Source organism: Natrinema saccharevitans, assembly GCF_001953745.1.
GTDB classification, from domain to species: domain Archaea; phylum Halobacteriota; class Halobacteria; order Halobacteriales; family Natrialbaceae; genus Natrinema; species Natrinema saccharevitans.
This window is the reverse complement of record NZ_LWLN01000001.1, coordinates 2,115,623-2,169,986: the sequence shown is the minus strand read 5'-3', so window position 1 is coordinate 2,169,986 and position 54,364 is coordinate 2,115,623. Positions and strand designations below refer to the sequence as shown.

Here is a 54,364-nt window from a genome sequence, read left to right as displayed (position 1 = left end):
CGGTCTCGTTCGACATCTTGACGATGCCGATCGGCTCGTTCTCGATGACCATCTTCAGGACCTGCAGATGGCGTTCCAGCATATCGACTTCCTTCTCAAGTCGGTCTATCATGGCATTTGTTAACTTGTCTTTGGACCTTTTAAAGGTTGCCCTCGAGCAGTGAACCGTCCACTCTCAACTCGCTGCTCGTTCCTGTCAGTAGTTAACGCTTCCGATCGGGGCAACGCCACGACACGGAGCGGGTCGTGGTACACGTTATCCCGTCGTTCGTGCCGCGCGCATAAATACTGATACCTTCCGGACGGACCCGTATACCGTAATCTGTTTATCGGCCCGGCATGAACCCGCCGCTGTTATGACCGTCACTATCGTCGGGTCGCAACTCGGCGACGAAGGCAAGGGTGGCGTCGTCGATCTCTACGGCGACGCCGCCGATGTCGTCGCCCGTTATCAGGGCGGCGACAACGCTGGCCATACCGTCGTTCACGACGGCGAGAAGTACAAACTGTCGCTCGTCCCCTCCGGTGCAGTCCGGGGGAAGATCGGCGTCCTCGGCAACGGCTGTGTCGTCAACCCCGAGACGCTGTTCGACGAGATCGACCAACTCCGCGACCGCGGGCTCGATCCGGACGTCCGCGTCGCCGAGCGCGCCCACGTTATCCTCCCCTATCACCGCGCGCTCGACGGCATCGAGGAGGAGGAAAAGGAGGACCTGGCCGCCGGTACGACCAAACGCGGCATCGGGCCGACCTACGAGGACAAGGCCGGTCGGCGCGGCGTCCGGATCGGCGACCTGCTCGATCCCGACACGCTGCGCGAACGCCTCGAGTACGTCGTTCCCCAGAAGAAGGCCCTCGCCGAGGAAGTCTTCGACAAGGAGACCGGCGAGGCGTTCGACATCGACCACCTCTATGACACCTACCGGGAGTACGGCGAACGTCTCGCCGAAGAGAGGATGACCGTCGACTGCGGTACCTTCCTGCAGGAGCGCATCGACGCCGGCGAGAACGTCATGCTCGAGGGCGCGCAGGGAACGTCGCTCGACATCGACCACGGCGTCTACCCCTACGTCACCTCCTCGAACCCGACCGCGGGCGGGGCGACCGTCGGCACCGGCCTCGGTCCGACCGTCGTCGGCGACGGCGAGGTCATCGGTATCGTCAAGGCCTACCTCTCGCGGGTCGGCACCGGTCCGCTCCCGACCGAACTCGGCGGCGTCGAGGATCAGACGCCCGACTACGACGCCGACGAGGGAGCCGGCTCCGAGGAGGAAGAACTCGCGACCTACATCCGCGACGAGGGCGGGGAGTACGGCACCGTCACCGGCCGCCCCCGCCGCGTCGGCTGGCTCGACATGCCGATGCTGCGACACGCGGCCCGCGCGAACGGCTTCACCGGGCTCGCGGTCAACCACGTCGACGTGCTGGCCGGCCTCGACGAGGTCAAAGTCGGCCACAGCTACGAGTTCGACGGCGAGGAGATCTTCACGATGCCCCCGACGACCGAACAGTGGGGCCGCTGTGAGGCCACGTTCAAGACCTTCGAGGGCTGGCCCGACGTCGACTGGGCGGCGGTCGCCGAGGACGGCTACGAGGCGATTCCCGAGAACGCTCGGACCTACCTCGAGTACGTCAGTGACGAACTCGACGCGCCGGTCTACGCCGTCGGCGTCGGTCCCGGCCGCGAGGAGACCGTCGTCGTCGAGAACCCCTACGAGTAGCTCCGCCGCGACCGAACGGGTTCGAATCGCTCGCGGCGTTCCCGAAACCTTTTGCTGGAGGCGACTCGCCTACGTAGTATGAAGGAGTCGCTGCTGGAGATTCTCTGCTGTCCGCTCGACAAACACGACCTGGAACTCGAGGACGCCGACTACGACGGCGAGGAGGTCGTCGACGGCGCGCTCGTCTGTACCGAGTGCGGCGAGTCCTACCCCATCGAGGACGGCATCCCGAACCTGCTGCCGCCGGACATGCGCGAGGAGACCCCGGCCTAGGGCCACTCAGTCATGCCCGACACCGAGGTCACCGTCCACGTCAACCGCGAGTCCACAGACGCCCTCGAGACGGCCGCGAGCGCCCTCGAGGTCGACGGGTCGTTCGCCGTTCGACTTGCGGGCCACGACGCGCCCGCACACGTCCACTGTCGACTCGCCGGTGACCTCGAGCGGATCGCCGCCCTCGAGGAGGGAAACTACTACGTCGAACCGAACGCCGTCACCACCGTCCCCGTCGCCGTCGACGCCGACGCGATCGACGGACCCGTCGAGGGAACTCTCGAGGTACTCACGGGGTACGGCGCGGAATCGATTGCGATCGCCGTCACCGTCGTTCCCGGCCCGCCGGCCGTCGACGTCGACGACTCGCTGGCCGCACCGGCCGATACCGAGCCGGAGGCGACGGAGATCGACCCGCCCCTCGATCGGCTCGTCGGCGGCCTCGAGCCGGCGACGCTGGCGGTCGCCGCGCTGGGGCTGGTCGCGATCGGCGTCGGCGGTGCGACCGCGGCGACGATCGGCGGTCCCGTCACCGCGGCGGGACTGGTGATCGTCCTCGCCGGGGTCGCCGTCGGGCTCTTGCTACTCGTCCGATAACGGTCACAACTGGACTCAGTCGTCGACTTCGGTCGCCTCGAGTTCTCCCTCGTCGTCGAAGCGCTTGGCCCGGAGGTACCGCGCCCGGTAGCGGTTCGCGCCGTCGTAGACGTCGGCCTCGCGGATCTCGTCGGTGCGGCCCTCGGCGACGGCGTCGATCAGCTCCGTGAGCTGATTGATTTCGCTGGTCGTCAACTCGAGTTCGTAGGTGTGTTCCTCCTCGGACTCGAGTGTCGTCCACTTGCGGGCGGCGGCGACGACGAGCGAACACGGCTCGCGACAGGGGAAGGGGCCGTCGCCGCCGTCGGCGTCGAGGTCGTCGCCCGCCTCGTACTCCCACTCGCGGCGGCGCAGACACTGGGAGTCGACACAGCAGGCTTCGGCCATCCACGCGACGGCCTCGCGGGGGAGTTCGTCGATCACGTCGTAGATCCCCGTCTGGCGCTCGGCCGTCTCGAGCCAGTGGTCGACGTCGAGGTTCCCCCGCAGTTCGCGGTGCCAGTTGGCGACGGTCGCGGGGTAGAAAAACTCGACCGTCTCGACGAGGTCGTCCCCGGAGAGCCCGGTGAAGGCCCAGCCGCCGGGCAGGGTCGGCGCGGTCTTTAACGGTCGGTAGCGGCCGTCAGCGTCGTAGGTCGCGATTTCGCGCGCGTCCCGCGGGTCGTCGTGGATCTCCAGGTCCGCGAGGTCGGCGTCGTCGTCGACGTGCCAGAGGTCGTAGACGCGCTCCCCGTCGGGGTCGTCGACGTCGACGAAGCGGGCGGTGATGGCGAGCTGGCCCCACTCGCGGTCGATGCCGTCCCGCAGCGCGTCGTACCGGTCGGGAACCGCGAGCGCGGCCGGGCCGTCGTCGCCGGTCCAGGGGGCACTCGCCGTCTCGTCCTCGGCGTCCGCGAGCGGCGCTCGCTCGCACCATCGGAGGAACGCGCGGCGGGCGGTTCCCGCCCCGCCGACGGTCTCCTGCCAGTAGCGCCAGTTCGTGACGTACTCGCCGTTGGCCTCGAGGGCGTCTCGCAGTTCGTCCTCGGTGAGGCCGGTCCACTCGTCGGCCGGCGTCGCGAGTCGATAGCCGTCGTCGCCCTCCTCGAGGCGGAGCCCGTCGACGGAGACGCCCGCCGACGCGCGTTCGACCAGCGCCTCGAGGTCGTCCGTCGCCACCGTCACGTCAGTCCCCCGCGCCCGCTCCCGCGTTCGGTTCCGGCTCCGCGACCGAGGCGGCAAGCTCACGGACCGCCTCGCGGGCGTCGCCGATGTCGGCCCCGGCGTCCGCGGCCCGCTCGAGGACGACGTCGGCCATCAGGTCCTCGGTGCCGACCGCGCCCGTGTACCAGATCCGGTGGCCGTCGACCTCGCTCGGCACGTCCCAGCCGAGCCGGTAGTCCTCGGTCAGGCCCATGTCCTCGGGGATGTCCTCCTGCGTGTGGTAGCCGTCGGCGATAAAGAGCGGCACGACGACGATGTCGTCGCTCTCGAAGTAATCGGTGACGTCGTCGACCTCCGGCTCCTCGTCCATGAACAGCGCCTTCACCTCGTCGAAGCGGTCGCGCTCGGCGATGCAGTCGCTGTGGTACTCGATGGCCTTCGCGGAGTTCTCGTTGCGGTCGGTACCGTGGCCGACGACCGAGAGGCCGACCCCGTCGCCGACGTCCGGATCGCCCGTCGCGGTTTCGGCGCGCTGGACGATCACGTCTGTCATCGCGTCGTGGGTCCCGACCGGCCCGCAGTAGTGGATCGTCTTGCCCACGTCCTCGGCCTCGAGGGTGGCCTGGGAGGCGCTGGTACCGTCGGACTCCCACTTGTCGGGGTCCCAGTCGTCGAGCCGGAGTTCCCGCGGGATGACCTGCTCGGTGAAGTAGCCCTCGCTGATAAACAGCGGGACGACGAACACCTCGTCGGACTCGAGCGTTCGGATGACCTCGCGGAAGTGGGGTTCCTCCTTCCAGAACGCCTCTCGGACTTCGTCGAACGCGCCCGTCTCGCGGATCGTGTCCGCGTGGGCGTAGGTGGGGTCCGAGGCGTCCGGATTCAGGTGCGATCCGTGTGCCGCGATGACCAGCGCTTGCATGCGCGACCGTTCGGACGGAGCCGGTTTATACCCTATGGAGAAGCACAATAGTTCCCCTTCGTCTAACGAAAGAGAGTTCGGGTACGGTTAAAACTGATTTCAGAAAGGCAAATACGCGATCCGCCGGTTTCGCCTCGCGGGAGTCCCCACCCGTTCAGTCCGGAACCGCGACCGTCGTCGTCGCCTCGCAGGTCCGCTCTCGCGCCCGTAATTTCGCGATCGCGGTGTGCTCGCCCGATTCGGGATCGGACCACTCCGCCTCGTAGGTCGTCGACTCGCCGGGATCGAGGCGGTCCGAACTCAGCATCTGCGCGAAGGCTCGCCCCTCGCTGAACCGCCAGACCTCCGCGCCGCCGTCCACGACGAGAAACTCCGCCTTGCAGGCGTCGGTGAAGTCGAGTTCGATCGACTCCTCGCCCGCGTTGGTCACGGTGAACACGAACATGACGGCGTCTCTCGAGCCGTCCGCCGCCGTCTCGAGCGATCCCTCGAGGGTCATGGCTCCCTGTTTGCGGCCGCCCCGGATAGGTCTTGGCCGTCTCGAGCGCTCGCGAGTCGCCGTCGGGTCCTCCCAGTCAGGACGTGGTCCACTCTCGGAGTTGGCCGTCGACCTCGACGCGGCGACCGACGTTCTCGAACGTGACGCCGCCGTAGGCGACGCTGCTGTCGGGTCCCGAGTAGATCGCCGCGGTCCCGCAGTCTGCCGCACGGGCGGTCGTCAGCGTCGCGTCGACGCCCTCCCTGAAGCGAAACGACTGGTCTCTGGCTCCCTTCGCGGTGACCCCGTGTAGCTTCAGATCGTCCATGTCGTCGAAGACGACGGCGTTCGTGAACTCGCCGTCGACGACGACGTTCGAGACGGTCGCGCCGTCGAAGCCGGCCGCGTACAGCCCCGAGCCGGCGGCCGTCGCGTCGTCGTCGGTCCTGATCGTGACGTTACTGATCGTCAGTTCCCGCCGGCCGTCCGCGACGTGGCCCAGCGAGATCCCTCGCGCGTTGTCGATACACGAGACGGCGTTGATCGTCAAATCCGCGACCAGCCCGCCGGTGTCGGCCCTGATGGCCGAATACCCGCAGCCGGTGATGTACCCGTTCTCGATCGTGATCGACTCGGTGCCGTCCCGGTGGAGGTGAACGCCGTACTCGGGACCGTTCGTCGGATCGATCTCGAAGTTCGTGAGCGTACAGTTCCGCGTCGGGGTCCCGTCGTCGGTGACCAGCGACTCCCGCTTCCCGTCCCACACGCCGTTCACACCGGTTCCCTCGTTCTGGTTGTCGAACTGGACCGGCGCGTCGGAGCCGCCCTCGCCGCCGCGGGTCGCCCAGTAGCCGTCCACGGTGACGTTCTTCGCGGAGACGACGTCGACGTGGTGGTAGTGGATCCGGTCGCCGTAGATCCCTTCCAGCCGGACGTTCTCGGCGTGGGCCGGCATGATCCCCGTCGATTCCGGCGCGTCGATCCGGAGATCGCGAACGCCCCAGTTCGACGCGCCGTCGTACCCCGTCGCGTCGAAGCCCCTGTTCGAGAGCAGTGCTCGCCCCTCCTCGCCCTCGGGACGGGGTCCCTCGAGGACCGTCGCTCGACCCGCGCCCTGCAGGATCGTGTCGTCGCCGATCAGCGGCGTCCGCTCGAGGAGGTAGCGACCCGGCGGGAAGTAGACGATCCCGCCGCCGGCCTCGTGGACCGTCTCGAGGAGGTCGTGAACGGCCGCTCCGACTTCGGTTTCGCCGTCGCCCTCGATCCCGTGAGCCTCGACGTTCCAGACGGGCGACTCCGCGGTGCTGGCGCGGGTCATCGTCGCCGCCTCGAAGTGACTCGTCCCGGGGACCGGCCGCTCGGCGCTCCCCCGACCGCCGAAGTAGACCCAGTCCCCGTCGGCCTCGTCCCACCGCCAGGTGATCCCCTGATCGGTGGCGTGGTAGAGTTCGTCGTCGTACTCGCCCGCTTCGGGTCGATCGGCGATCGGCCCGCGGACGATGGCGTGGCGATCGACCGCCTCGACAGTGTCGGTGTGGTCCCACTCCTCGCCGGGCTCGTACGTTCCCAGTCCGAGCCGCGGGGTTTCGTCGGCCACGTTCACTCGCCCCCGTAGTTTCGTCCGTACGACTCGCCGTACGCCGGCGACTTACTGAGCAGTCCACCGTCCGTACAGCCCGCAAGTACCACGCAGCCGCCCGACGCCGCGGCGAGGAGGTCCCGCCGCCGCAGTTCCGACCGATCCATACGGGCGGGTTCTCTCGAGCCGACATATAGGCCACGGGTCGGGCCTCGCCGTCCGTCGGACGGGAGCGCTACGTCTATTTGCGCCCGGTCCCAACCCGGACGCGTGCAACTGGTCGGCTACGAACCGAGCGGCCGGGGATCGGCGCTGCTGGTCAGCGACGGCGGCGGGGAAATCGACGCCCGCTCGCTCGCGGCCGGCGACGACCTCGCGTACTCGCTCGGGGACCGCCACTGTGCCGGCACGATCGACGAGTCGGGGACCCACGTCGCCTGCGATCGGCCGTCGACGCCCCACTGCGAGTACCACACCAGCACGTGGGTCTGTGCCCGCTGTACCGGCACCTGCCTGAAAGACGAGATGGACTGTGACGAGGACCACGCCGTCTACATCGCCGCATTCGCCCCGGACACGTTCAAGGTCGGCGTCACCAAACATCGGCGGCTCGAGACCCGGCTGCGCGAACAGGGAGCCGACCGGGGGGCCCACGTCCACACCGTCTCGAACGGCCGCATCGCGCGCGAACTCGAGGCCGAGATCGCCGAGCGGCTGGTCGACCGCGTCCGGACGCCGGCGAAGGTCGCCTCGCTCGCCGCGACCGTCGACGAGGCCGGCTGGGAGGCCGTCCTCGCCGAGTTCGACGTCATCGATCGGTACCGGTTCGACTACGGTATCGACCCCGACGCCCGGCCGGTTCGCGAGACGATCGCCTCGGGGACCGTCGTCGGCGTCAAGGGCCGACTGCTCGTGGTGCGGACCGGCGGGACGACCTACGCCGTCGACATGCGCGATCTCGTCGGCCACGACCTCGAGGCGAGGCGGACCGACCGGTCGCTGCAGTCGTCGCTCGGCTCGTTTGGCACCTGACGGCGACCTATAGTAGCCACTGAAGCGATCTACACACTGATCGCGAAGCAGTCGTGCGATCAGGTGTGCAATGACTTTCAGCGGCTACTATAGTATAGTGGCGGCGAGGCTACCCGCCGGATCCGGGTCGCGGCGAGCGATGATCGGCGGCCGCATCCGAGACATGGCAACCCTTTTCCCCGCCGCACCAGAATCCGAGGGTATGACGGACGACAACGAAGCACCCGACGACGGCGACGCCGGTGAGGAAAGCGAGGAGAAATCCTTCCGAGAGCGAGTCGAAGAGATCCGCGAGAAGCGCGCCGAAGAAGGAGAGGGCGAGGGCGAGCCCCCCGAGAGCCCGTTCGGCGGCGGTGGCGGCCCCGGCGGTCCCGGTGGTATGGGTGGCGGCAACCCGTTCGCACAGATGATGGGCGGCATGATGGGCGGCGGCCCCGGCGGTCCCGGTCCGGGCGGTCCCGGCGGCAGCGGACAGGACGAAAGCAACGAGGAACTCGTCCGCGAAGTCCGACAGATGCGCGACGAACTGCGCGACCAGACCCGCGCGCTCAAGCGGATCGCCGACGCGCTCGAAGACCAGTAACGCTCGCTCCGTTTTCGCCGTTTTCCGTTCCCGACAGCCCCGGCTTCGGCGCTACTGTCTGACTCGGAGCCGGCCGCGATCGTCGTAGCGGAAGCCGGCCGATTCGAAGGCCACCTCGACCGCGTCCTCGTCGACCTCGCCGTCCGTTCCGAGAAACGGCGTTTCGGGATCGGTACCGTTCCACTCGAGGCTCTCGGGGGTCCACTCCTCGGTCACCGGCGTGGCGACGGGCCGCGCGTGGCCGTGGAACACCTCGTCGACCAACCACTCCTTGTCGATCAACTGCGCGATGACGCGGCGGAACCGGGGGTTGCTAAACGGCGCGTCCCGCGCGTTGAACCCGAGACAGTAGAACGACCACGACGGCGACTCGAGGACGCGGGTACTGCCGGACTGATCGACGCCGGCGACGACGTTCGCCTCGAGGGGCGAGGTCGTCACGTCGGCGGTGTCGTCGACGACCCGCTGGGCGGCCGCCCCGGGCGGATCGACCCTGACGGTCAGTTCGTCGACGGTCGGTGCCGGGAGATCGACGCCCGATCGCAGCGTGAAGTGGCCGTCGAACCGCTCGAGCGTGAGTCCCTCGCCTTCGGTCCGCTCCGCGAACTGGAACGGGCCGCTCCCGATCGGCGGGACGTTCTCCGTCGCGACCGCTTCCGCGGTCCTCTGTGCGATGGTCGCACCCCCCGCGCCGTTCGCGCCGCCGGCCCGCTCGCGCCAGACGTGGGCGGGGAGGATCGGAACCAACAGCGCCCGCTCGCCCACCGGCCGGCCGGCGTCGATCCGCAACTCGACGCGATCGCGGTGGACGACCTCGATCGAGTCGACGGCCTCGACCAGCCCGCGGTAGCGGGGCGCGGGAGCGGCGGCCTCGGAGTCGTCGAGGCGCGTATTCGCGAGGAACCGATACGTAAAGGCGATATCTTCGGCCGTCATCGGCTCGCCGTCGTGGAACGGACAATCGGTCCGGAGTCGCACGTCGATCGTCCCGGCGTCCCACTCCCACGAGCGGGCGAACCAGGGCTCGATCTCGCCGTCGGCGGTCTCGGTCGCCAGCGAATCGTACAACAGATCGACGAACGGATCCTCCCCTCGATAGTCGACTGCGAGCGGATTGAGGTTCGACGTCGGCCGGGAATCGGTATGCGTGGCCCGCAGCGTCGAGACGTCCGGTGCCGGATCGATTCCGAGATAGCCCTGTGGGGTCGCGAGCGCGCGCTCGTCCCAGTCGAACCGATCGGTTCTGACCGCGCGGTGCTGGTCCGGGATGCAGATCGGAACGAACGGCTGCTCGATCGCGACCTGCTCGAGGACGTCCGTGACGGCCTCGCGGCGCTTCTCGCCCTCGAGTTGGCGCTGGGTCTCGAGGGAGTCGTCGACGGTCAGGTTGGTGTACCCGAAGGGGTTCTGCCAGCCGGATTCGTCGGTATAGACCGAGTGCAACGCCTCGTAGAGGAAGTCCGGATCGGTGCCGCCCGGATGTTCGGCGATCCAGACGTCGAACTCGTGATCGTACAACACCGTCCGGCGGAAATCGACCGGGGACCGGATATCGAACGAGACGTCGATGCCGACCGTCCCGAAGACGTCGGCCAACTCCCGGGAGAGCCGGATGCTCTGTCTGTCGCTGTCCGCGGGGAGGGTCGTGATCGTCAGCGAGAGCTGCTGGATGTTGTTCGGCACGAGAATGTCCCGGGCTTGCCGAATGCAGCCGCTGGTCGAGACCGTCAGTCCGGCCGCCGCCGCCAGAGCGCTCCGCCGGCTGATGCTCGAGCCGCCGTCACTCGGGCCCGTTCGGTTCGGTGCGGCTGGTCCTCCGTTCATTTCGTTCGTCTACCATAGTTGCAGAGCCACGATATAACAGTATTGCGCTCAGTCAACGGCCGGCGATCGCCGGACGGCTTCGCCGGCCGCCGGTTGTCACTCCTCCCGATACAGCCAGGGCAGTCGGTCGCTGAGCCCCTCGAGACGCTCCTCGAACAGGTCGGACAGTGACCAGCGGTCGACCAGTTTGTCCGAGAGGACGACGCAGGCTGCCGCGAGGACGAGTCCAGCGGCGACGTCGATCCCCCAGTGGATCCCGAGATACATCGTCGAGATCGCGACGCTCGCGGCCAACACGACCGCGATGGGGAACCACTTGGGGTACTCCGAACGCGTCATCGACGCGAACGCCGCGACGGTCGCCGACAGCGAGGTGTGCAGCGACGGGAAGACGTTGGTGTTGGCGTTTACCTCGCGGGTGAGATACTGGTACTGGGGGTTCGTGTCGTACAGCATCCGCTCGGTGAGTTCGGCCGGCATCACGTTCCGCGGGCCGTACGCGATGATGAGGATGTACAGGACGAGCCCGATCGCGTAGTTGAGGGCGTAGGCTGCCAACAGCCGTCGAAAGATCCGCGTGTCCGAGAGCATGAAATACGCGATGACCGGAAAGATCAGCAGGAACGTGTAGCCGAAGACGTAGACGGACGCGAAGTACGCCGTCAGCTCCGGCGTCTCGACCGACTTGAACAGGAGGATGAACTCCCCTTCGACGTTGTAAAACGTCGCGGTCAGATGGATCCCGATCTCTCGGGAGAGCTTCGGACCCGCCTGTCTGGCGACGCGGTTTATTAACAACACGACGAGCAACACGGCGATGACCGGTCCGTTCGTCCGCAGGCGGTCACGCCACTCGGCTCGAGTCCGAACGAGGCGATCACGGCCGATAAAGACGAGGACCGAGATCGGGAGCAAGATCCCGATAACGAGGGCGACCTGTGTCAGCACCTCGGCGAGCATCGCTGTTAGTAGCCTCCAAGCAATCGTCCGTTATCATCGTATCGGAAGCCGGCCGTCTCGAAGGCCGATTTCGCGGCCTCGACATTGAGACGACCGTTCGAGCCGACGAACGGCGTCACCGGATCTTCGCCGCTCCACTCGAGGGTCGCCGGGACCCAGTCGTCGGTCACCGGCGTCGCGGTCGGCGTCGCGTGATCGTAGAAGACCTCGTCGACGATCGTCTCCTTGTCGATCAGTTGCGTGATCGCCCGACGGAAATGGGGATTACTGAGCGGGGCGTTGCGGACGTTAAAGCCGACGTAATAGAAGATCCGGTGAGGGGAAGACAGCTGGCGGACGTCCGGGGTGTCGGGGATGGCTCCGAGCGAGTGTGCGTTGAGCATCGAGGCCGTCAGATCCGCACCCCCGTCGTCGACCCGCCTGATTGACGACGTACTTCCGGGATCAACGGTGAACCGGATCCCGCCGGGGACCGGCTCGCCGAGGTCGACGTCCTCCCGCAGCGTGAAGTGATCCTCGTACTGGCCGAGAATCAGCTGGTCGTCCTCGGTGTGGCTCTCGAACCGGTAGGGGCCGCTCCCGACCGGCGGGATATGATCCCCGGTGACGGCCACCCATCGGCCCTGTGGCGCGGAGAACTCGCCGTTTGCCGCCCGTTGATCGATCAGTTCCTGCCACACGTGTTTGGGGAGGATCGGCACGGTCAGTGCCCGTCGCCCGGCCGGCGTTTCGCCCCGCAGGGAGATCGTCAGCCGACGGTCGTCTTCGGCCTCGATCGATTCGACCATCTCGACTTGCCCTCGATACCTCGGGGCCGGCGAGTCGGGCGCACGTCCGAGCGACGTGTCCTCGAGGAACCGGTAGGTGAAGGCCACGTCGGACGCGGTCAGTGGCTCGCCGTCGTGAAACCGACAGTCCTCTCGGAGCGTGATCGAGACGGTCCGTCGCTCGCCGTCGACGTTCGCGTCGCTTTGCTCGCCGTTCGTGTCGTCGTTCCGCGTCGAGGACCACTCGACCGACTCGGCGAGCCAGGGGACGAGTTCGCCGTTGCGCTCGCTCAACAGCGAGTCATAGAGCAGATCGATCGTCGTCTCCCGCCCTCGTGCCGTCGCCGAGAGGGGGTTGAGGTTCTGCGTCACGCGACTGTCGGTTACGAGGGCATGGAGCCGGTCGTCACCCTCGAGCCCGAGATAGCCGTGTCGGGTCGGGAGCGTGCCCTCGTCCCAGCCCTCGAACTCGTCGGTCCGCGCGACGCGGCGCTCGTCGGGGAAACAGATCGGTTCGAACGGTTTCTCTTGAGCCAGGCCGTGTAGGACCGACCCGAGACGTTGCTTTCGTTGCTCGCCGTCGAGTCGACGCTGTTCCTCGAGGAGGGTGTCGAAATACATGTTGGCGAACCCGAAGGGGTTCTGCCATCCTCGTTCGTGGGCGAACGTGGAGTGGAGGGCGTCGTAGAGGAAGTCCGGGTCGTAGTCGGCTGGGTGGCGGCCGACGTAGAGATCGAACTCGTGGTCGATCAGGACGGCTTTCAGTAGCTCCGATGGCGAACGCATGTCCAGCGAGACGTCGACGCCGGCGGCCTCGAGGTTCGCCTCGAGCCGACGAGCGATCTGGACGTTTTGCCGGTCGGCGTCGGCCGGCAGCGTCGCGATCGAGAGCGTCAACTGGTTGTCTCCCGCCTGTTCGACGACGTTTCGGACGCTGTCGATACAGCCGCTCGTCGTCACTGCAGCACCGGCCGCGCCGGCGGCCAGAAACGAGCGCCTGCTAACGCCGTCGTCGGGCGAAGATGGGGACCAATTCATTCCGTTTGCTTGCACCTCTTTGTCTGCGATATATAACAGTACTGCGTACTACTGTCGAATACGTGGACGGGTAAAGAATCTTTTCAATCGACGGTACATTCGCCGTCGCCAAGGGCTTGTGTCGCGTTCGCAGGGAACACGACACCGACCGACCGTTCCGGAGCGCAACATGGATACGTCGACCGACGAACACACGCGTATGGACATCGCGGCCGAGCGGATCGAGCGCCTCCACGACCTCGCTCGAGCGGCGGCCGCGGACGGCGAGGACGACCGCGCTCGGAACTACGTCCGACTCGCCCGGCGCGTCGCGGAGCGCAACCGACTCTCACTCCCGCGGCGGTTCCGCCGGTTTACCTGCGACCGGTGTGACGCCTATCTCCGGCCGGGGACCAACGCCCGCGTCAGGCTACAGGACGGCCACGTGGTTATCACCTGTGACTGCGGTGCCCACGCCAGATATCCCTACGAGGAGTGACCCGGTGTCGACGCGCTCGCGCGGGCGCGACCCGATTCCGAATCCGAATCGCGAAGATTGAAACGGCTCGCTTCGTTACACGGGGCCATGGATACAGCAGAACGCAAACGCCGCGCACACGATCTCGACGTCACCGTCTGGGTCGGCAAGAGCGGTGTCGACGCCGTCGTCGACGAACTCAACGACCAACTGGACGATAGAGACCTCGTGAAGGTGAAGTTCCTGCGCGCGGCCCGTGCCGGGGGTTCGACCGCGGAGAAGGCCGCCGACCTCGCGGACCGCGTCAGCGCCGATCTCGTCGAGACGCGCGGTCATACCGCGGTGCTGTACCGATGACCGGCGGTGCAGTCGGCGTGTCGTCGCCCGGGATCGTCCTGGGCGTGATCGGCGAGGCGCTCGAGGGCGCGGGGCTCACGGCGGCCCAGGCCGGTGTCGCCGAGAGCGCGATTCGGTTCGTCGTCGCGCTTGCGGCGATCTGGCTCGTCGGGCGACTCGTTTTCATCCCCCTGGTCGGTCGCGCGCTCGACCGGCGCGAACTGGACGAACACGCCAAGAACCCGCTGTTGATGCTCACGCGGTTCGGGGTCGCCTTCCTCGCGTTCGCGGTCGCATTCGGCTTCGCCGGCTTCGGGAACTTCCTGGTGTCGATGGCCGGCATCGCCGCGGCCGGCGCGCTCGCGATCGGGCTGGCGATGCAGGACGTGATCTCGAACTTCGTCGCGGGCGTGTTCATCTACACCGACAAGCCGTTCCGGATCGGCGACTGGATCGAGTGGGACGACGGGACCTACTCCGGCGTCGTCGAGGACATCAGCCTCCGAGTCACCCGCGTGCGAACGTTCGATAACGAACTGCTTACCGTCCCCAACTCGGCGCTGACCGACGGCGTCCTCAAGAACCCCGTCGACGCCGACAAGCTCCGCCTGAAGTTCGTCTTCGGGATCGGGTACGACGACGACATCGAGCGGGCGACCGAGATCATCGTCGAGGAGGCCGAACGCCACCCCGACATCATCGACGATCCCGCGCCCTCCGTTCGACTGACGGAACTGGGCGACTCCGACGTCGGTCTCCAGTCGCGGTTCTGGATCTCGAACCCGTCGCGGGCCGACTTCGTCCGGACTCGCGGGGAGTACGTTACCGCCGTCAAACGCCGCTTCGACGAGGAGGGCATCGACATCCCCTACCCCGTCCGCACCCTCGAGGGCGGACTCCGCTTCGAGAGCGACGACGGACGGAGCATCGTACAGCCCGCGGAATAGCGGTTACCACTCCTCGACGGTCGTGTTTTCGGACGGTTCGAACGCGAACCGATCGTCCTCGAGACCGACGTTGAACGCGATCGACTCGTACTCCATGCGCAGCTCGTAGCGGTCGCCGCTCGGGGTTTCGTACACCAGTCGCTCTTTCAGCGGGTAGTCGTACGCCGTATCGATCCAGAGGCGCTGCTCGACGACGTCGATCTCGTCCGTCGGGTCGCTCGTCTCCAGCGGGTAGACGAACTCGGTGTCGCCGACGATCAGGGACACGTCGCGTTCGACGGTCTCGTTTTTCGCCTCGACGGCGAGGACGTGGGCCTCTCGGTCCGCGATCCGGTCGGTGCCTCGGTACTCGAGGTCGTAGTGGCTGCTGATGTTTGCCGCCGTCTCGGCCCGACTCGACCGGACCGCCTCGCTATCGAACTGTCCGTCAGTCTCGAAGTGCTGAGCGACGTCCGCGTCGGGATAGTAGTACCAGTTGTCGGTGGCGTTCGACACGTACCTGTTCCCGACGACGACCGGGTCGGAGGCCTCGACGACTTCGCTTCGCTCGTCGACGTAGGGTCGTCTCTCGATCCGGAGGACTTCCGTCACGGTTCGGTTCCCGTCGGTCATTTCGACCCGTCGCACGCCCCGGAGGTCCTCGAGGTCCTCGCTGTGGACGTACGCACCCTCGAAGATCGCTTCGGGGTCCGGGTCGTCGGCATCGCTTTCGGGGTCCTCGAGCGCCACGCAGCCGGCCAGTAGGAGTCCGACGGCCAGAACGACGAGCAGGACGCCGAGTCGACGATCTGTCATTATCGGAGTCACTCGGACAGTAGTAGTAATTGTTACTCTTCCGTCGTCGGCTCGAAACGAACGACCCTCGTCGGGAAACGGCCGGGAGGACGGCTCGAACGACAGTGAGAGCCGTCCGACCCGGGGGAGGGCAGGCGGCTACCCGGTACGACCGCGAGCGCCGGAGGCGCGAGCGGGCCGACGACTGACGTGAAGTGAGCAGCGCGAACGGAACGGACGGAGGAGTGCTTTTGATCGAAATTTTACTCTGCAGGCGCGGCTTCGCCGCGCCTTCGGTAAAATTTCGTTGCGTATGAATGGTGGACGACCGCGATTGCCCGGCGTTCCGACCGGGGGAATCCCGGTTGCCTTCTCCACCCCGCGACCCGGCGAGCGACAGGTGTCCGGCGGTCCACTGCTCGCTTCCGCGCCTGATGGGCTGTCGCCGGCTAACCACGATGGGTCGTCCCTGCGGACGGCCATCGTGGACCGCTGTCCCCGACGGACGAGGCTTCCATGTTGGCTCCCGGGGCCCCGGTCGGTCTGACCGGACGCCCGCGGCGTTCGGTCCCCGCTAATGACCATAGCGCGGGTAACGAGCAGGGCCAAACTGCCCGACCTAGTCCACTTCCGTGTAGGAAGTGAGAACTTAAGGGCCTTTCGTCTCCATCGCTCGAGTCCCGTGGCGGCGGCCTCGTCACGCACGCCCCAGAAGTTCCGACCGGTCGGGAACCGGTTTTCGGAATCGACGGTGGTGTTCCCTCGAGTTCAGGCTTCCTTTCACCATATATATTCACTCGAACACCACAAATGGCTTTCAACTGGGTAATGATGTGCCAAGATAGCGTTATATCGTGCGAATACTCACACTCGAGTGAACGATGAAATCCCAGTCCTGCCGTCCGACCGACGGCCGATCGGCGGCCGGCCCGCGGTCGGGAGAGCGCCGTGGAGGTATCGATCGCCGCCGCTCGAGCGTGTCCCGACCGGTCGTCGCACCCGGAGTTCCATGACGGTGTCCGGCTTCCAGTCTCCGCTCGCGGACCTGCCCCGCGGCCCCGACGGCCTCGCGACGACCGACGACGCGCTGTCGCGGCTCCGTGACCGGCTGCCGGCGTTTCTCGAGCGCGTGCTGGTCGACGCCGGCGCGGACGGGTTCGTCGTGCCGCTCGACGGCGGCGTCGAGACGGCGCTGACCGCGACCTTCGCCGTCGACGCGGCGGGAGCGGACCGCGTAACGGGGCTCGTGATGCCGGCGTTTCTGAGCCACGAGGCGACCTCCCGCAACGCGGAGGCGGTCGCGACGTCGCTGGGGATCGATCACAGTCGCCTGCAGCTCCAGCCGGTCCTGGCGGCGTTTCAGGAAACCATCGGGGGGTCGTCCGGGCCGGCCGACGACCCGGTCGCGACCAACAACGCCCTGTCGCGGCTCCGGATGACCTGTGCCTACTACGTCGCGAACGCGACGAACGCGCTCGTCGCGAGCCCGATCAACCGCACGCAGTACCTCCTCGGGTCGGTCGCCAAACACGGCGAAACGGGCGCCGACTGCCTCCCCTTCGCCGGTCTCTACCGGACCGAACTCGAGGCGCTCGCTCGAGCCGTCGGGATTCCCGAGGACCTGACGGTCGAAACGTCGGGCTCGCCGTTACATCCCGGCGAATCGCCGGCGACGGCACTCGAGATCGATCCCGAAACCGTCGATCGGATCCTCCGTCGCAGGATCGACGAGGGCGTCGACGTGCCGACCGTCGCCGACCGGACCGGCGTCGAGGCCGAGACCGTCGAGCGACTCGAAGCGTGGGTCGAGCGGACGCGTCACAAGCGCCGTCGGCCGACACGACCGTCCGCGGCGACCTGACGGCGACCGGTCACTCGACCTCGGTCTCGCGCCCCCTCGAAGACCCCGTCGAAGCCGCCGGCCCAAATCTGTCGTATGCCGAGTCTTGGTACCAAATATATCTGGCGCCGGCGGGAGGAAAAGACCCATTAGCGCTCCGACACACCGTTCGTCCATGGGACTCGGCAGCACTGCAAAGAAGATTCAGGGCCTCTCGGATCGAGCCGAAGCGATGTACAAGCAGGTACAGAAGCTTCAGGACCGGATCACCGGACTCGAGGAGGAACTGGACGAGACTCACGACACGGTCACGCGCATGGACCACCAGCTCACCGAACAGCGAGCGCTCTTGCTCGCGATCGCCGAGGAGCAAGGGATCGACGGCGAGGAGATCCTCGCGGAGGCGGCCATCGACGAGGCCGAACTCGAAGACGAGGAAGCGGTGACGGACGACGCCGACTCGGCGGCGGCCAACGAGGAGGCGACCGCCGGCGAAACGGCGAGCCAATAACGCCGACGCGAGTTCGGCTCCTCCGCCCTTCGGTCCGAGACGGCTACTTTCGGGACAAGAGCTAACCATGGGGGCGACTTTTGCCAGTACGATGACGACCCACGAGGAGCCGGTCGACTCGATCCTCGAGACGATCGGGCGAACGCCGCTCGTCCGGCTACAGGACGGCCCCGCGTCGGTGCCGATCTACGCCAAACTCGAGTCGTTCAACCCCGGAGCCAGCATCAAGGACCGCATCGGGAAGTACATGCTCGAGCGAATGCTCGAGCGCGGCGACGTTCCCGCCGGCGGGACGATCGTCGAACCGACGGCCGGCAACACCGGGATCGGGCTGGCGATCGCGGCAGAACAGCTGGGGCTCGAGGCGGTCTTCGTCGTCCCGGAGCGGTTCAGCGTGGAGAAACAACAGTTGATGGCCGCGCTCGGCGCGGAGGTCATCAACACGCCGACCGAGGACGGCATGGACGGTGCCATCGCCCGGGCACGGCGACTGGCCGACGAACTCGAGGGCGCCGTCGTCCCACAGCAGTTCTCGAACCCGCTGAACGCCGAAGCTCACTACGAGACGACCGCCCCCGAGATCTACGACGCGCTCGAGGGACGAGTCGGTGCCGTCGTCGCCGGTTGCGGAACGGCGGGGACGCTCATGGGGATCGCCCGCTACGCGCTCGAGCAGGACCCCCAGACGCACGTCGTCGCGGTCGAACCCGATGGCTCGGTCTACGGCGAACTCCTCGGCGACGAACGCGAGGAAGACGAGTACAAAATCGAGGGGATTGGCACACACGACACCGCCACTAACGAACTGTTCGATCCCGAACTGGTCGACGCCGTCAGCGCCGTCTCGGACCGCGACGCCCACGACGAACTCGTCCGCCTCGCCCGCGAGGAGGGCCATCTGGCCGCCTCGAGCGCGGGCGCCGCGAGCGTGGCCTCGAAGCAGGTCGCCGACCGGATCGCTGACGGTGACCTCGACGTCCCCCACGAGACCGTCGTCACGATCTTCCCGGACTCGAGCGAGCGCTACCTCTCGAAGGGCATCTATCGGTCGTTCGAGGACTGGACGTCGTAGCTAGACGCCGCCATCGCGACGCTTCCGGTCGTCCTGTTCGATAGCGATCCCGACGCGTCCCGGTCGACGACCGCCCTGGTCGAGGATCCGACTCGAACACCTCGAGTCAGTCGTCGACGACCGCATGCACACGACGCTCGAGGACGCGCTCGCGGACCTTCGAACTGCATCGACGACGGCCTCGTAAGGAATCTCCTGAGTCGCCAGCTCAGGCGACGAGCCGGCGGTGCTGGACCTTCATACACCGGTCCTGTACGACGGCCCGACCCGCCGTCTCCGCGCGGGCCGCTGCCTCGTCGTCGCGGATCCCCTGCTGGGTCCAGATGACGTCGACGTCATCGCGCTCGAGGGCTGTGTCGACGATCCCGCCCACCTCCTCGCTGGGCCGAAAGATACAGACGACGTCGATCTCTTTCTCGACATCGGCTACCGAGTCGTAGACCTCGCGGCCGAAGATTTCCTCGGCGTAAGGATTGACCGGGATCACGTCGTAGCCGTGATCCAGCAGGTACTTCGGCACGTCGTGGGCTGCCTTGCCGGGCGTACTCGAGCAGCCGACGACGGCGATGGTGTCGTACTCCAGAATCTCCTCGATCTCCGCTGCGGTGTCGACTGGCATGCGACCCGAGTATATGCGCTCCCCGCTGAAACGTTTCGGGTCGCTCGATTAGGGAACGATCGGACTCGGGTCGTGCGACTGTCGCGGAAGAACGGGCCCAGCGGACGCGAACGGAGCCGGGTGTTTGGAGCCAGTTACCCCGAGAAACCGGCGGTCCGGATCTCGGGCTCCTCGTCGTCGGCCGTCTCCTCGAGTTCGACGACGGCGTCGAACAGCTGTTTGAGCGTGTTCATGGTCTGGTCGTCGTGGGCCGTCGAGTCGATGACGTAGACGCCCATGGCGTCGGCGCTCTGGATCCGGCCCGTGAAGACGTGGAGGAACCGAAAGACCGTCTGGAGATCGGAGTACATCAGCAGCGTCGACACCGAGTGCAAGAGAACGCGATTCTGGGTCAGCCCGCGGGTCTCGTAGAACTCCTGGAGGAACTCCGAGAGCTTGATCCCGATGCCGGTCATGTCGACCGGGGAGGAGGCGTACTTGATCCGCGGGTCGTCGTCGATCGTCCCGATACCCCGTTGTTTGGTGACACAGTCGACGACGCCGATATCCGGTTCGACGCCCTCGCCGACGTGGTCGTCGAGGCTCTCGAGGACCTTGTCGGCACTGTCTTTGGTGGTGACGACGATCGAGCCGTCACCACGGGCCGCACCGCTCGCGAGGATATCGAAGGCGATCCGCCGTTTCCCCGTCAGTGGCGGGCCCGCGACGAGTACGTTCGTCCCCGGATCGATTTCGACGTCCGGAAGGACATCTGCGAGGTCATACATACGGAATGCTCACATCCATCGCCGTAACGACGAGCTGGTACCACAGCCCACTCCGACTGCCGGCGTGTGGTATGAAGATACGCGAAGCGGCTTATAGTACTTTTGATAACGTAGCTGGCGTCTCGTACGGTCTCCGAGCGCGGAACGAAGGAGGGGGCGACGGTTCGGTCCCCACTCGCTGGGTGAGCTGGCTCCAATCAGTCGCCCCGTGTGTGCGATGCGTGTCCTACACCAACAGAGTGACCTCGAGGGCTGCTCGACCGATAATAAACGCCAACGCGGCCAGGAACATCCCGTACTTCAGCCGCGACTGGCCGGTCGTCGGGTCCGCGAAACTTTCGTAGGCGGCGAGTAACATGACGGCGTCGGCCGGCGCGACGACGAGCAGGTACGCGACGCCGAAGTTGCCACGGAGGAACGGAACCGGGCTGGCGACGACGGCGACGACCAGCAGGACGGCGGCGACGATCAATGCCTTCCGCTCCCCGATCGCGATCGGAAGCGTGTTCAACCCTTCCTCGCGGTCCCCTTCGATGTCCTCGACGTCCTTGATGATCTCCCGAGTCAGCGTGGCGATCGCCGCCAGCACGAAGAGGATCACTGCCGGCGCGATCTCGCCGACCGCCGCGGCCCCAAAAAGGAACGTGCTGCCGACGAGATACGCGACGAGCGCGTTCCCGAGGCCGGGCAGCCCCTTGAAGAACTCGGTGTACGCGACCAACGCGAGAAGGTTGACGCCCGCGATGCCGATCGCCGCCGGGGGAAGCGTCACCGCAAGCGCGACTGCGCCGGCGAAGAGGAAGACGCTAAAGGCGAGCGCCCCGGGAGCACTCACCGCACCCCGGGGGATCGCCCGCTCCGGCTGATTGATCCGGTCGATCTCCCGATCGAAGTAGTCGTTGATCGCGTTTCCCGCCCCGACCGCCAGCCCCGTGGCCACGACCGCCGCAGCGACCGCGAGCGGCTCCTCGGTCACGCCGCCCGCGACGAAGGCCCCGATGAACGTCAGGGCGCTCGCCGCGATTACGTTCACCGGCCGCGTCAACTCGAGCAACCCGCGACCCGTCTCACCGACAGTCATACGCTCGAGTGGTCATGCGGGCTGGTTAAACGGTCCGGTCCGGGCCCAGAACGGCTCCGCTCGGATACGACTATGCGCGTCGCTTGCATGATCCACGACGGCGAAGAAGGCGTCGTCTCGGTCGGCCGGCGTCTCAGCGCCACTCCTCGAGATCACAGAGTACGTCGGCCTCGACCTCGAGCCATTTACTCACCCGATCGTCACCGCTCGCGTCGGCCGGTACGGCAGTCCAGTTCCCCACGTCGTCCGAGAGCAACTCGAGGGGCGTCGCGCCGGATTCGACCTCGTCTGGGACGGGGGCTTCGGTCTCGCTCATGACACACGTAGCCGTTGCAGCTACAAAACAAAGACCCCCGCAGCTGATTGTCACCGACTGAAAATTCTCGAGCGGCGAGCGTGGCGGTGTCTATCGAAACTAGTTCGAATCGAGTGACTTATATGGACACGTCGGAAATGAACTCGTGCGGGCGCTTAGCTCAGCCTGGACAGAGTACTTGGCTTCGGACCAAGCTGCCGCGGGTTCAAATCCTGCAGCGCCCATCATTCTGCGTGACGGGCAACATTTGGCAGACGGCGGTACGGCGCTTATAAAGGAACCCCTCTTCGGCCGTTTTGATTTCATCACGTTTCGGAACGGGGGTCGCCGGTGTCATGCGATTCGCTTGCATTTGAATGACAGCGCGGGCACATACGCTCTTCCGTCGGAGATTGTTGATACAACTCTCCAAAGAAGGGTTGGAACAGAAACCGGCCGTTTGATCGCCTATCGACCAGATACTATCCTCGCTCAATTCCCCGCAGAAGCGCAAGACGGCTCTCCATCAACAATGTGCTACGCAAGAGCGAACTAGGATTTCGGGGGTCGTGTGTACGAGCATGCGAATCAGAACCGACGGCGACTACGCGTACCGACGGGACGCGATTGAGCGGGCAGTTGACTTCTACGACTGCAACAAGACGAAAGCGGTCGTCAGCGCCTGCGACGACGTACCGACGTTCGTCCAGGCCGCCCGCGAGGTCCTCGAGCGCGAGGACCTCACGCTCGAGCAGCGGCGGGAGATCGCCGAGACGCTGTCGACGCGAGCGATGACGTTCGATATCGAAGACGAGATCGTCGTCACTACAGAGTGAATCAGTCCCTCGAGAAACGCTGGCGGGAGCCAGCGTTTGAGCCCCCTTTCGATGGTGGGAATCAATCGGTGGGTTCTGAGATCGCTGTCAATGTGGCCATTGGCGTCGGAACGATCTCATCGGCGAGGTGCCGCTTGTCTCGGAGTCGGCGGATTCTGTCGGGAACGACTGAATCGTGCCTCGCCGTCCGTGACTTCAAGTTAGACGACAATAGCCCTGTTGGCCATCCGAATTAGAAACAAGCAAACGGTGCCGGTTAGACACTCTCTCCGAAAAGATCGAGTCGATCGAAATCTTCGCTTGTTCAGTCCCGCGGTGATCACCGCCCCCGTGCCACCGGAGTAGCGGGAGATCACTCGAACGGACCATCTTGTCCCGGAGGATCGTGCAACCCGAGCGGCCGTGGGGCCGGTAGACGGCGAAACAGTACCAGCCGTCGTGACGCAGGAGTTTCTCGTGGTACTCGCGGTAGACCTTCCGGTTGCCGGGCTGGCCGTCCGCGTGTTCGTGCATCGTCGATTTGATCTCGACGGGAGTCCCGTTGCCGAACCGGGCGTCGTGCCAGCTCGCCCGCTCGAGGTCGAACCGGCGCTTCTCAGCCATTCGCTTCTCGACGGCCGTCCCGAAGTGGTTCGCGCGCTTCGAGCGGTTCACGGTCCCTCCGGTCGTCTCGCCAGCGACGATCCGCCCGAGCGGGGCCGTAGGTGAAGAACCCGGCGAGTAGGAGCGACAGGACCGCAACCGACCACGCGCCTTGTCCGAGCGCGAACACCGCGACGGCGATCGCGACGCCGATCAACCCGAGGGTCTGTCTCGAGAACACGCCCCGCTCGAGGTCGCGCCGTCGTACTGGACGACCATCGACGAGGTATCGCCGTCCATAGGACGGTCAAGACTCAGCAGAGCGACGTTTGCTTGCTGGAAGCGGTCGCTCGTTACGTTAGAGTCCCCGGAGAGATCGGGCCATCCCCTCGACGGACCGAAGCTCGTCAGTGGTCAGTTCGCCGGAATCGTGCTTAGCGTACACGTCAGAGGCGAACCCAGAGGGATAGTTCTCCTGCATGGTAGCCGCCTGCTCCTGAAGCGCAACCCATTGGGTATGCCAGCGCTCCTCGTCAAATACCATCTGACTGTGCAGACTCGGCGGGGCATCGTTGTAGGCCCGGTTAATCCACGTTTGAGAGGACAGAGAAGCCCCGCTAAAAGAGGTCCGACCGCTTTTGCCACGGTCGACGTTATAGACGTTCTCGGTGTTCTCACCGATCACGATGTCTCCCTCGTCGTTCAACTGGTCGATTTTCGGGTTGTATCCGAACCAGAAGTTGTCTCCACCAGTGGACGAGGAAATGGCGAATTCGATGTTCGCAGACTCGTACTCGTAGGCACTGCCGTTAATCAGCGTTGCCTCGACAGTCCCAGTCCCACCAGCAGGACGGGGCGTCTGCCCGATTCCGCCCCCGCTGCTAACCTCGTGCATCACGCGGCCGACGTACGTGTTCGAAATCTCCGAATCGTTCTCGGAGACGTTGCCGATGTACGAGAGCTGTGCCTGTTGGCGGGACCAGTCCTCGAGCATCTTGGCTTGCCGAGTCGAATAGTAGTCCTGAATCGCCTCTTGAGCAGCAGTGTCGGCCACCGTTGCCGATTTGTTGTTTTCGTAGGCTTCGGCGATTGCGTGCTTGGCCTCGAGGGAAGCGATGGACTCGGAGTCCTCGAGATAGTTGTTAATGTCCGTCTCGAGGCTCACCCAGTCCTCCCAGATTCCCTGGCCTTGGACGTGGAGATCGACTTTCGTCTCTTTGGCCGTTTGCTCAGTATCGACGTATTCGGTCGACGCCTGTTTCGTACAGGAGAAAACCCACCAGTCGACGGCGTCGTACATGCAGCCCTCGCTTTCGCTCTGGGCCGCTGCCGGTTCCGCTGCCCCGATCGGTGCGACTATCGAGCCGACCAGGAGGAACGCGAGCAGCACCGTGAACGCGCGGTGGGCTACTCGACATGGATAGCCTCTCGCCGAATCCCGGCGGCCTCGAGCGTACTCAGAATCCGATCCGTCTCCGAGCCGTCCGCGAAGCCCTCGAGAACGATCCGAGGGTCGTCGCTGCCAGTTTCGTTCATTTGAGGGACCTCACTTGTAGGCGATCAGGTAGAATGCTGCGCCGTTCAGGAACACCGTGAACCAGCCGACGTACCACATCGACTCGAGGGTCACGGCGACAGCGGGCACGAGCGCGCCGAGAACGTTCAGGATCACGGCCAGCAGCATCACGACCGTCTCAACGTCCGTGTAGTCCTCTGGCGTGTTTTCGTTCGTGAGCCAGCCGATGAGCAAGACCCCCATCGAGATAATGAACGCGTAGGTGACCTCGGTGCCGTGGGCGCTGTAGAGCGCGTCGGTCAGCGCGAAGTTCAGCGGCTCGCTGAACTCGAGGGAGCCGACCGCGCCGATCGCGAACGAGGCCAGCACGAAAATCGGCGCGAGAACGCTGTCTGTCAGGTCGATCCCGTCCTCCCGACGCACGGTGTCGGGGACGTACTTCTGTGGTAGGCTAAGAGCCATACGCTCGGTCGGCAACCCGCCTCTCCGAAAAACCTCGGAATAAAGGGATACTCCCCTTGGGGTACCCACTTGGAACCCAGAGAGTCACGAAGTTTTATGAGAAGGCGGGTTGCCCGCCGGATATGGCGCTGAACAAACTGCGACAGATCGACCGCGATTCGGTCGGCATCACGATGCCGAAAGACGACATGCGCATCGAAGGCCTTCTCGACGAGGACGGCGAGATCGACGGCGACTATCACATGCACATCCGTCACGTCGACGACGGCCAGTGGTCCCTCGAGTTGGTCGAGGAGATCGAGGCGAAATGAGCGACCGATGAACTCAGCTGTGTTCATCGATCCAGCGGCACCACTCGTAGAAGTCGGCAGCGCCGCACTGGTCAGCGATGTTCCGAAGGGTTCCGATTCGGATTTCGTCGTGTTGTGGAACGTCGACGAGACGGACCTCTCCGGTATCTTCGTTTTCGTACCGGAGTCGAACGTGGCTACCACGGCGCGAAACCGGCGTATAGCCGAACGAGGTCAGCACTTTGACGACCTCGCGGCCGGAGAATGTCGTTCGAACCATCCGTTACCGCATGAACTCCGGCCGGTCGTCTTCGTCGACGGCTGCGAGATCGCCCTCGGTGAGGTCGAATTCTTCCTCGAGGAAGGCATCGGGATCGTCGATGGGTTCGCCGCCGTCCTCGTGCAGTTCGAGAACTTCGGCCAGCTGGGCGAGCGCCTCGGCGCGGGTGTCGCCGCCGCGGGCGAGTCCCGTCTCGAGATCCTTGGCGGTGACGCTCCCGTCACTCTCGTAGTAGAACTCGATACCCTCGGAACGGCCGTTGCGCGTTCCACTCGCCATGTACGTGGGAATAGTGGGAATACGACCATAAGCGTTCGTACTGAGACACCCGAAGCGGTGTCCTCGAGTCCGACCCCACGGGTCGCGCTCAGATGTATACGGAGACCTCGATGTATGCACCCTACCGTGGGCTGTGGGCCGCGCGGGTGCATAGAATCAGACCCGATCCGGCCGGCCCCCGCCGTGATCACGCCGGCGGCCCGATCTCCATTCATAAAGGACCGACCGGTCGCTCACCCGCGAGCGACGCGAACCGACCCCCCGTGCATACCTTCGCTTAAACCATGACCAAACGCACCAGCCTGAAACTCACCGACCAACGTCAGCTGAAACTCGAGCGCGCGAGCGAGATCGTCGCTGAAGACGACCTCGACGACCCGCCGATGTCCGTCGTCATCGACGCCGCGCTCACGCACCTAATCGAGTCTGAACAGAACATCGACGATGCTCGAGGCGAGTACGATCCCGAGACGATTCAGGCGATCGCAAATACCTGTGGTTGGACTTCGATACCGGACAACCATCGAAAATTGATGGCGATGAAAGATTCGGAAGACAAATTTATAGTTGATCCATCGTCCCATTTGAGTGGGGGGCTCTGGTTAATCGCTGGACTGCGTCGGCTTCGACCGTTAGAACTAGTGGAATGAAGCGGGAAACCGCCGATGGTCTATGTCGAAAATTTCCCGCTTCACGAGCAAAGTCGTTCAGTTAGCTAAAAATGCTGTCGCCGAGTATGCGGTGGTGTCGCTGCATTGTCTGCGGGTTTACTCAACCTATTTATAAAAAGAACGGATGTGAGTTATCCGTTGACTTCGTAGTCAGTAATGACGTTTTCGCTACCGTCAACTGTGCCAATAACCTGAATCGTGTCTCCGGATGAACATCCGTTTATTGTATAGGAGTTACCAGCACTGGGGCTGCTCCACTCTTTCGAGTCACTGCACCCACTAACGTTGATTTTGTCAGCTCGCTCAACTGAGTTTATCGTTACCGTTACGTCAGTATTACTACCTGACGAATCCTCGTCGAACGAGATACCAGCTTGCGCGTTCGCACTTTGTCCTTGACCGAGGTCCAGCACAAAGGCTGCGATTACAGCCGCGAGAATGACGGTAATCGCAACCATGAGGATGGCCCCGATCACGGGGGAAACGCCACGTTCGTCGTCATGAATCCAGTTACCGATGTTTTCTAATTTCATTTGCGTATACCTCGTTATGTGTGGTCCGAGTAATCGGTGACAACGTTAGTGCTGCCGTCAACTTCGCCGATCACTTGGATGGGTTCACCGTTACAATCTTCACCGCTGGAATACGACACCGTGGCACTGTCACCAGCACCTTGGAAACCACTCCCGTCAGTGCCCCCTTGGACCTTGCCAGAACACTCGACCTGAAGATCATCAGCACGGGAGACGGAATTAATAGTGATAGTCACGCTCTCGTTACTTGAGTTTTCGTCGAACGAGATGCCTGCCTGTGCGTTCGCGTTCTGGCCCTGACCGAGATCCAGCACGAATGCTGCGATCACAGCCGCGAGGATCACAGTAATTGCAACCATCAGGATAACCCCGATAACGGGCGAGACAGCCCGTTCGTCGTCTGTACCAATTAGCTTGTTCCGAATCGATTTTCCGTCCATATTTACTCACGCACCGGCGCGTAAACGGTAGGAAAGCTTATTTGCAGTCTCGGTGAACCGAGACATGCGGTTAGGGGGGGGGATTGGACCAACCCTTCGTCCCCGCTTTCCTACTGTCGTCCGATGCTCATAGTGACGACTTGACCAATCCCATATAATGGTATGGGTCCGTGACCATCTGTTTAAAGCGAAAGGCTTTCAGAACTGAGAATCAGGCGACCGCAGATATCTTACAGCAGTTTCTTGAAGCGGTGCAGTCGGGTGATTCCTCGCTCGTCAGTACGAACCAGTACCGATTTGATCGTGCGGCCGTAGAAATTGTCCACGCCAGACGCGCACGTGACCGAACCCGAGTTCGCGCGTACCTACGATGGTGGGGCCTACGACGATGCGTGGGCTGCCGTCAAACAGTACCGGCGGGTGATCGCCTACCATCGCGACAACCCCGACGCCGGAATCGCCGAACTCATGCGTATCTCGGGAGCGCCTCGCAACTCGGTCGTCTCGTGGATCGACGACGGTGCGACGCCACTGGTTACCCAGGGCTTGTACAAAGCACATGACTACAAACTACTCGAGGTCGACTACGACGAAATTACGCCGCTGAATATCCTCGTCGCTGCCGCCCTCTCGGCTGGACGATCGACGCCCGAAACTACCAGCCCACGTTTACAGTTGGATCGCTCGAGAACTCGCTGGTCGTCAACAGCCTCGAGCTGATCGGCGTCGGATCGCAGGAACTCGAGAACGGAACCGGAGATGCCCCGGCCGTCGGGCCAGCGGAGGATGCTGCGATCATCGGCCGCACCCTCCATGTCCTTGGGGTTCCGCTGGGGAGCAAGACCAACGCCGACGATCTCTCGCTTCCGTCGTATCTCGAGGACGCCCCCGACGCGGTCCGGAAACGATTCGTCGACATCTATCTCCAGAACCGTGGCCAGCCCCACGTCGATAACGCCGGACTGGCGATCAAAGAGGATCGGCCCCGGACTTATCAGGAGCAACTGGCGTCTCTCATCGAATCGGTCGCTGGTGAGTCCGTGACGGTCGCGGACAGCGGGATCATGGTGTCGGCCGATGCAGCACGCGCGCTCGGATTCGAACAGCCCGAAACAGTCTAACCGATTGAACCAGCCTCACTATCGATCTGCTCTCCAACGATCTCCGATACCGAGTCCTAAACGAATTCGGTTGCTGTTCATCATCTAACCGACTCGTCAGTAATTAATAGATAGTCCGGGAACTACCAGTCATGATTACGGACGCTCGAGCCCTCCGTCCGTCGTACGTCCCGAGCGACCTCCACCACCGGGACGGGAAGATCGAGTAGTTAGCCGGTGCGCTCCGCCGATCACCGACGGCGATACCGGAGAAAATGCGCTGATTTTCGGTCCGAGCGGGACGGGAAAGACGACGCTCGCCCGGTTCGTCGTTCGCGAACTCGAGCGGGAGAGGCTCAATCTCCGCTGGGGCTACCACAACTGCATTTCCGGTTCGTCGAAAGCAGAGGTCCTCTACGGTATCATGCGGGATGCAGGCCTCGGTGCGAACCTCAAGAAGATGGGCTCGCCGACGAGCGCGTTCATCGATCGGCTCCGCGAGAGCGATCGGCGCGTCGTCGCGATCGTCGACGAAGTCGACGTACTCGAGGACGACACGACGCTGCAGGCGCTCATCGACATTCCGAACGTGACGATCGTCGCGATCACTATCGACGAAGACGATCTCTTCGCCCACCTCGATTCCCGCGTTCGGAGCCGACTCCGCAGCGCCCAACCGATCACGTTGGACCGATTCACGCACGGACAGCTGGTGGATATCCTCCAGGCCCGCATTCGGGCCGGGCTGCGGCCGGGAACGATTTCGACCGACGCGATCGGCTATCTGGCCGATGTCGCCGCCGGCGACGCCCGCGAGGCGATCGGAATCCTCCGAAGCGCCGCGCGAGCCGTCTCCAGGGACTGCGATCGATCGCGGATCACGATCGATATCGTCGACGAGGTTCGGACGGCCGCCCTCGAGGAGATCCACCTCGAGCGCGTCGAGGATCTCGGGACGCACAAGCGACTGCTCTACGATACCATCGAGGCGTCGGGAACGGTCCCCGGCTCGGAGCTACACGAGACCTACGAACAGCGGGCACAGAACCCGAAGGCGAAAAGTACTCGCCGACGGTATCTCTCGAACCTCGAGGAGAAGTACGGGTTGATCGAATCGAACGGAAGTGGGAGAGGGAAAACCTACGCCGCCCCCGATTTTTGAGATTTCCGCTCATTCCGTTCGTTTTCCGCTCACCGAGGTAGGTGCCTTCTACCGACCGATATCTGGCCCGAGAGCCGATTTCGGCCGGTTTCCGTTCACCTCCGCTCTGGACTTATTCACGGCTGTGGCTTTCACTCGCCCACGTCCGTTCAATCAGGCCGCTCGAGGCCCGACGAACCACGGTTGCGTAGCGAACTCGAGGACAGTCGATCTGAATCCTCGATTTGCCTCCGTTCGTCAGACCGAACGAAAGGAATCCGAAGGGAGCCTGAGTGGCTGTGGGCCCGCAGCGCCCATCTTTTCGAACGAGCGATCGCGGGAGGGGTATGTTACCCGAGCAGATTCTGGAGCGTCAGGACGACGAAGATCGCGATCACCGCCTCGGAGATGATCCACGAGTTATCGTTCATCCAATCGCGGACTTCCGGGAGTGCGGTCTCGGCTCGTTTCCCGAGCAGGAACACCCCCAGCGACGGAAGCGCCAAGATGAAGAGCGTGAGCAAGACGAATCCCGCCGCGTCGGTGACTGGTGCATCGTCAGCCGCGAGGTAGGTTCCGACGCTAACTGAGGTGACGATGTTGGTCGGGAAAAACCCCAATAGGAGGAAACCGAGTCGAAACGAGAACTGTGGTGCCGCGCTGGTTAACTCCCCCATCCACTCCGGTGGTTCAGAAACCGTTCGTTTTCGGTAGGTATCTATCGCTGCGTAGAGGAGGAAAACGAGGACGACGACGTAGAGGAGTTGTCGTGTACTCGCACCCAACAGGCCGTCGCCACCACTACTGAGGCGATTCCCCAGGAGGTACGCGACGATGACGACGAGGCCGATAGAGAGGGCCGCACCGAAAACGTAGGCCGTCGAGTTCGCCCGCCACCGTTTGCTCGTGGAGAGGAAGATCGACGAGATTATCTGTGGACCTGCGATCATCACGACGGCCAGAGGGAGAACTTCTACGAGGCTCATTGTTCGTATACCAGTGGTTCGATCCGGCGACCTGACCGAGACCTCCGTTTCGGTACACGATATACGGCATTATTATGCTTGGAGGCCGCGTGCGGAGGTCGGTCAGAGCAATTAATCGCGTGTCGAGTACAGAGACGTCACTCTCCGTTCGATGGTCGCATTGCCTGCTGCTGGTCGCCTACGCCGCACGCGGTCGGTCGGGGACGATCTGGCAGGCATCGCTCGCCGTCGCCTCGATCCGCGCCGGCATCGTCTTCCTGACGAATCCGGTCGTGACTGCTGGGCCTGACGCTACTCGTGATCGCGTTCCCGTTCGTCGACGCTACGGTCTCTCGGTTATTTGGCGGTCAAAAGCGTGAGACCACTCTATGGCCCCCGATGAGCGTCCTTCAAATGGAGAGTCTTCTCTATTTCTGCGATTACAGACGAAGGTACGATACTGGGCTCCAGCAATCGCCGTGAGTCTGACGACGTTCATCGTGGTCGTCAACGCCTCCCTGATGAACGTGGCGATCCCCACGATGGTGGACGAATTCGATACGACGATCACGGTGATTCAGGGGGCGGTTTCGCTCTACTCGCTGGTGATCGCTGCGCTGATTCTCCCAGCCGGTACGCTGCCCTCCCGGTATAGCACGAGGCGTGTAATGGCTGTCGCACTGATCGCCTATGCCGGTGGAACGCTGGTGGCGGCGATTAGCTGGAACACGACGATCCTCTATCTCGGCTGGTCACTCGTTCAGGGTGCCGCGGCCGCCGTGTTATTCCCCCTGACGTTCACCGTCTTGACAGTCAGTTACGAAGACGACGACCGGGCGAAGGCGTTCGGACTGTTGGCTGGCGTACACGGGGCCGGATCGACGCTCGGGCCGATTATCGGTGGCGCACTAACCACGTACGCGAGTTGGCGGTGGGGGTTTTCGCTCCAGATCGTCGGTGCGGGGGGTATTCTCCTCTTCGTTCGGTACGTGACGCCAAACCCGCTGTCGGAAACGCGCAGTTCGCTGGATGTCGGCGGGACAGCACTGTCCATCGTGGGTGCGACCTCGCTCGTCACGGGATTCCTTCTCAGCGGAAAGTACGGGTGGTTAGTCGAACGGCGGCCGTTTATGCTCGGCGGGACACAGTTCAATCCGTTCGGGACGTCGCCGGCGATCTGGTTTCTCGGGGTCGGACTGCTCGCGTTCGCCACGTTCGTTCAGTACGAACGCCGAATGGAACGCGCCGGGAAGTCGCCGCTCATTCCGCTGCATGTCCTGACGAATCGCCCGTTTTTAGCCGGCGTCATAACGTACAATATTCGCTCGATAGTCTCGGCCGGCTTTATGTTTATCTTCCCGGTCTATCTCCAGGCGGTACTCGGATACACCGCCTTCGAAACCGGACTCGCGTTGTTACCGTATTCTATCGCGTCGATCCTGTTTGCGACGTTTACGACCGACTGGCGGAAGTACGTCTCGCCGAAGACGCTCGTCCAGATCGGCATCGTGTGTATGGGCGCTGGACTGTTGGTACTGTACGAGCAGACGGGTCCCGGCCAGACGATCAACAGGATGCTTATCCCAGTGGCGCTTTACGGAGCCGGTGTCGGACTCATAGTGGCACAGATCAGTAACATGACGATGTCGGCTGTCCCGGCCACGAACTCCCCCGAGGCATCCGGCGTCCTGAACGTAAGCAGTTCGATCGGATTCGCCATGGGGACTGCGGTCATCGGCTCGTTCTTTCTCGGACAGTTCTACGGTGGTGTCGTCGATAGAGTTCTCCGGGCGGAACACGTGACCGTTTCAACGGCACAACGAAATGAGCTGGTGATCGCGCTCGAGGATACGGCGGAGACGGCGACCGAAGCCACGCAGCAAGGGTTCCTGAACCGACTCACTCTGACGGAACGGCAGTTACTCGAGGGTATCTTCGAGGCTGCGATGTTCGACGCCCAGCGGGCGACGCTGCTCCTCCTCGTACTGGTCGTGTTACTCTTGCTCGTCGCATCGACGTTCTTGCCGCGGCAGATCCCGGAAGCTGACGAACGAACCGATCACGCCGAATCGCCCCAGGGTTCGACACGAGACACGTCCGAAACGGCCGCGGAAGACTAAAATTCACCGTGTGGTTACGGGAACTCCCGTTGTTGGTGGTTTCGTTCGACCGGCTCGGCCTCGGGGAACTGATAGCTTCCGTCGAGAATCTCCTCGCGGGGCCCGTAGAGCCGAACCAGGTAGAACCACTCCGCTGGGGTGTAGAGGTAGTTCGGTCGATCGGGGTCACCACCGAAATGGATCGTGATACTGCCGTCGTCGTCTGGCTCTGCAGTCACGTCGTTGAACGAGTACGCGTCGTACTCGTTCTCCTCGAGAAACCCGTCGCTGTTGTAGACGGTCACTGACCAGAATCCGTCGACGGGGACGTCCCGGACGGTGAACGTGTGTGGCGTGTCACCGTCGTTCTGGTCTGGGACCCGTTGCAGATAGATCGTTTCTGGCTCTGGAACGCCACCCGGTGTCACAGTGGCGAGATAGTACTTGATGGGATCGATCTCGTCGACGTCGCCGTAAGCACCGCCGAAGTCGTCCATCGTTTTCATGACGGTGACGAGCGCGTCGAAGAGTTCGTGATGTGTCTGGCGGTCCCAATCGGGAATATCGAACGTGCCGACCGAGTTTTGGCTCACTGTGAGTTCGTCCTGTAATCGATGGACGGTCGCTACGTCGTCCGGATCGGTCGGGTCGACGAACGTGCGGACGATGACCCACACGTACCGCGTCCCGACCCCGTCCTGGGTCAACGTGTACTCGCCGGAATCCTGGTACGCCGCTTTCACGTACGCGTCCTCGTCCATGACGACCATCGACTGGTGACGATCACCGGTGTCCGGTTTGGTAACGGTGACCGGCTCGGTCAGATCGAAGACACCGATCGAGTAGATCGTGTCGCGATTGGGCAAGGCTGCGATCCGCACGTCGGGCCCGACTACCGTTTGGAAATGGTAAAATTCGCCGAACCCGCCCTGTTCGACGATGTTCTCCATCATGAGATGGATCTGTGACCGGGGAAAATTCTCCCAGGTCACTGGGACTGACTCGCCGTCTGCTGCCGTCTCGTTTTCAGCCCCCTGGGTGTTCGCCTCCGAGGCATGTTGGCCGGCAGTGGCGCTGCCACCGCCCAGCGCGAGCAGTCCGGCGAGGCCCGCCCCGCGAAGTGCGGTTCGGCGCGTTGCCCGCGGTAGTTCGGCGGTCGATTCCGGCGTCGTGTCTGGTGATTCGTTGCTCATGGTCCGTGCCTCCCTGAGTGGCCCACACAGCGGTCGGGACCGACTCGGACAACCGCACACCAGCGCCCCATATAATACAGCGGCTACATTTGAGAACAATCTCGTGACGGAGAGACGTTATTAGGCTGGCAACTATCTCCGGGGCCCTCGATAGATTATCTGCACCTGCAGCGAATCCTCACGGATCTCGTTGTTCGCCTTTCAGTTCGTACCGTACGCGCGCCCTGTATTCCGAGATCCCCCGACACCATCACAGAGTCATCAACTAGGCCGGTTTCAACCTCCGACGGTTGGCTGGATTTTGGAGCGGTGAGAGTCGAACCCGAAACCCGTCGAGTTACGATTCCCCAGCTTGCGACTCTGGATAGGCGTAGGCCATCTCCATCGGCAGTTCGTCGGTCGGGTCACCACCATCGTCTTCCGGCCGTTCGTTCGGTAGCGTGTGGAGCCGTCCGGTTATCGGACTGGCAGTAAGCGCTAATACGAGCGCGTCGATGACGTCGTCGGTACCGACCGTGGCATCGAGACCGGTCGAAGCATCACGGACGGCATCGACAACCGTCCCATCGATCGTCTCGAGTATCCCGATCCGTTCCCAAAAAGCGGCAGCCGGTTGCCCCGTCTTCGAGTACTTCGTGGCTGATTCGCCGTTTAGCGCCCAAAAGCAGACTTCGGGATGTGCTTCGCGAATCGTTCCAGCGGCGTCCGGCTCCGTTTTACGGAGGAAGGTATCGAGTTCGGCGATCTTGTCGGCGATACCCCACGACTGAACGCCGAGACTTCCAGCGGTGCGCTTCTCCTGTGTCTCCTTTGCGTCCTCGTAGCTCCCCTCGTGAACGGCGGCCCGTACCGGAACGGAAAATACGCTGGAGTGGCGTTTCGGGCTGAGCTTCGTTCGGGCGGCGTCGTCACACGGGCGCTTCGCGCTCGAGTTCTCCCGAAGACCGATTGGGACGTCGATCAGGATCAGTTCGGCCGTCTCGCGGTGAGCCGCCCAGAGGTCGTCGATATCGCTGTACAGCGACGAACCTTCGTAGCCATCCGCCCCGTACTGAACAGCGATCCAACCGGCTGGGCAGCCGTCGACGCCGAGATACATACTGCCCGCTTCGACTCTCCGACTATAGTAGCTCTTGAAACGATTCGCACACCGATCGTAACGTTGACCTACGATCGGGTACGCATTGTCTTTCAAGAGCGACTATATTCAACGTTCAAATTCCGAGACGAAGACGGTCGATCCGCCCTTCGCGAAGATCCGGACCGCTCGCGGGAGTACCAACGGCAGAGAACGGTTTTTTCTCGATCTGAATACGCTAAACTCCCTTTAGGTGAGCCGCCTCCGAGACGGGTAGTACGGAAACCGTCGATGGACGAAGCGACTCAGGACGAGGTAACGGAAGCGATTCGACAGCTCGAGAAAGAAGACGACTCCGACGAGATCATTATCGTCGACCGATAGGCGTCGTCTCGGAGCGTGTGGGTCGAACGGCACGTGGTGACGCCAACGGCGGTGTCGGCGTCCGCTGTCGGCAGTCACCCGTCGGACGACGCGAGCCAACCCTCGAGGCGAGCGACGAGGGCGTCGGCGATGGCGTCGCCGAGCCGGTCGGGCGTCTCGGAGAGGTCCCAGACGTAGTCGCCGCGCCGGGTGACGGTCACCCAGTCGACGAACTCGTGGCGGTCCAGTTCGAGCAGGGGCGTCTCGAGGGCGGCGGCGTCGAGGCGACAGCCCACGGCGTCGTCGATCGAGTCGGAGAGCTGTGTGGTCGTCGCGACGACGCGGTTCTCGCGGGAATCGTCGGTCGCAGGGGTGGGGGTCGGCGGCGAGGGCGGTCGATCGGTCATCGTCGACCGCTGGGTGTGAGTCGGGACGTAATAGGTTTGGTGGGAGTCGCGGAGGCGGGACGGTATCGCCGAGCGACCGATCGCCGCCCGCTCACTCGGCGACGAGCTTGTAGCCGCCGCCGTCGGTGTCGCCCTCCTCGTCGTCCTCCGGGTCCGGGTTCGGTGCCCGTTCGGCGTAATAGACGGCTCCGTCGATGACCCGCGGCGTACTCGTGACCACGCCGTCGTTGTCGACCTCCCAGACGAGGTCGCCGCTTCGTTTCTCGAGCGCGTAGAGGCCGCCGTCCTTCGAGGCGACGAGGACGCGATCGTCGTAGACCGTCGGACAGCCGGTGATCGGACGATCGGTCGGGAACGACCAGTGTCGGTCGCCCGACTGCGCGTCGAGCGCGTAGAGGTTCCCGTCGTGGCTGCCGACGAAGACGGTGTCGAGCGTCGGGTCGATCGCGGGGCCGGACATCACCAGACTGCCCGTCTCGAACGACCAGTCCTCGGTGCCGTCCTCGAGGTTCACCCGATACACGTGGTGATCCCACGAGCCGAAATACGCGCCGCCGTCGTAGGTCGCGATCGGGCCCTTGATCTCGCCGTCGTTGTCGTTGCTCTCGGTCTCGAACGACCACTCGAACTCGGGATCGGGGTACGACCAGCCGTAGAGGAGTCCGTCGTTCGATCCGCAGACGAGGCGGCCGGTCTCGAGGTCGACGGCGGGCGTCGAGTGGGGATGGTCGGTCGGCCGGCCCTCGGGGTCTTCCCAGACGACCTCGCCGTCGTCGGCGTTCACGACGAAGGTACTCCCCTCCGGATCGGGATATTCGACCGCCATGACGATTCTGCCGTCGTGATAGAGCGGGCTCGAGCCGATGGAGCCGCCGAGTTTCGTCCGCCAGTCGATGTCGCCGGTGTCGGCGTCGACTGCGTAGAGAACGCCGTCGTACGCGCCGATATACACCCGTCCGTCGGCGACCGCCGGCGTCCCGTGGATTCCCCGGGCATCGGGGCCGGTGTCGGTACCGGTTCGCCAGCGCTCCTCGCCGTCGGCGTCGAGCGCCACGAGATAGCCGCTGTCGCCGGGGAAGACGACGCCGCCGTCGGGGAGAGGGACGGCGCTCGCCTTGGCCGCGGTGTGGGCGCCCGTGTTGAGTCGGTCGAGCCGCCAGTCCCGTTCGACGGCGTCGGGAACCGACGCGTCCGGGTAGTAGCCCCATCGTTCGAGCGAGCGTCTGAACTGGGCGACGCCGTCCGGGACGGTCGCCTCGAGATCGGTCTCGGTCTCGGGGATCAGGTCGTCCCCGCTGTCGCCGAGACAGCCCGCGAGGGCGATCGTCGCCGCCGTCGCGCCCCCGACCGTCCGTAGCACTCGTCGCCGTCCGTACGTTCGATGGTCGCGGGCGCGCTGCGAGTCGTCGGTCATCGTCCCGACGCTTGCGCTCGAGCGATACAGGTTTTGTGTTAGCCAACGTACCGATCGATCTATCGGGCGCTGTCGATCGTCCGTCGCGTCCCGCCCGGAGACGGCGCCGTCGGTGCGTCGGACCCGCTTACTCGTCGGGGAGTTCGTCGACGATGACGACGGCCTCGCCGTCGATGACGGGGTCGTCGTCCTCGCCGACGACCGTCGTGTGCAGGCGGTAGCGGTCGCCCCCGAGGTCCTCGACGATCTCGCACTCGGCGGTGACCGTCTCGCCGATCTCGACCGGGCCGGTGAACTCGAGGTCCTGCGAGAGATAGACGGTCAGTCCGGGGAGGCGGGCCAGTGCGGCGCTGATCGTTCCGGCGACGAGGGTCCCGTGGGCGATCCGGCCGCCGAACTGGGTGTCGTCGGCGAACTCGGACTCGAGGTGGAGGCGGTTGGTATCGCCGGAGACCTGCGCGAAGGCGGTGACGTCGGTGTCGGCGATCGGCTTGCTAAAGCGGACGTAGTCGCCGACGCCGAGCGAGTCGTGGTCGTCGGTCGAGCGCTCCACGATCCAGGTCTCGTCGCCGAACGCGACCTCGGCGGCGGGGGTTTCGACCGTCGTGTCCGCGGCCGACCGCGTCGCGTCCGAACCGGTCACGGGGCGAACGCCCATCGCGGCCAGTAACGCGTTGTTCGCCTCGCGGTAGCTGTTGAGAACGTGTCTCGAGACGCTGGACCAGTGGTCGTCCGGCGGGGCGGAGCGGCCGTCGTCGACGTCCGAAGGATGGCTACTCATTGGTTTGAATTGCAAGGGGGCGAATCGGTCGGTCGATTGCGAACGTACCTAGGACGGAGATCCCCTTCGGGGTATCGCCAAAGCACGTTGGGAGACCGGTGCCGACGGTCGGGGCCGTCGACGTGGCGTCCCGACCGATCGGACCTACGCGGCGGGAAGGAAGTCGGCGGCCGCGCTGTTGAACGCGCGCGGACGGTCCTGATTGACGAGATGGCCCGAGTCGGACAGCACCAGGCGGTCGCCGTCGGCGACCGCCGAGACGATCTGCTTTCCCTGTCGCTTGACGAGCGGGGCCTCCCGGTCGCCGTGGACCACGAGCGTCGGTATCTCGAGGCCGGTCAGTGCCGGCGGTTCGTACCGGTAGAGCGCATCGAAGATCTTGCGGAACTCGCGGGCGGGGATCTCGCCGACGTCGTCGATCGCCGCGGCCCTGGTTTCGGGGTCGACCGACAGCCACCGCTCGCCGGTCGTCGCCCGGATCGAGTACAGCATCGACCGGAAGGTCCCCGCCGAGCCGGAGACCGACAGCGTCGCCGACAGGGCCGGCAGTGGCGACCAGAGGGACTTCATCCCACCGGGGACCTCGACCGGCGGCATCGAGCGGACCGCGCCGCCGAGGATCGCCGCCCTCGCGCCGTCTGGATGGCGGTCCACATACTCTTGGGCGACCATCGACCCGAGCGAGAGCCCACAGAGGATCGGCCGCTCGATCTCGAGGGCGGCGAACAAGGCCTCGAGGTCGTCGGTGAAGAGTTCGATCGAGTACGCGTCGGCGTCGGTCGCGCCGGTCCGGCCGTGGCCCCGAACGTCGAGCGTGACGACGCGGTAGTCCTCGGCGAAGCGCTCGACCTGAGGGCCCCAGGCGTCGCCGGTCATCCAGCCGCCGTGGATGAACACCAGCGGGTCGCCGTCGGTCACACCGGTCGTCTCGTACCAGATCGTCCCGTCCGCGAGGTCGAGTTCCGCCATGTCTCCTATTGGGGCTCGGCAGCTATTAGAACGCCGGGTTGCGTTGGCACGGGCTGTGAACGGCGTCTAAAAGCGCGGAACGGCGAGGGAAGTCGGTCCGCCTCGTGGGGCGCGTTCAGTCGGCGTCGTCGCGGGCGAGCCAGCGGTCCCGGAACGATTCGAAGTCGGCGTCGTCCTCGGTGATGCGGTCCCACGCCGCGAGCCCGCGTTCCTCACGGGAACCCGGAATCGTGTTGTCCAGCACGAGCGCGGCGAGGCCGCCGACGGCCATGCCCGTCGAGCCGATGATGTAGACGGTGTCGACGACCGCCTGTGCGGCGGCTTCGATCGGCGTCGCGACGCCCGCCTCCGCGAGGACGGCCTCGAGGCCGACGCCCTCGCGGAACGCGATCGTACTCTCGAAGTTGCCCATGTAGGCCGGGATCGCCAGCCCGACGAAGAGCGCGAAGCCGATGACGAAGGTGTTGCGCGAGGAGTCGAGATCGACGTGGCGAAGGTTCGAGATCCCGACGGCGACGATCTGGCCGAACATGGCGATGAAGAGGCCGCCGACGATCGGGTCCGGAATCGTCGCGATCAGCTGGCCGAAGTAGCCGACGAAGCCGACGACCAGCATCACCGCGGCCCCGAGCTGGACGACGTATCTCGAGGCGACGCCGGTCAGCCCGATCGCGCCGATGTTCTCGGAGTAGGAGGTCGAGCCGCCGGTGCCCATGATGCCGGAGAAGACGTTCATCAGCCCCTCCATGCCGATGCCGTGGTTGATTCGGCGCTCGCTGGGCGCGCCCGAGCCGGTGATGTTGGCCACCGCGTAGTAGTCGCCGATGCTCTCGACGATCGAGGCCAACACCCCGGCGAACATCCCGACGACGAACGCGGTCGTCACCTGCGGCGTGCCCCACTGGAAGGGGTAGATCGGCATGATCGGCTGCGTGTTTGCGACTGCTCCGAGATCGACGAAGCCCGGATGACCGCTGCCGATCACGCCGAGTACCGACAGCGCTGCGGCGGCGACCCAGGCGATGACCAGCGCCAGAATGACCGGATAGAGTCGGAACGCCCTGTGTTTGACGTCGAGATACTGCGAGAACAGGAGGATCAATCCGAGCGTGAGCGCGAGCAGCGGCCAGCTCTGGTTCTCCGCCGTGATCTGCGGGGCGCTAAACAGCGACAGCCCGATCAGCGCGATCGTCGGCGCGACGACGACCGGTGAGAGGAACCGGCGGAGCTTCCCGACCAGACCGAAGTAGCCCATCGCGACCTCGACGATTGAGGCGACGATGATCGCACCCTGTAACTGCACCAGTGCGGCCTCCCAGCTCGGCTGGCCCGAGACGCCGCCGGCGGTGACGACGCCGATGATCGCCAGCGCCGGTGCCAGCATCGAGAACGGCGCGCCCTGCACGATCGGATACCGGTTCCCGAACGTCGTCTGGGCCAGCGTCGCGATCCCCGAGACGACGAAGAAGGTCCCGATGAACCGTGCGGTAACACCGGGATAGTCGGTCATTCCCATCGCATCCGCCAGTATCAACGGCACGGCGATGTTCGCGCCGACCATCGTCAGGTAGTGCTGGATCCCCAGCACGACCGACTCGCCCAGCGGCGGCTGTTCGTCGATTCCGTATTCGATGTCGTCGCCGACGGCCTCGTCGGCGACTGCCTCGTCCCCCGTCATCGATTCTCGTCGGATAACACGCGAGGGGGGTCAAAGGGGTGTTGATCTTGGATTCAGCACGCGCTCGCCGTCCCGTCGCGGGTCGGCGTCTCCGCCGTCGCCCGTCACACTCGAGCCCGCCCTATCGCCGCGTCTCGTCGGCCGCCCGCTCCGCGGCGGCCCGGACCGTCTCGACCGACAGCGACTCGAGGGCGACCAGCTCCCCCTCGGTCTCGCCGGCGACCAGTTCCGAGAGGCCGGCCCGGGAGTCGTCCCCCGCGTCGACGACGACGACTCGCGTGTCGCCGTCGGCGAGGGCGCGAGCCGCTCGCCGCGTCGCCTCGGTCGGACTCCCGTCGGCGACGTTCGCCCGGCCGTCCGTGACGAGGACGAGCACCGAGGCGTCGGTCTCGGCGCGCTCGAGGACCTTTCGCGAGGTCTCGAGGCCGGCCGGCAGCGGCGTCCGGTCGCCGGAGGGCAGGTCCTTGAGGTGGCGGGCGGCCAGCGAGACGCTGTCTGTCGGCGGGAGCAAGACGTCGGCGTCCTCGCCGGCGAAGGCGACGAACGCGACCCGATCGCGGTGTTCGTAGCTGTCCCGCAGCAGCTCGAGGACGACGCCTTTCGCGGTCCGCATGGCGGGTCGCATCGAGGCGCTGGCGTCGACGGCGAAGACGATCGTCACCGAGGTGTCGCCGGTCCGGACCGACTGCCGGAGGTCGGCCTCGCCGACGCGGGACTCCCCGCGGGCGGCGGCCGACCGGACCGACGCCGCGGCGTCGATCGACCCGTCGCCCGAGGCGGGTTCGGTACGCACGCGAGCGCCCCGATTGTCCGTACTCGGCGACGTACTCGCACGCGAGCCGGTCACGGTCGCCGTTTCGCCGTCGACGGTCGGCGACTCGAGATCGGGCGCGGCCGCCTCGCCGATTCCGGCCCGCTGCTGGCCGGGCACCAGCGACTGGGCGGTCTCCTCGTCCCCGTCGTCGGACTCCGACTCCGATTCCCCGTCGCTCGAGCCGTCCTCGGACCCGCCGTCGCCGGCTTCGGCGGGCGACTGTTCCGTCGAGTCGGGTCGGTCGCCGTCGTCGAAACCCGGCCCGTCGCTCGAGTCCTCACCGTCCGCGCCGTCGTCACCCTCGTGCCCGTTTCCCTCGCCGCGATCACCGCGGTCGTCACCGTCGTCCGGTTCGGACTCGACGTCACCGTCCTCGTTGTCCGGTTCCGCCGCGCCGTCGCCGTCGTCCGCGTCGCCCTCCTCCCCGTCGGCCTCGTCCGGCGACTCCTCGTCGAACCGGTCCTCGAGCAGGTCATCGAGGTCGGGTTCGTCCTCGAAGGGCGTACTCCGGAGCCGGTGGGGCAGCGCGTAGGTCGCGGCCTCGTGGACGTCGGCCTCGATGACTGTCTCGCGGCCCTCGAGCGCCGCGATGGTCATCGCGGTTCGGGCGGTCGCCACGTCGCCGCGGTGGCCGTCGACGCCGGCCTCGAGACAGAGGTCGGCGATTTCGGCCTTGAAGTCGGTCGGGAGGGCGACGCTCGAGAGCCGCTCTCGGGCCGCGGCCAGCTCGTCTCGCAGGGCGTCGACCGCGTCGGCGTACTCGGTCCGGGGGTCGGACGCGCCGTCGTCGGCCCCGAGCGCGCGGTCGATGATCTCGACGCGGTCGTCGATCGCCCGGCAGCCCTCGACGCTGGCCTGCAGGGCGAAGCGGTCCCGCAGTTGGGGACGCAGGTCGCCCTCCTCGGGGTTCATCGTGCCGATCAGGGTAAACTCGGCGGGGTGGGAGACGCTGATCCCGTCGCGCTCGACGGTGTTGACGCCGCTTGCGGCGGCATCGAGGATGACATCCACGAGGTGGTCGTCGAGCAGGTTGACCTCGTCGACGTAGAGGATGCCCCGATGGGCGCGGGCCAGTAGGCCGGGATCGAAGTCCGCCTCTCCCGCGAGGGCGTCCTCGACCGAGAGGGTGCCGACGACCCGATCTCGAGTCGCGCCCAGCGGCAGCGTCACGAGCGGAACGGGTCGGATTTCGACCGGTAGATCGGCGGCGTCGCGGTCGCGACAGTCGGCACACTGCAGGTCGGGGTCGTCGGGCGAACAGCCGTACGGGCAGTCGGCGACGGCCCGCTGTTCGGGCAGCAGATCGACGAGCGCCCGAACGGCGGTCGACTTCGCGGTCCCTTTCTCGCCGACGATCAGCGCCCCGTCGAGGCCGTCGTTGGCCGCGACGGTGAGCAACACGCGCTTTAGCTCGTCCTGTCCGACGATCGCCGGAAAGGGGAGTGACGACAGCTTTTTGCCCCCGGCGTTTGCAACCATACTTGAGCTAATACAATAGAGGTTTAAAAGTACGATGACACGGATCGGGATCTATACCGCGACGGAGAACGAACTCGGCTCGATCGGGCGGGCCGCCGAGCGCCTCGAGGGGATCGACCTCGTGGTGCGCTCGGAGAGCGACCTCGACGAGGAGGCCGACGTCGAGGCGTTCGTGGAGGAACTGGACGACGCCGCGGCGGCGATCTTCTGGCTGCACGGGGCCGAAGACAGCATGCCGGGCTACGACTACGCGACGGGCGCGCTCGCGGAGGCGGGCGTACCGCTGATCGTCAAGGCGACCGGCGACGCTTTCGCCTTCGAGGACACGACGGTCTCGGACGGTTATCGAGACCGCGTCTACGACTACCTCGAGAAGGGCGGGACGATCAACGTCGCGAACCTCTGTCGGTTCCTCGCGGCCGAGTACGAGGGCCGCGATATCGAGTACGACGAACCGACGGAACTCCCAACGGAGGGGGTCTACCACCCCGACCATCCGGGGATCGAGTACGAGGACCTGCTCGCGACCTACGAGTCCGACAAGCCGACGGTCGCGGTCTGGTTCTACGAGTCCCACTGGACCCACGAGAACACCCGGTACGTCGATCGGCAGGTCCGGGCCCTCGAGGCACAGGGGGCCAACGCCCTGCCGATCTTCTGTAACCCCGCGACGGACACCGACGAGCAGGAAGACGCCGAGTGGGTGACCGATAACTGGCTGATCGACGATGACGGCCAGTCCGTCGTCGACGCCGTGCTGTCGTCCTTTATGTTCTCCCTCTCGATGGACGAGCGCGGCCGCAGCGCCAGCGACGAGGGCAGCAGTGCGGAAGACGTCTTCCTCGACCGACTCGGCGTGCCCGTTCTGCAGACGGTCACCACGATGCGCTCCCGATCCCGGTACGAGTCCAGCGACACGGGCGTCATGGGCTTCGAACTCGCGCTCTCGGTCGCGCTGCCGGAGTTCGACGGCAACGTCATCACCCATCCGATCTCCGGCAAGGAACGCACCGACGACGCGGCCGGCATCGGCTCCGCGCCGAAACACCACTGCCCGATCGAGGACCGGATCGACCACGCGACTCGACTGGCGGTCAACTGGGCGGAACTCCGACACACGCCCAACGAGGACAAACGGGTCGCCGTCGTCCTGCACAACTACCCGCCTAGCGACGACGGGATCGGAACCGCGTTCGGGCTCGACAGTCCCGAATCGACCGTCAACCTGCTCGAGGAACTCGACGCCCGCGGCTACGATTTAGGTGACGAGATGCCGGAGAGCGGGCAGTCCCTCGTGGAGAAACTGACGGCGCAGCTTACGCTCGAGGACCGCTGGGTCGCGCCGGAGGACGTCCGCGACCGCTCGGTCGACGTGGTGTCGCCGGACACCTACGCGGACTGGTTCTCCGAGGCCGACGAGCGGTTCCAGGAGAACGTTATCGAGGAGTGGGGCGAGGTCCCCGATCGGCCGTTCGCGATCCCCGGCGTCGAGTTCGGCAACGTCCTCGTCACCGTCCAGCCCCCGCGCGGGTTCGGCATGGATCCCTCGAAGGTCTACCACGATTCGGACTTGCAGCCGCCACACGACTACTTCGCATTCTACGGCTGGCTCCGGAATACGTTCGAAACCGACGCGGTGGTCCACCTCGGGACCCACGGCAGCCTCGAGTGGCTCCCCGGGAAGACCGTCGGCCTGAACGGCGAGAGCGCGCCCGACCAGCTGGTGGACGACGTCCCGAACGTCTACCCGTACATCGTCAACAACCCCGGTGAAGGAACCCAGGCCAAGCGGCGCTCGTACGCGGCGATCGTCGACTATCTGACGCCCGTGATGCGAAACGCGGGGACGTACGACGAGCTGTCGGAACTCGAGGAGCTTGCAAATCAATATCGGGAAGCCGGGATGGAAGACGCCCGCGCGGACGACGGCCAGCACCTCGAGGATCTCATCCGCGAGAAAGTCGAAGAACTGGACCTCGCAGTCGAGCTGGGAATCGGGGGCACCATCGACGAGCGGGCCGACGTTCGCGGCCCCGACGCGGCCGGCTCGAGCCTCGCGGAGGGCGAGGTCGCTGGGGACGAGGTCGATATCGACGAACTGGTCGAACGGATCCACGAGTACCTCACCGACGTCAAGACGACCCAGATCCGGCTCGGGCTGCACACCATGTCCGAGCCGCCGGCCGACGAACGCCTCGTGGAGTATCTGGTCGCGCTGACCCGCCTCGAGAACCCCGGCGCGCCGAGCCTGCGCGAGAGCGTGGCCGGCGTACTGGGCGTCGACTACGAGACGATGCTCGAGTCGCCCGGCGAGTACGACGACGATCTCGGGATGACCTACGCCGAGGCGGCCGACGAGGTCTACGAGACGAGCGTGGCCCTGCTCGAGACGCTCGCTGAGCACGACTTCGACGTGCCCGAGTCGGAACTCGAGGGCGGCCCCGACGACGAGGTCAACATGAACCTGCTCGTCGTCGACCTCGAGACGATCGGCGACGCACGAGCGAAATCCGGTGCCCACGACGACCTCCGGAAGGCGCTGGCCTACGTCTGCGAGGAGGCCCAGCCCCGCGTCCAGGGGGCCGAAGACGAGATCCCGCGCACCGCGGACGCGCTCTCGGGCGAGTACGTGCCGCCGGGCGGATCGGGCGCGCCGACCCGCGGCGGCGTCGATCTACTCCCGACGGCGCGGAACTTCTACACGCTCGACCCGCGCAAGGTACCCGCGAAAGCGGCCTGGAAGGTCGGCCGGGAGGTGGCAGAGGGCGTCCTCGAGCGCCACCGCGACGAGAACGGCGAGTACCCCGAGGAGATCGGCGTGGTCGCGTGGGGCACCCCGACGGTGCGCACTCGCGGCGAGACGATCGCCCAGGTGCTCGCGATGATGGGCGTCGAACCGCGGTGGACCGACGCCGGCCGGATCGACGACGTCGAGCCGATCCCGCTCGAGGAACTCGACCGACCGCGAGTCGACGTGACGACCCGCGTCTCGGGCCTGTTCCGCGACGCCTTCCCGGCCGCGGCGGGGGTCATCCACGACGCCGTGGACGCCGTCGTCGACCTCGACGAACCGCACGAGATGAACTACGTGAAGAAACACGTCGAGGAGGAGCAGGCCGAACTCGAGGAGGAAGAAGGCCTCGACGAGTCGGACGCTCGGAAGGCAGCAAAGCATCGAGTCTTCACGACCAAGCCCGGCGGCTACGGTGCCGGGACGAACAAGGCCGTCGACGAGGGCAACTGGGACGACCGCTCCGACCTCGCCTCCGTCTACGTCCAGTGGGGCGGCTACGCGATGGGCTCGAGAGGGCGCGTTTCCGACGCCCACGACGCCTTCGAGCGCCGCCTCTCGAGCGTCGACGCGACGGTCAAGATCGAGGACACGATGGAGCAAGACGAGTTCGACTCCTCGGACTGGTACGCCTTCCACGGCGGCTTCATCTCCGCGGTGAGCGAGATCTCGGGCGCGGAGCCGGCTTCCTACGTCGGCGACTCCTCGGACCCCGACAACGTCGACGTCTACACCAACGAGGAGAAGGTCCGCAAGGCGATGCGCTCGCGCGTGCTGAATCCGGACTGGCTCGAGTCCATGGAGGACCACGGCTACAAGGGCGCGGGCGACCTCTCGACGACGGTCGACGTGACGCTGGGCTGGGACGCGACCACCGGCGTCGTGAGCGACACCCTCTGGGAGGAAGTCGCCGCAAAGTTCGCCTTCGACGAGGAGCGACAGGACTGGATGCGCGACGTGAACCCGTGGGCGCTCGAGTCGATCACGGACACCTTGCTCGAGGCCGTCGAGCGCGATCTGTGGAACGCCGACGACGAGACGGTCGACCGCCTGCGCGATCTGAACCTCGAGGTCGAGGGCGACCTCGAGGCGCGGACCACCAACGAGGCCGTGGGGGCGGCGACCGATGACTGACGAACCGACCGAACCGGTTCGATCGACGACCGATACCGACCACCAAGAGAGTGATACCAGATGACTGATCAGGAGTTCGAAGAGGAGTACGCCGATCTGGGAGCAACGACGCAGAACGCGATGGACATCGCGGAGACGAGCATGGACATCGTCCGGGGGTTCACGCCGGACGAGACGCTGGCCGACCGCGTGCGTCAGAAGTCGGTCCACTCGATGGGGGACATCGAATTCCAGCACTTGATCGAGTTCACCGGCGACGACGGGATCGGCGACGACGAGGACGCGCCGATCCGTGCCGGCGCGCGCGCCGTCCTCGAGGTGGCCGATATCTTCACCGACATCACGATGGTGAAAGCCGGCGTCACGGGCCGGGGCCACGACTGCGAGGTCTCGAAGGCCATCGGTCACGGGAAGGAACTCGCCGCCGAGACCGGGATGACCCGGACCGCCGCGGCGATGCTCGAACTGGACAAGGAAGACGCCTTCGAGGGCGCGATCGTCACGATCGGGAACGCGCCGACGGCGGCGCTGGCGCTCGCGGACTGCATCGAGCAGGGGACCCGGCCGGCGGTCGTCGTCGCGAACCCGGTCGGCTTCGTCAAGGCCGAGGAGAGCCGCGAGCGGATCCGCGAGGTCAGCGAGGCGTTCGGCGTCCCGGCGATCACCCACGTCGGTCGCCGGGGCGGCAGCGGCCTCGCCGCGGCCCTGACGAACGAACTCATCCACGTCGCGACGGACGTCCGGACCGACGAGATCGACCTCGAGATCGACGCCGAGACGCGGGCCGAAACCGGCGAGAACCGATGAGCGGTGAATACGACCTCGACGCGGGGCCGGATCCGGCGACGTTCGCGGCGGGTGCGGTAGAGCCGAACATCGATGAAGCCGCCGGCGATCCGGTCTACGCCGTCGGCGTCGGCCCCGGTAATCGTGAGTATCTCACGCCCCGCGGCGAGCGCGCGATCCGCGAGGCCGACGTCGTCGTCGGCTTCACGACGGTCGTCGAGTTCGTCGAGGAGCTGACCGACGCCGATCTGCTGACCTGCGGGTACGAGGACGAGGCCGAGGCGCTCGAAAAGTTCGGCGAGCGCGTCGCCGCCGGCGAGTCCGGGACTGCGGTCGCGATGGGCGATCCCAACCACTCGGGCTACCAGTTCGTCGGCAAGGTACAGGACGCCGTGGAACGAGCGGCTCCCGATCTACCGGTCCGAGTGATCCCCGGCATCTCCTCGATCCAGCTGGCCGCCAGCCGCGCCCGGACGCCGATGGAGGACACCGAGTTCGTCACGCTGCACAAGAGCGGCGACCTCGAGTCGGACATGGACCGCCTCGCGGCCGCGGCCACGGTCGACGAACGCCACCTGCTGGTCCTCCCCCGGCCGTACGACCGGATGCCCGGCGACCTCGCCGCCTTCTTGCTCGCGAAAGGGGCAGATCCCGACCTCGAGGCGCTGGTCTGCGAGAAGTTGACCCACGACGACGAGGAACTCCACCGGTTCACGCTGGCCGAACTGGCAGCCCACGCCGGCGGGGACGGCAGGGACGACAGCCCGTTCTCCGATCTGGTGGTGCTTGCGGTGCGACAGCCGGTCTACAGTAGTTCTTGAAGCGATTCACACACCGATCGGATCGCAACGCTGTCCTGCGATCGGGTGTCCAGTGACTTTCAAGAGCTCCTATAGCGGTCGCGGCCCCGTCGCGTTCTTACCGCGAACCGAAGCGAGCGGGCCCGAGGACGGGCCCGCCTCGGTCTCAGTCCTCTTCCCAGTAGAACAGTTCCTCCCGCGGTGACAGGCAGCCGGGACACGCGTCCGGTAGTTCGTCTTCGAACCGTCCCATCTCGCCACAGGACCCGCAGCGCCACATGGTGTACCCGCGGCTCTCGGGCTCCCGAGCTTCGCCGATCGGGAGTTCGGTCTCGTTTTTGTTCCGCAGTTCGTCCGCGATCGACGGATGGTCGGTTTCGGGCCTCATCACGGCCGTCACTACGGTCTATGTCGAGTTAAAACATACCATGGTTGGGCGCGAGATCGGGCCCGCGAGACGAGGCTGTACGCGTCGAAAAACGGATCGGAACGGCCGTCACTCGTCGCCCTCGTACTCGCGCAGGACGGACGACACGGTGTTCGACACTTCCTCGAGCGCGACGGCGTGAGTCTTCCGGAGGTCGCCGTCGTCCTGGGCTGTGCCGAGGTGGCGAAGCGCCTCGCGAAGGTGCCGTTCGGTGTCGGGGTCCGTATTCTCTGTCATGGGTCGAGCGCCGAATCGTAACCGACTCGAGCGGTTAAGTTCGTTGGTGGGGTGACCCGCTTACGGGGGGTTTCGGCCCCTCGAGGCCGGACACCAGTCCCATCGACGGATTCAAGTACAGTTGTTCGAACACAATCACCGATGAACGGATTCGTCCTCGGCGGCGTCAGCTCCGGCGTCGGGAAGACGGTCGCGACGCTGTCGATCGTGCAGGCGCTCGCGGACGCCGGCCACGCGGTCCAGCCCGCCAAGGCGGGCCCGGACTTCATCGATCCGAGCCACCACGAAGCGATCGCGGGCCGCCCGTCTCGCACGCTCGATCTGTGGCTCTGCGGCGCGGACGGTCTCCGGCGGAACTACCGCCGCGGCGAGGGCGATATCTGCGTCGTCGAGGGCGTGATGGGCCTGTACGACGGCGACGGCTCGAGTACCGCCATGGTCGCCGAGGCGCTCGACCTGCCGGTCGTCCTCGTGGTCGACGCCAAGGCGGGGATGGAAAGCGTCGCGGCGACCGCGCTGGGCTTTCGCGAGTACGCCGCGACGGTCGGCCGCGACGTCGAGGTCGCCGGCGTGGTCGCCCAGCGGGCCCACGGCGGCCGCCACGAACAGGGCATTCGCGACGCCTTGCCCGACGGCCTCGAGTACTTCGGGCGGATCCCGCCGAACGACGACCTCGAGATTCCCGACCGCCATCTGGGGCTCGAGATGGGCGAGGAGGCCGCGCTGCCGCGGACGGCGTTGCGGGCGGCCGCGGAGTCGCTCGACGCTGATCGACTGGCTGCCGTCGCGCGCGAACCGCCCGCTCCCGATGCCTCGTCGCTCGCCGCCCCGGCCGAGCCGGTCGACGCCACCGTCGCCGTCGCCAGCGACGCGGCGTTTTGCTTCCGGTATCCGGCGACGATTGAGCGCTTCCGCGAGCGGGCCGACCTGGTCACGTTCTCGCCGGTCGCGGGCGACCCGGTCCCCGACTGCGACGGGGTCTATTTGCCCGGCGGTTACCCCGAACTCAACGCCGACGCCCTCGCGTCGGCCGGTACCCTTGCGGAACTCGGCGACCGCGCTGCCGAGGGGCTGCCGGTGTTCGGCGAGTGCGGCGGTCTGATGGCGATGAGCCGGTCGCTGACGACGGCCGAGGGTGAGCGCAGCGAGATGGCCGGGATCCTCCCCGCGGACGTGACGATGCACGACCGCTATCAGGCGCTCGATCACGTCGAACTCGAGGCCGTCGACGACACGCTGACCGCCGACGCCGGCGAGACGATCCGGGGCCACGAGTTCCACTACTCGAGCGCCGCCGTCGACGCCGACGCCCGTTTCGCCTTCGAAACGGTCCGTGGCGACGGCATCGACGGCGATCACGACGGGCTGACCGAGTACGAGTCGCTGGGCACCTACGTCCACGTCCACCCCGAGAGCGGCGCGTTCGACCGGTTCCTCGCACGCCTCGAGTAGCGCCGGGCGAGTCGCTCGAAAGCGGTCGGCTCCGCAGTTCGTCCGTCGGAGAACCGCTGTCGGTCGGGACGGTCACCGAGGACGACGAACGTCCGTCGGAGACGAGTCGAAATCGCAGCCGATCTTCGAGGCTCGAGAGGGAGGGGTTCGTGAGGGGAGATCGGCTGAATTTATGCCCGTATAGTTAGGCATGTGACCACTAATGGCGAAGGTCAGAATCTTCGGATCGATCCACGTCAATACGCGGAGCGTCGTCGAAGACGACCTCCGAGCGTTTTCGAAGGGAGCGGACGCGATCGCGGTCGAGCAGCCGCGACTGGGGGAGACCGTTCGCTCTGCGGTCGGGCTCGTCCTCCGGTATCCGTTTTTCTTCGTCGGTCTCCAGTCGATCTTCGTCCTCCAGATGCCGCTGTACGTACTGTTCAACCGCGACCTGCTGTCAGCCGAATTCCTCGCCGCTCGAGCGGTGGCGGGGGAACGGCCGGTCCACGAAGTCGACCGACATCCGCTCGAGATCCTGTCCGGGCGCAGTCCGTTGTGGATCGTCGGCAACTGGCTCACGTTTCTCGTCCTCGCGGTCGCGTTCCCCGCCGAAACGCTCGTCGCAACGGGGCTCGCCGTCGGTCTGCTGGTGGTCCTGACGACCCGGTTCCGATATGGAATTCGTCGTCCGACGATCGTCGCGGCGGTGGTACTGACCGCGATCGCCTGTGGATTGCTCGTCGTCGACCTCTTCCGAACCGATATCGGGGCGAGTTTCGTCGGTCTCCTCTATCCCGTGGGGGGGCTCGTTCTCCTCAGGCTCACCCTCGAGGCGCGAAACGAGGCGATGCTCGAGGAGGTCGCCTCGCTGGCGACGACCCACGACCACGAGCGACTCTGTCTCGCGACTGGATACGCCCACCTCCCGGGAATGGTCGAACGCGCGTCGGCGTACGGGCTGACGACGGGAGACGTGTTCAAACCGCGGTGGCGAGCGTCGGGCGAGTGGGCCGATCCCGACACGCTGTTGGAATCCGACGACCGCGACGTTCGGCCGCGCGTGGAAACGGCCGGCGACGTCCTCGGGAGGCGGGCCGTGGCGACGGTGATCGACTGGCTCGTGATCGTCCTGCTCGCGCTTTCCGTTCCGGCGGCCCTCGTCGGTATCGATTCGGCGCGTTCGATCGGCAGTGACGCGAGTCTCGGCGCCCTCACGCTGCTCTGGGTGCTACTATCGCCGCCGGCGTACTACGTGATCGGCGAGACGGCGTTCGGCCAGACCGTCGGGAAATCGCTCCTCGATCTGACCGTCGTTCGGATCGACGGCTCGCCGTGTACGTTCCGCCACGCTGTCGTTCGAACGGCGGTACACCCGCTCGATTTCCTTCCAGTCTGCTACCTCCTCGGCGGTATCGTCGCCGCCGCGACCGACTACGGCCAGCGGCTCGGAGACCTCGCGGCCGGAACGACCGTCGTGAAACTCGAGGCTCCTCCCGACGACCGGACGGCGGACGATACGGGTGCGGCCGCCGGTCGACGCGATTCGGCCGCTGTCGATCCGCCGGTCGAAGCCGGTGAGGCCGAGCGGACGCCGACGACCGACCGGTGACCCGAACCTCCCGACAGCGTCCGGACGCACGTCTCGGTCTAGTACTTTCCGAATACATTCAGCTCTCGCAACAAGTGCTCAGTTAATTACCAGACTCCGTGGTTGGGTCAACTGTATGTCCGAATCCGTCCAACGGCTCGAGCCCCTGGAGCGCCGCCCGCTGACCGACCGTACATGTCTCGTCACCGGTTCCTCACGGGGGATCGGTCGCGAAATCGCGTTCGAACTCGCCCGGTGTGGGGCCGACGTGGCGGTCAACTACCGCTCCTCGGAGGACCGCGCGCTGGCGGTGACCGAGACGATCGAGGAGAACGGCGAGACGGCGGTTCCCGTGCAAGCCGACGTCTCGGATCCGGCAGCGGTCGAACGGATGGCCGCCGAAGTCCGCGAAGATCTCGGCGAGATCGACGTCCTCGTCAACAACGCGGGGATCACCATCGACCGGACCTTCGAGGACATGACCTACGAGGACTGGCGGACCGTCATCGACGTCAACCTCCACGGCACGTTCAACTGCACGAAGGCCTTCTACGAGGACATCAAGACCTCCGATCACGGCCGCCTGATCAACATCTCGAGCGTCGTCGGCCAGCAGGGCAATTACGGGCAGGCCAACTACGCCACCTCGAAGGGCGGGCTCTTCGCCTTCACCCGGACGCTGGCGCTGGAACTGGCCAGCCACGGGTCGACGGCCAACTGCGTCGCGCCCGGCTTCACCGAGACGGACATGCTGGAGAAGGTACCCGACAGGGTGCAGGACAAGATCCGCGAGGACATCCCGCTGGATCGGTTCGCCGAGCCCGCGGATATCGTCGGGATGGTCCGCTTTCTCGCCGGCGATCAAGCCGAGTACATGACCGGGCAGGTGCTTGGCATCAACGGCGGGATGGAGTGGTGATCGATCGTCGCTGACGGCTCCGTATCGACCCCGTTCTCGAGAGCGACGCCGTCGTCTCGCGGTCGCGTTCACGACGAGCGGACAGTCCGTCCCCTGTCGACAACTCTCGTTGTCTTATTTCAACCTCACCTGGGCAACCGCAGTTGTTCTACCCCAAACAAAATTGTTTTAGGGGCGGGCTCTGTTCCAACGGATGATGCCACCTATCGCGCTTCCACACGACGCGAAGGCCGGCCCGACCAAGTCGGAAGTCCGGGCCGTCGTCGGCTCGAAGCTCGCGCTCGAGCCGGACGACCACTTCGCGGAGGTCGGCTCCTGTACGGGGGCCGTCACCATCGAAGCCGCACAGCGAGCCGGGCGGGTGACCGCCCTCGAACGGAAACCCGAACGCCTCGAGACGACCGAGCAGAACCTCGCGGCTAACGAGGAGTCGGTCCGCGCCGACGTCGACCTGCGCAACGCGGAAGCGCCCGAGGGCCTGCCCGACGACGCCGACGCCCTGTTTCTGGGCGGCAGTCGGAACTTCGAGGGCGTCCTCGATCACGCCGTCGACACCGGGGTCGATCGCGTCGTCATGAACGTCTCGCGACTCGAGGTGGCTGGCCGAGCGACGCAGGCCTTCCGCGAGCGCGATATTCTCGAGGAGGTAATCCAGTTCCAGGTGAGCCACGGTTACGAACTCGCCGGTGCGACGAGTTTCAATTCGGAGAACCCGGTGTACATGCTTGTCGGGAGCGCGACGCCCGACGACGACGGTGAGACAGTCGCTGCAGACGGCGGTGAGGCGAGCGGCGACGCTGACGGAGGGAGCCAGCGATGACTCTCTACGGCGTCGGACTCGGTCCCGGCGAGGCCGACCTCGTGACCGTCCGCGGGAAAGCGGTCCTCGAGGACGCCGACGTGGTCTACTCGCCGGGCCGGCTCTCCCGGACCGTCGCCTTGAATCACGTCGCCGAGTCGAAGATCGGGGACCTCGATTTCCCGATGACGAAAGACGAGGAGAAGCTCCGGGCGGCCTGGAAGGAGGCCGCCGCGGAGATCGCCCCGAACGCCCGCGACGGCGACGTCGCCTTCGTGACGCTGGGCGATCCCAACGTCTACTCGACGTTTGGCCACCTGCGCCGGACGATCGACGCGTTCCACCCCGAGGTCGAGTTGGAGATCGTCCCCGGCGTCAGCGCCGTGACGGCCTTCGCGACCGCGATGGGCGTCGAGATCGAGGCCGGTGCGGGGCTCTCCTTGCGAGAGGCCGCCTCGGGCCA

Annotated in this window: 56 protein-coding genes, 1 tRNA gene, 1 other RNA gene and 3 pseudogenes (2 of these 61 cut by a window edge); 26 read left to right on the top strand and 35 right to left on the bottom strand. The window is 65.4% G+C overall.

Annotation, left to right across the window (positions count from 1 at the left end; genetic code table 11):
• A protein-coding gene (locus tag A6E15_RS11020; protein WP_006181938.1) for a hypothetical protein crosses the window boundary here: on the bottom strand, window positions 1–112 show its 5' portion. 194 nt of this gene lie to the left of the window's left edge; the window shows 112 of its 306 coding nt (coding positions 1–112); its start codon is at window positions 110–112; its stop codon lies off the left edge, out of view.
• Between the two features lie 244 nt (window positions 113–356).
• Between A6E15_RS11020 and A6E15_RS11015 the strand changes: the two genes are divergently transcribed.
• From A6E15_RS11015 to A6E15_RS11005, 3 genes are all read left to right on the top strand, one after another.
• The gene (locus A6E15_RS11015; protein WP_076146190.1) at window positions 357–1,721 is read left to right on the top strand and encodes an adenylosuccinate synthase; all 1,365 of its coding nucleotides are present in this window, start codon (window positions 357–359) and stop codon (window positions 1,719–1,721) included.
• Window positions 1,722–1,799: 78 nt separating this feature from the next.
• Window positions 1,800–1,994: a methytransferase partner Trm112 gene (locus A6E15_RS11010; RefSeq protein ID WP_006181936.1), complete on the top strand. Its 195-nt coding sequence runs from the start codon at window positions 1,800–1,802 to the stop codon at window positions 1,992–1,994.
• Between the two features lie 12 nt (window positions 1,995–2,006).
• Window positions 2,007–2,591, top strand: coding sequence for a DUF7524 family protein (locus A6E15_RS11005; protein ID WP_076146189.1), 585 nt, complete (start codon window positions 2,007–2,009; stop codon window positions 2,589–2,591).
• A gap of 15 nt (window positions 2,592–2,606) precedes the next feature.
• On the opposite strand, the gene A6E15_RS11000 is transcribed toward A6E15_RS11005, so the two are convergent.
• The 5 genes from A6E15_RS11000 to A6E15_RS20965 form a co-directional block, all read right to left on the bottom strand.
• The gene (locus A6E15_RS11000) at window positions 2,607–3,755 is read right to left on the bottom strand and encodes a DR2241 family protein (protein WP_076146187.1); all 1,149 of its coding nucleotides are present in this window, start codon (window positions 3,753–3,755) and stop codon (window positions 2,607–2,609) included.
• A 1-nt stretch (window position 3,756) separates the two neighbouring features.
• Complete coding sequence (locus A6E15_RS10995) at window positions 3,757–4,656, bottom strand: CbiX/SirB N-terminal domain-containing protein (RefSeq protein ID WP_076146186.1); 900 nt, start codon at window positions 4,654–4,656, stop codon at window positions 3,757–3,759.
• Window positions 4,657–4,810: 154 nt separating this feature from the next.
• Window positions 4,811–5,155, bottom strand: a complete 345-nt coding sequence (locus A6E15_RS10990) for a BsuPI-related putative proteinase inhibitor (RefSeq protein ID WP_076146184.1) — start codon at window positions 5,153–5,155, stop codon at window positions 4,811–4,813.
• Window positions 5,156–5,231: 76 nt separating this feature from the next.
• Complete coding sequence (locus A6E15_RS10985) at window positions 5,232–6,731, bottom strand: glycosyl hydrolase family 28-related protein (protein WP_076146183.1); 1,500 nt, start codon at window positions 6,729–6,731, stop codon at window positions 5,232–5,234.
• 2 nt (window positions 6,732–6,733) lie between these two features.
• Window positions 6,734–6,880 (bottom strand): hypothetical protein, encoded by a 147-nt coding sequence (locus A6E15_RS20965; protein ID WP_175607244.1) that lies wholly within the window; start codon window positions 6,878–6,880, stop codon window positions 6,734–6,736.
• A gap of 103 nt (window positions 6,881–6,983) precedes the next feature.
• Between A6E15_RS20965 and A6E15_RS10980 the strand changes: the two genes are divergently transcribed.
• Together A6E15_RS10980 and A6E15_RS10975 are read left to right on the top strand one after the other, a co-directional pair.
• Complete coding sequence (locus A6E15_RS10980) at window positions 6,984–7,745, top strand: DUF2797 domain-containing protein (RefSeq protein WP_076146182.1); 762 nt, start codon at window positions 6,984–6,986, stop codon at window positions 7,743–7,745.
• 202 nt (window positions 7,746–7,947) lie between these two features.
• Entirely contained in the window at window positions 7,948–8,328 is a 381-nt protein-coding gene (locus A6E15_RS10975) for a hypothetical protein (RefSeq protein ID WP_076146181.1), read from the top strand.
• 51 nt (window positions 8,329–8,379) lie between these two features.
• On the opposite strand, the gene A6E15_RS10970 is transcribed toward A6E15_RS10975, so the two are convergent.
• The 3 genes from A6E15_RS10970 to A6E15_RS10960 form a co-directional block, all read right to left on the bottom strand.
• Entirely contained in the window at window positions 8,380–10,152 is a 1,773-nt protein-coding gene (locus A6E15_RS10970; protein ID WP_076146179.1) for an ABC transporter substrate-binding protein, read from the bottom strand.
• Between the two features lie 96 nt (window positions 10,153–10,248).
• Window positions 10,249–11,112, bottom strand: a complete 864-nt coding sequence (locus tag A6E15_RS10965) for a phosphatase PAP2 family protein (protein WP_076146178.1) — start codon at window positions 11,110–11,112, stop codon at window positions 10,249–10,251.
• 5 nt (window positions 11,113–11,117) lie between these two features.
• A complete protein-coding gene (locus A6E15_RS10960; RefSeq protein WP_175607243.1) occupies window positions 11,118–12,917 on the bottom strand; it encodes an ABC transporter substrate-binding protein in 1,800 nt (599 codons plus the stop codon).
• Between the two features lie 199 nt (window positions 12,918–13,116).
• Between A6E15_RS10960 and A6E15_RS10955 the strand changes: the two genes are divergently transcribed.
• From A6E15_RS10955 to A6E15_RS10945, 3 genes are all read left to right on the top strand, one after another.
• Window positions 13,117–13,395, top strand: coding sequence for a ribonuclease P protein component 4 (locus A6E15_RS10955; RefSeq protein WP_076148310.1), 279 nt, complete (start codon window positions 13,117–13,119; stop codon window positions 13,393–13,395).
• A gap of 87 nt (window positions 13,396–13,482) precedes the next feature.
• Window positions 13,483–13,731, top strand: coding sequence for a YhbY family RNA-binding protein (locus tag A6E15_RS10950; protein WP_076146176.1), 249 nt, complete (start codon window positions 13,483–13,485; stop codon window positions 13,729–13,731).
• Window positions 13,728–14,657 carry a mechanosensitive ion channel family protein gene (locus tag A6E15_RS10945; protein WP_076146174.1) on the top strand — a complete coding sequence of 310 codons (930 nt, stop codon included), beginning with the start codon at window positions 13,728–13,730 and terminating at the stop codon, window positions 14,655–14,657. Before A6E15_RS10950 ends, A6E15_RS10945 begins: the two co-directional genes overlap by 4 nt.
• A gap of 3 nt (window positions 14,658–14,660) precedes the next feature.
• On the opposite strand, the gene A6E15_RS10940 is transcribed toward A6E15_RS10945, so the two are convergent.
• Both A6E15_RS10940 and ffs read right to left on the bottom strand, forming a co-directional pair.
• On the bottom strand, window positions 14,661–15,452 hold the full coding sequence (locus A6E15_RS10940; RefSeq protein WP_076146173.1) for a LolA family protein: 792 nt from the start codon (window positions 15,450–15,452) through the stop codon (window positions 14,661–14,663).
• Between the two features lie 297 nt (window positions 15,453–15,749).
• Window positions 15,750–16,061: signal recognition particle sRNA (gene ffs, locus A6E15_RS10935), an RNA gene on the bottom strand.
• 379 nt (window positions 16,062–16,440) lie between these two features.
• Here ffs and nadE point away from each other — a divergent pair.
• The 3 genes from nadE (at window position 16,441) to A6E15_RS10920 (ending at window position 18,854) form a co-directional block, all read left to right on the top strand.
• Window positions 16,441–17,292 (top strand): NAD(+) synthase, encoded by an 852-nt coding sequence (nadE, locus tag A6E15_RS10930; RefSeq protein ID WP_076146172.1) that lies wholly within the window; start codon window positions 16,441–16,443, stop codon window positions 17,290–17,292.
• Window positions 17,293–17,446: 154 nt separating this feature from the next.
• Entirely contained in the window at window positions 17,447–17,782 is a 336-nt protein-coding gene (locus tag A6E15_RS10925; RefSeq protein WP_076146171.1) for a DUF5798 family protein, read from the top strand.
• A 91-nt stretch (window positions 17,783–17,873) separates the two neighbouring features.
• Window positions 17,874–18,854 (top strand): PLP-dependent cysteine synthase family protein, encoded by a 981-nt coding sequence (locus A6E15_RS10920; RefSeq protein WP_076148308.1) that lies wholly within the window; start codon window positions 17,874–17,876, stop codon window positions 18,852–18,854.
• A 208-nt stretch (window positions 18,855–19,062) separates the two neighbouring features.
• Here the strand turns inward: A6E15_RS10920 and A6E15_RS10915 are convergent, their stop codons facing one another.
• From A6E15_RS10915 to A6E15_RS10900, 4 genes are all read right to left on the bottom strand, one after another.
• Window positions 19,063–19,473: a CoA-binding protein gene (locus A6E15_RS10915; protein WP_076146170.1), complete on the bottom strand. Its 411-nt coding sequence runs from the start codon at window positions 19,471–19,473 to the stop codon at window positions 19,063–19,065.
• A 134-nt stretch (window positions 19,474–19,607) separates the two neighbouring features.
• Window positions 19,608–20,240, bottom strand: coding sequence for an RAD55 family ATPase (locus tag A6E15_RS10910; protein ID WP_076146169.1), 633 nt, complete (start codon window positions 20,238–20,240; stop codon window positions 19,608–19,610).
• 226 nt (window positions 20,241–20,466) lie between these two features.
• The gene (locus A6E15_RS10905; RefSeq protein ID WP_076146167.1) at window positions 20,467–21,321 is read right to left on the bottom strand and encodes a geranylgeranylglycerol-phosphate geranylgeranyltransferase; all 855 of its coding nucleotides are present in this window, start codon (window positions 21,319–21,321) and stop codon (window positions 20,467–20,469) included.
• Window positions 21,322–21,454: 133 nt separating this feature from the next.
• A complete protein-coding gene (locus tag A6E15_RS10900) occupies window positions 21,455–21,637 on the bottom strand; it encodes a DUF7511 domain-containing protein (protein WP_076146166.1) in 183 nt (60 codons plus the stop codon).
• Between the two features lie 149 nt (window positions 21,638–21,786).
• On the opposite strand from A6E15_RS10900, the gene A6E15_RS10895 reads away from it, so the two are divergent.
• Both A6E15_RS10895 and A6E15_RS10890 read left to right on the top strand, forming a co-directional pair.
• Window positions 21,787–21,861, top strand: a tRNA-Arg gene (locus tag A6E15_RS10895).
• 336 nt (window positions 21,862–22,197) lie between these two features.
• Window positions 22,198–22,452 (top strand): DUF7692 domain-containing protein, encoded by a 255-nt coding sequence (locus A6E15_RS10890; protein WP_076146165.1) that lies wholly within the window; start codon window positions 22,198–22,200, stop codon window positions 22,450–22,452.
• A 273-nt stretch (window positions 22,453–22,725) separates the two neighbouring features.
• On the opposite strand, the pseudogene A6E15_RS10885 reads toward A6E15_RS10890, so the two are convergent.
• From A6E15_RS10885 to A6E15_RS10870, 4 genes and pseudogenes are all read right to left on the bottom strand, one after another.
• Window positions 22,726–23,106: pseudogene (locus A6E15_RS10885) on the bottom strand (hypothetical protein); the annotation flags it as partial.
• 286 nt (window positions 23,107–23,392) lie between these two features.
• Window positions 23,393–24,334, bottom strand: coding sequence for a hypothetical protein (locus A6E15_RS10875; RefSeq protein ID WP_139326589.1), 942 nt, complete (start codon window positions 24,332–24,334; stop codon window positions 23,393–23,395).
• Between the two features lie 107 nt (window positions 24,335–24,441).
• Window positions 24,442–24,570, bottom strand: a complete 129-nt coding sequence (locus A6E15_RS21690) for a hypothetical protein (protein ID WP_277612921.1) — start codon at window positions 24,568–24,570, stop codon at window positions 24,442–24,444.
• A gap of 10 nt (window positions 24,571–24,580) precedes the next feature.
• Window positions 24,581–25,012: a hypothetical protein gene (locus A6E15_RS10870; RefSeq protein ID WP_076146162.1), complete on the bottom strand. Its 432-nt coding sequence runs from the start codon at window positions 25,010–25,012 to the stop codon at window positions 24,581–24,583.
• Window positions 25,013–25,134: 122 nt separating this feature from the next.
• Here A6E15_RS10870 and A6E15_RS10865 point away from each other — a divergent pair, with 122 nt between their 5' ends.
• Window positions 25,135–25,323 carry a hypothetical protein gene (locus tag A6E15_RS10865; RefSeq protein WP_076146161.1) on the top strand — a complete coding sequence of 63 codons (189 nt, stop codon included), beginning with the start codon at window positions 25,135–25,137 and terminating at the stop codon, window positions 25,321–25,323.
• A gap of 13 nt (window positions 25,324–25,336) precedes the next feature.
• Here the strand turns inward: A6E15_RS10865 and A6E15_RS10860 are convergent, their stop codons facing one another.
• Together A6E15_RS10860 and A6E15_RS10855 are read right to left on the bottom strand one after the other, a co-directional pair.
• Window positions 25,337–25,582 carry a type II toxin-antitoxin system HicA family toxin gene (locus A6E15_RS10860; protein ID WP_006651072.1) on the bottom strand — a complete coding sequence of 82 codons (246 nt, stop codon included), beginning with the start codon at window positions 25,580–25,582 and terminating at the stop codon, window positions 25,337–25,339.
• A 3-nt stretch (window positions 25,583–25,585) separates the two neighbouring features.
• Window positions 25,586–25,861 carry a type II toxin-antitoxin system HicB family antitoxin gene (locus A6E15_RS10855; protein WP_076146159.1) on the bottom strand — a complete coding sequence of 92 codons (276 nt, stop codon included), beginning with the start codon at window positions 25,859–25,861 and terminating at the stop codon, window positions 25,586–25,588.
• Window positions 25,862–26,145: 284 nt separating this feature from the next.
• On the opposite strand from A6E15_RS10855, the pseudogene A6E15_RS10850 reads away from it, so the two are divergent.
• Window positions 26,146–26,395 (top strand): annotated as a pseudogene (locus tag A6E15_RS10850) (DUF7386 family protein).
• Between the two features lie 138 nt (window positions 26,396–26,533).
• A pseudogene (locus A6E15_RS20370) lies at window positions 26,534–26,632 on the top strand (IS5/IS1182 family transposase); the annotation flags it as partial.
• A gap of 31 nt (window positions 26,633–26,663) precedes the next feature.
• Here the strand turns inward: A6E15_RS20370 and A6E15_RS10845 are convergent.
• The 3 genes from A6E15_RS10845 to A6E15_RS20365 all read right to left on the bottom strand — a co-directional run bounded on the left by A6E15_RS10845 (window position 26,664) and on the right by A6E15_RS20365 (window position 28,452).
• Window positions 26,664–27,065 carry a type IV pilin gene (locus A6E15_RS10845; RefSeq protein WP_076146158.1) on the bottom strand — a complete coding sequence of 134 codons (402 nt, stop codon included), beginning with the start codon at window positions 27,063–27,065 and terminating at the stop codon, window positions 26,664–26,666.
• A gap of 14 nt (window positions 27,066–27,079) precedes the next feature.
• The gene (locus A6E15_RS10840; RefSeq protein ID WP_076146157.1) at window positions 27,080–27,505 is read right to left on the bottom strand and encodes a type IV pilin; all 426 of its coding nucleotides are present in this window, start codon (window positions 27,503–27,505) and stop codon (window positions 27,080–27,082) included.
• A 584-nt stretch (window positions 27,506–28,089) separates the two neighbouring features.
• Window positions 28,090–28,452, bottom strand: a complete 363-nt coding sequence (locus A6E15_RS20365) for a hypothetical protein (protein ID WP_139326588.1) — start codon at window positions 28,450–28,452, stop codon at window positions 28,090–28,092.
• 280 nt (window positions 28,453–28,732) lie between these two features.
• Here A6E15_RS20365 and A6E15_RS10830 point away from each other — a divergent pair, with 280 nt between their 5' ends.
• Window positions 28,733–29,767 (top strand): Cdc6/Cdc18 family protein, encoded by a 1,035-nt coding sequence (locus A6E15_RS10830; RefSeq protein ID WP_338141488.1) that lies wholly within the window; start codon window positions 28,733–28,735, stop codon window positions 29,765–29,767.
• A 329-nt stretch (window positions 29,768–30,096) separates the two neighbouring features.
• Here A6E15_RS10830 and A6E15_RS10825 read toward each other — a convergent pair whose 3' ends face one another.
• Window positions 30,097–30,732 (bottom strand): GAP family protein, encoded by a 636-nt coding sequence (locus A6E15_RS10825; protein WP_076146155.1) that lies wholly within the window; start codon window positions 30,730–30,732, stop codon window positions 30,097–30,099.
• A gap of 458 nt (window positions 30,733–31,190) precedes the next feature.
• Here A6E15_RS10825 and A6E15_RS10815 point away from each other — a divergent pair, with 458 nt between their 5' ends.
• Complete coding sequence (locus tag A6E15_RS10815; RefSeq protein WP_076146154.1) at window positions 31,191–32,831, top strand: MFS transporter; 1,641 nt, start codon at window positions 31,191–31,193, stop codon at window positions 32,829–32,831.
• Window positions 32,832–32,845: 14 nt separating this feature from the next.
• Here the strand turns inward: A6E15_RS10815 and A6E15_RS10810 are convergent, their stop codons facing one another.
• From A6E15_RS10810 to A6E15_RS10775, 8 genes are all read right to left on the bottom strand, one after another.
• The gene (locus A6E15_RS10810) at window positions 32,846–34,003 is read right to left on the bottom strand and encodes a DUF1214 domain-containing protein (protein WP_245800559.1); all 1,158 of its coding nucleotides are present in this window, start codon (window positions 34,001–34,003) and stop codon (window positions 32,846–32,848) included.
• Between the two features lie 337 nt (window positions 34,004–34,340).
• Window positions 34,341–35,102 carry a DUF429 domain-containing protein gene (locus A6E15_RS10805; RefSeq protein ID WP_076146153.1) on the bottom strand — a complete coding sequence of 254 codons (762 nt, stop codon included), beginning with the start codon at window positions 35,100–35,102 and terminating at the stop codon, window positions 34,341–34,343.
• 437 nt (window positions 35,103–35,539) lie between these two features.
• Window positions 35,540–35,851: a hypothetical protein gene (locus tag A6E15_RS10800; RefSeq protein ID WP_076146152.1), complete on the bottom strand. Its 312-nt coding sequence runs from the start codon at window positions 35,849–35,851 to the stop codon at window positions 35,540–35,542.
• A gap of 91 nt (window positions 35,852–35,942) precedes the next feature.
• Entirely contained in the window at window positions 35,943–37,265 is a 1,323-nt protein-coding gene (locus A6E15_RS10795; protein WP_076146150.1) for an outer membrane protein assembly factor BamB family protein, read from the bottom strand.
• Window positions 37,266–37,392: 127 nt separating this feature from the next.
• Entirely contained in the window at window positions 37,393–38,046 is a 654-nt protein-coding gene (locus A6E15_RS10790) for a MaoC family dehydratase (RefSeq protein ID WP_076146149.1), read from the bottom strand.
• A 144-nt stretch (window positions 38,047–38,190) separates the two neighbouring features.
• Window positions 38,191–39,015 carry an alpha/beta fold hydrolase gene (locus tag A6E15_RS10785; RefSeq protein ID WP_076146148.1) on the bottom strand — a complete coding sequence of 275 codons (825 nt, stop codon included), beginning with the start codon at window positions 39,013–39,015 and terminating at the stop codon, window positions 38,191–38,193.
• 115 nt (window positions 39,016–39,130) lie between these two features.
• The gene (locus A6E15_RS10780; protein ID WP_076146147.1) at window positions 39,131–40,693 is read right to left on the bottom strand and encodes a uracil-xanthine permease family protein; all 1,563 of its coding nucleotides are present in this window, start codon (window positions 40,691–40,693) and stop codon (window positions 39,131–39,133) included.
• A gap of 121 nt (window positions 40,694–40,814) precedes the next feature.
• On the bottom strand, window positions 40,815–42,986 hold the full coding sequence (locus A6E15_RS10775) for a VWA domain-containing protein (RefSeq protein WP_076146145.1): 2,172 nt from the start codon (window positions 42,984–42,986) through the stop codon (window positions 40,815–40,817).
• A gap of 34 nt (window positions 42,987–43,020) precedes the next feature.
• Here A6E15_RS10775 and cobN point away from each other — a divergent pair, with 34 nt between their 5' ends.
• The 3 genes from cobN to A6E15_RS10760 are packed head-to-tail and all read left to right on the top strand — an operon-like array spanning window position 43,021 to window position 48,518.
• Window positions 43,021–46,911, top strand: coding sequence for a cobaltochelatase subunit CobN (gene cobN, locus A6E15_RS10770; protein ID WP_076146144.1), 3,891 nt, complete (start codon window positions 43,021–43,023; stop codon window positions 46,909–46,911).
• A gap of 60 nt (window positions 46,912–46,971) precedes the next feature.
• Complete coding sequence (locus A6E15_RS10765; RefSeq protein ID WP_076146143.1) at window positions 46,972–47,718, top strand: precorrin-8X methylmutase; 747 nt, start codon at window positions 46,972–46,974, stop codon at window positions 47,716–47,718.
• Complete coding sequence (locus tag A6E15_RS10760) at window positions 47,715–48,518, top strand: cobalt-precorrin-7 (C(5))-methyltransferase (RefSeq protein WP_076146142.1); 804 nt, start codon at window positions 47,715–47,717, stop codon at window positions 48,516–48,518. Before A6E15_RS10765 ends, A6E15_RS10760 begins: the two co-directional genes overlap by 4 nt.
• A 145-nt stretch (window positions 48,519–48,663) precedes the next feature.
• On the opposite strand, the gene A6E15_RS10755 is transcribed toward A6E15_RS10760, so the two are convergent.
• Complete coding sequence (locus A6E15_RS10755) at window positions 48,664–48,885, bottom strand: DUF7130 family rubredoxin-like protein (RefSeq protein ID WP_076146141.1); 222 nt, start codon at window positions 48,883–48,885, stop codon at window positions 48,664–48,666.
• A 108-nt stretch (window positions 48,886–48,993) separates the two neighbouring features.
• The gene (locus A6E15_RS20960) at window positions 48,994–49,161 is read right to left on the bottom strand and encodes a hypothetical protein (protein WP_175607242.1); all 168 of its coding nucleotides are present in this window, start codon (window positions 49,159–49,161) and stop codon (window positions 48,994–48,996) included.
• Between the two features lie 141 nt (window positions 49,162–49,302).
• Here A6E15_RS20960 and A6E15_RS10750 point away from each other — a divergent pair, with 141 nt between their 5' ends.
• The 5 genes from A6E15_RS10750 to A6E15_RS10730 all read left to right on the top strand — a co-directional run.
• Complete coding sequence (locus A6E15_RS10750; RefSeq protein WP_076146139.1) at window positions 49,303–50,613, top strand: cobyrinic acid a,c-diamide synthase; 1,311 nt, start codon at window positions 49,303–49,305, stop codon at window positions 50,611–50,613.
• A gap of 202 nt (window positions 50,614–50,815) precedes the next feature.
• Window positions 50,816–52,204: an RDD family protein gene (locus A6E15_RS10745; RefSeq protein WP_076146138.1), complete on the top strand. Its 1,389-nt coding sequence runs from the start codon at window positions 50,816–50,818 to the stop codon at window positions 52,202–52,204.
• Between the two features lie 115 nt (window positions 52,205–52,319).
• Complete coding sequence (locus A6E15_RS10740; RefSeq protein WP_076146137.1) at window positions 52,320–53,102, top strand: 3-oxoacyl-ACP reductase family protein; 783 nt, start codon at window positions 52,320–52,322, stop codon at window positions 53,100–53,102.
• A 196-nt stretch (window positions 53,103–53,298) separates the two neighbouring features.
• Window positions 53,299–53,922 (top strand): precorrin-6Y C5,15-methyltransferase (decarboxylating) subunit CbiT, encoded by a 624-nt coding sequence (cbiT, locus tag A6E15_RS10735; protein WP_076146136.1) that lies wholly within the window; start codon window positions 53,299–53,301, stop codon window positions 53,920–53,922.
• Window positions 53,919–54,364, top strand: partial view of a cobalt-factor II C(20)-methyltransferase gene (locus tag A6E15_RS10730; protein ID WP_076146135.1) — the 5' portion only. Its footprint extends 367 nt past the window's final position; 446 of the gene's 813 nt are visible here — the first part of the coding sequence; the start codon lies at window positions 53,919–53,921; the stop codon falls past the right edge of the window. Before cbiT ends, A6E15_RS10730 begins: the two co-directional genes overlap by 4 nt.

What these genes read in the sequence shown, in the direction of transcription:
- A6E15_RS11015 (WP_076146190.1), top strand. Translation starts at nt 357, where the DNA reads ATGACCGTCACTATCGTCGGGTCGCAACTCGGCGACGAAGGCAAGGGT.
- A6E15_RS11010 (WP_006181936.1), top strand. Translation starts at nt 1,800, where the DNA reads ATGAAGGAGTCGCTGCTGGAGATTCTCTGCTGTCCGCTCGACAAACAC.
- A6E15_RS11005 (WP_076146189.1), top strand. Translation starts at nt 2,007, where the DNA reads ATGCCCGACACCGAGGTCACCGTCCACGTCAACCGCGAGTCCACAGAC.
- A6E15_RS10995 (WP_076146186.1), bottom strand. Translation starts at nt 4,656, where the DNA reads ATGCAAGCGCTGGTCATCGCGGCACACGGATCGCACCTGAATCCGGAC.
- A6E15_RS10990 (WP_076146184.1), bottom strand. Translation starts at nt 5,155, where the DNA reads ATGACCCTCGAGGGATCGCTCGAGACGGCGGCGGACGGCTCGAGAGAC.
- A6E15_RS20965 (WP_175607244.1), bottom strand. Translation starts at nt 6,880, where the DNA reads ATGGATCGGTCGGAACTGCGGCGGCGGGACCTCCTCGCCGCGGCGTCG.
- A6E15_RS10975 (WP_076146181.1), top strand. Translation starts at nt 7,948, where the DNA reads ATGACGGACGACAACGAAGCACCCGACGACGGCGACGCCGGTGAGGAA.
- A6E15_RS10970 (WP_076146179.1), bottom strand. Translation starts at nt 10,152, where the DNA reads ATGAACGGAGGACCAGCCGCACCGAACCGAACGGGCCCGAGTGACGGC.
- A6E15_RS10965 (WP_076146178.1), bottom strand. Translation starts at nt 11,112, where the DNA reads ATGCTCGCCGAGGTGCTGACACAGGTCGCCCTCGTTATCGGGATCTTG.
- A6E15_RS10960 (WP_175607243.1), bottom strand. Translation starts at nt 12,917, where the DNA reads ATGAATTGGTCCCCATCTTCGCCCGACGACGGCGTTAGCAGGCGCTCG.
- A6E15_RS10955 (WP_076148310.1), top strand. Translation starts at nt 13,117, where the DNA reads ATGGACATCGCGGCCGAGCGGATCGAGCGCCTCCACGACCTCGCTCGA.
- A6E15_RS10950 (WP_076146176.1), top strand. Translation starts at nt 13,483, where the DNA reads ATGGATACAGCAGAACGCAAACGCCGCGCACACGATCTCGACGTCACC.
- A6E15_RS10945 (WP_076146174.1), top strand. Translation starts at nt 13,728, where the DNA reads ATGACCGGCGGTGCAGTCGGCGTGTCGTCGCCCGGGATCGTCCTGGGC.
- A6E15_RS10940 (WP_076146173.1), bottom strand. Translation starts at nt 15,452, where the DNA reads ATGACAGATCGTCGACTCGGCGTCCTGCTCGTCGTTCTGGCCGTCGGA.
- nadE (WP_076146172.1), top strand. Translation starts at nt 16,441, where the DNA reads ATGACGGTGTCCGGCTTCCAGTCTCCGCTCGCGGACCTGCCCCGCGGC.
- A6E15_RS10925 (WP_076146171.1), top strand. Translation starts at nt 17,447, where the DNA reads ATGGGACTCGGCAGCACTGCAAAGAAGATTCAGGGCCTCTCGGATCGA.
- A6E15_RS10920 (WP_076148308.1), top strand. Translation starts at nt 17,874, where the DNA reads ATGACGACCCACGAGGAGCCGGTCGACTCGATCCTCGAGACGATCGGG.
- A6E15_RS10915 (WP_076146170.1), bottom strand. Translation starts at nt 19,473, where the DNA reads ATGCCAGTCGACACCGCAGCGGAGATCGAGGAGATTCTGGAGTACGAC.
- A6E15_RS10910 (WP_076146169.1), bottom strand. Translation starts at nt 20,240, where the DNA reads ATGTATGACCTCGCAGATGTCCTTCCGGACGTCGAAATCGATCCGGGG.
- A6E15_RS10905 (WP_076146167.1), bottom strand. Translation starts at nt 21,321, where the DNA reads ATGACTGTCGGTGAGACGGGTCGCGGGTTGCTCGAGTTGACGCGGCCG.
- A6E15_RS10900 (WP_076146166.1), bottom strand. Translation starts at nt 21,637, where the DNA reads ATGAGCGAGACCGAAGCCCCCGTCCCAGACGAGGTCGAATCCGGCGCG.
- A6E15_RS10890 (WP_076146165.1), top strand. Translation starts at nt 22,198, where the DNA reads ATGCGAATCAGAACCGACGGCGACTACGCGTACCGACGGGACGCGATT.
- A6E15_RS10875 (WP_139326589.1), bottom strand. Translation starts at nt 24,334, where the DNA reads ATGTACGACGCCGTCGACTGGTGGGTTTTCTCCTGTACGAAACAGGCG.
- A6E15_RS21690 (WP_277612921.1), bottom strand. Translation starts at nt 24,570, where the DNA reads ATGAACGAAACTGGCAGCGACGACCCTCGGATCGTTCTCGAGGGCTTC.
- A6E15_RS10870 (WP_076146162.1), bottom strand. Translation starts at nt 25,012, where the DNA reads ATGGCTCTTAGCCTACCACAGAAGTACGTCCCCGACACCGTGCGTCGG.
- A6E15_RS10865 (WP_076146161.1), top strand. Translation starts at nt 25,135, where the DNA reads ATGGCGCTGAACAAACTGCGACAGATCGACCGCGATTCGGTCGGCATC.
- A6E15_RS10860 (WP_006651072.1), bottom strand. Translation starts at nt 25,582, where the DNA reads ATGGTTCGAACGACATTCTCCGGCCGCGAGGTCGTCAAAGTGCTGACC.
- A6E15_RS10855 (WP_076146159.1), bottom strand. Translation starts at nt 25,861, where the DNA reads ATGGCGAGTGGAACGCGCAACGGCCGTTCCGAGGGTATCGAGTTCTAC.
- A6E15_RS10845 (WP_076146158.1), bottom strand. Translation starts at nt 27,065, where the DNA reads ATGAAATTAGAAAACATCGGTAACTGGATTCATGACGACGAACGTGGC.
- A6E15_RS10840 (WP_076146157.1), bottom strand. Translation starts at nt 27,505, where the DNA reads ATGGACGGAAAATCGATTCGGAACAAGCTAATTGGTACAGACGACGAA.
- A6E15_RS10825 (WP_076146155.1), bottom strand. Translation starts at nt 30,732, where the DNA reads ATGAGCCTCGTAGAAGTTCTCCCTCTGGCCGTCGTGATGATCGCAGGT.
- A6E15_RS10810 (WP_245800559.1), bottom strand. Translation starts at nt 34,003, where the DNA reads ATGAGCAACGAATCACCAGACACGACGCCGGAATCGACCGCCGAACTA.
- A6E15_RS10805 (WP_076146153.1), bottom strand. Translation starts at nt 35,102, where the DNA reads ATGTATCTCGGCGTCGACGGCTGCCCAGCCGGTTGGATCGCTGTTCAG.
- A6E15_RS10800 (WP_076146152.1), bottom strand. Translation starts at nt 35,851, where the DNA reads ATGACCGATCGACCGCCCTCGCCGCCGACCCCCACCCCTGCGACCGAC.
- A6E15_RS10795 (WP_076146150.1), bottom strand. Translation starts at nt 37,265, where the DNA reads ATGACCGACGACTCGCAGCGCGCCCGCGACCATCGAACGTACGGACGG.
- A6E15_RS10790 (WP_076146149.1), bottom strand. Translation starts at nt 38,046, where the DNA reads ATGAGTAGCCATCCTTCGGACGTCGACGACGGCCGCTCCGCCCCGCCG.
- A6E15_RS10785 (WP_076146148.1), bottom strand. Translation starts at nt 39,015, where the DNA reads ATGGCGGAACTCGACCTCGCGGACGGGACGATCTGGTACGAGACGACC.
- A6E15_RS10780 (WP_076146147.1), bottom strand. Translation starts at nt 40,693, where the DNA reads ATGACGGGGGACGAGGCAGTCGCCGACGAGGCCGTCGGCGACGACATC.
- A6E15_RS10775 (WP_076146145.1), bottom strand. Translation starts at nt 42,986, where the DNA reads ATGGTTGCAAACGCCGGGGGCAAAAAGCTGTCGTCACTCCCCTTTCCG.
- cobN (WP_076146144.1), top strand. Translation starts at nt 43,021, where the DNA reads ATGACACGGATCGGGATCTATACCGCGACGGAGAACGAACTCGGCTCG.
- A6E15_RS10765 (WP_076146143.1), top strand. Translation starts at nt 46,972, where the DNA reads ATGACTGATCAGGAGTTCGAAGAGGAGTACGCCGATCTGGGAGCAACG.
- A6E15_RS10760 (WP_076146142.1), top strand. Translation starts at nt 47,715, where the DNA reads ATGAGCGGTGAATACGACCTCGACGCGGGGCCGGATCCGGCGACGTTC.
- A6E15_RS10755 (WP_076146141.1), bottom strand. Translation starts at nt 48,885, where the DNA reads ATGAGGCCCGAAACCGACCATCCGTCGATCGCGGACGAACTGCGGAAC.
- A6E15_RS20960 (WP_175607242.1), bottom strand. Translation starts at nt 49,161, where the DNA reads ATGACAGAGAATACGGACCCCGACACCGAACGGCACCTTCGCGAGGCG.
- A6E15_RS10750 (WP_076146139.1), top strand. Translation starts at nt 49,303, where the DNA reads ATGAACGGATTCGTCCTCGGCGGCGTCAGCTCCGGCGTCGGGAAGACG.
- A6E15_RS10745 (WP_076146138.1), top strand. Translation starts at nt 50,816, where the DNA reads ATGGCGAAGGTCAGAATCTTCGGATCGATCCACGTCAATACGCGGAGC.
- A6E15_RS10740 (WP_076146137.1), top strand. Translation starts at nt 52,320, where the DNA reads ATGTCCGAATCCGTCCAACGGCTCGAGCCCCTGGAGCGCCGCCCGCTG.
- cbiT (WP_076146136.1), top strand. Translation starts at nt 53,299, where the DNA reads ATGCCACCTATCGCGCTTCCACACGACGCGAAGGCCGGCCCGACCAAG.